This window comes from Hyphomicrobium sp. (genome assembly GCF_003987855.1).
Taxonomy (GTDB): Bacteria; Pseudomonadota; Alphaproteobacteria; order Rhizobiales; family Hyphomicrobiaceae; genus Hyphomicrobium_B.
Genome location: NZ_RXIZ01000004.1, coordinates 178,944 through 225,977 on the forward strand (window position 1 = coordinate 178,944; position 47,034 = coordinate 225,977).

At 58.4% G+C, this 47,034-nt stretch carries 50 protein-coding genes, 1 tRNA gene and 1 pseudogene (1 of these 52 cut by a window edge); 11 read left to right on the forward strand and 41 right to left on the reverse strand.

Going from position 1 to position 47,034, the window contains the following annotated elements; all coding sequences use genetic code 11:
- A protein-coding gene (gene fabA, locus EKK30_RS03045; RefSeq protein WP_290980065.1) for a 3-hydroxyacyl-[acyl-carrier-protein] dehydratase FabA crosses the window boundary here: on the reverse strand, nt 1-405 show its 5' portion. Its footprint begins 120 nt before the window's first position; only the first 405 of its 525 coding nucleotides appear in the window; it begins with the start codon at nt 403-405; the stop codon falls past the left edge of the window.
- Between the two features lie 269 nt (nt 406-674).
- Between fabA and irrA the strand changes: the two genes are divergently transcribed.
- Nucleotides 675-1,112: an iron response transcriptional regulator IrrA gene (gene irrA / locus EKK30_RS03050; RefSeq protein WP_290980068.1), complete on the forward strand. Its 438-nt coding sequence runs from the start codon at nt 675-677 to the stop codon at nt 1,110-1,112.
- 20 nt (nt 1,113-1,132) lie between these two features.
- Here irrA and EKK30_RS03055 read toward each other — a convergent pair whose 3' ends face one another.
- A complete protein-coding gene (locus EKK30_RS03055) occupies nt 1,133-1,603 on the reverse strand; it encodes an SH3 domain-containing protein (RefSeq protein ID WP_366927316.1) in 471 nt (156 codons plus the stop codon).
- 305 nt (nt 1,604-1,908) lie between these two features.
- On the opposite strand from EKK30_RS03055, the gene EKK30_RS03060 reads away from it, so the two are divergent.
- Nucleotides 1,909-2,907, forward strand: coding sequence for a D-glycerate dehydrogenase (locus EKK30_RS03060; RefSeq protein ID WP_290980070.1), 999 nt, complete (start codon nt 1,909-1,911; stop codon nt 2,905-2,907).
- A gap of 20 nt (nt 2,908-2,927) precedes the next feature.
- On the opposite strand, the gene EKK30_RS03065 is transcribed toward EKK30_RS03060, so the two are convergent.
- The 5 genes from EKK30_RS03065 to coaBC form a co-directional block, all read right to left on the reverse strand.
- The gene (locus EKK30_RS03065) at nt 2,928-4,151 is read right to left on the reverse strand and encodes a M50 family metallopeptidase (protein WP_290980073.1); all 1,224 of its coding nucleotides are present in this window, start codon (nt 4,149-4,151) and stop codon (nt 2,928-2,930) included.
- A gap of 74 nt (nt 4,152-4,225) precedes the next feature.
- Nucleotides 4,226-5,062, reverse strand: a complete 837-nt coding sequence (locus EKK30_RS03070) for a HesA/MoeB/ThiF family protein (protein ID WP_290980076.1) — start codon at nt 5,060-5,062, stop codon at nt 4,226-4,228.
- A gap of 17 nt (nt 5,063-5,079) precedes the next feature.
- Complete coding sequence (cysK, locus tag EKK30_RS03075) at nt 5,080-6,081, reverse strand: cysteine synthase A (protein WP_290980079.1); 1,002 nt, start codon at nt 6,079-6,081, stop codon at nt 5,080-5,082.
- Between the two features lie 143 nt (nt 6,082-6,224).
- Entirely contained in the window at nt 6,225-6,764 is a 540-nt protein-coding gene (gene dut / locus EKK30_RS03080; protein ID WP_290980082.1) for a dUTP diphosphatase, read from the reverse strand.
- A complete protein-coding gene (gene coaBC / locus EKK30_RS03085; RefSeq protein ID WP_290980085.1) occupies nt 6,761-7,996 on the reverse strand; it encodes a bifunctional phosphopantothenoylcysteine decarboxylase/phosphopantothenate--cysteine ligase CoaBC in 1,236 nt (411 codons plus the stop codon). Before coaBC ends, dut begins: the two co-directional genes overlap by 4 nt.
- Nucleotides 7,997-8,548: 552 nt before the next feature.
- On the opposite strand from coaBC, the gene EKK30_RS03090 reads away from it, so the two are divergent.
- Together EKK30_RS03090 and glpD are read left to right on the forward strand one after the other, a co-directional pair.
- Nucleotides 8,549-10,477 carry a sodium/substrate symporter small subunit gene (locus EKK30_RS03090; RefSeq protein WP_290980088.1) on the forward strand — a complete coding sequence of 643 codons (1,929 nt, stop codon included), beginning with the start codon at nt 8,549-8,551 and terminating at the stop codon, nt 10,475-10,477.
- Between the two features lie 67 nt (nt 10,478-10,544).
- The gene (glpD, locus tag EKK30_RS03095) at nt 10,545-12,038 is read left to right on the forward strand and encodes a glycerol-3-phosphate dehydrogenase (RefSeq protein ID WP_290980091.1); all 1,494 of its coding nucleotides are present in this window, start codon (nt 10,545-10,547) and stop codon (nt 12,036-12,038) included.
- 12 nt (nt 12,039-12,050) lie between these two features.
- On the opposite strand, the gene EKK30_RS03100 is transcribed toward glpD, so the two are convergent.
- The 3 genes from EKK30_RS03100 to EKK30_RS03110 all read right to left on the reverse strand — a co-directional run bounded on the left by EKK30_RS03100 (nt 12,051) and on the right by EKK30_RS03110 (nt 14,451).
- Entirely contained in the window at nt 12,051-12,575 is a 525-nt protein-coding gene (locus EKK30_RS03100; protein WP_290980094.1) for a hypothetical protein, read from the reverse strand.
- Nucleotides 12,576-12,882: 307 nt separating this feature from the next.
- Nucleotides 12,883-14,058 (reverse strand): HAMP domain-containing sensor histidine kinase, encoded by a 1,176-nt coding sequence (locus EKK30_RS03105; RefSeq protein WP_290980097.1) that lies wholly within the window; start codon nt 14,056-14,058, stop codon nt 12,883-12,885.
- A gap of 198 nt (nt 14,059-14,256) precedes the next feature.
- Complete coding sequence (locus EKK30_RS03110) at nt 14,257-14,451, reverse strand: hypothetical protein (protein WP_290980100.1); 195 nt, start codon at nt 14,449-14,451, stop codon at nt 14,257-14,259.
- Between the two features lie 302 nt (nt 14,452-14,753).
- Between EKK30_RS03110 and EKK30_RS03115 the strand changes: the two genes are divergently transcribed.
- The 3 genes from EKK30_RS03115 to EKK30_RS03125 all read left to right on the forward strand — a co-directional run bounded on the left by EKK30_RS03115 (nt 14,754) and on the right by EKK30_RS03125 (nt 16,518).
- Nucleotides 14,754-14,830, forward strand: a tRNA-His gene (locus EKK30_RS03115).
- 372 nt (nt 14,831-15,202) lie between these two features.
- Entirely contained in the window at nt 15,203-15,709 is a 507-nt protein-coding gene (locus EKK30_RS03120) for a DUF6680 family protein (RefSeq protein WP_290980103.1), read from the forward strand.
- 95 nt (nt 15,710-15,804) lie between these two features.
- The gene (locus EKK30_RS03125; protein ID WP_290980106.1) at nt 15,805-16,518 is read left to right on the forward strand and encodes a hypothetical protein; all 714 of its coding nucleotides are present in this window, start codon (nt 15,805-15,807) and stop codon (nt 16,516-16,518) included.
- A gap of 120 nt (nt 16,519-16,638) precedes the next feature.
- Here EKK30_RS03125 and EKK30_RS03130 read toward each other — a convergent pair whose 3' ends face one another.
- The 6 genes from EKK30_RS03130 to EKK30_RS03155 all read right to left on the reverse strand — a co-directional run bounded on the left by EKK30_RS03130 (nt 16,639) and on the right by EKK30_RS03155 (nt 23,080).
- A complete protein-coding gene (locus EKK30_RS03130; protein WP_290980109.1) occupies nt 16,639-18,159 on the reverse strand; it encodes a phage/plasmid primase, P4 family in 1,521 nt (506 codons plus the stop codon).
- A gap of 541 nt (nt 18,160-18,700) precedes the next feature.
- Entirely contained in the window at nt 18,701-19,087 is a 387-nt protein-coding gene (locus EKK30_RS03135) for a hypothetical protein (protein ID WP_290980111.1), read from the reverse strand.
- On the reverse strand, nt 19,087-19,749 hold the full coding sequence (locus EKK30_RS03140; protein ID WP_290980113.1) for a hypothetical protein: 663 nt from the start codon (nt 19,747-19,749) through the stop codon (nt 19,087-19,089). The genes EKK30_RS03135 and EKK30_RS03140 overlap by 1 nt, the downstream gene beginning before the upstream one ends.
- Nucleotides 19,750-19,928: 179 nt before the next feature.
- Nucleotides 19,929-20,378, reverse strand: a complete 450-nt coding sequence (locus EKK30_RS03145; protein WP_290980115.1) for a hypothetical protein — start codon at nt 20,376-20,378, stop codon at nt 19,929-19,931.
- Between the two features lie 28 nt (nt 20,379-20,406).
- Nucleotides 20,407-21,102, reverse strand: a complete 696-nt coding sequence (locus tag EKK30_RS03150; protein ID WP_290980117.1) for a hypothetical protein — start codon at nt 21,100-21,102, stop codon at nt 20,407-20,409.
- Nucleotides 21,103-21,772: 670 nt separating this feature from the next.
- Nucleotides 21,773-23,080, reverse strand: coding sequence for a tyrosine-type recombinase/integrase (locus tag EKK30_RS03155; RefSeq protein WP_290980119.1), 1,308 nt, complete (start codon nt 23,078-23,080; stop codon nt 21,773-21,775).
- Nucleotides 23,081-23,534: 454 nt separating this feature from the next.
- On the opposite strand from EKK30_RS03155, the gene EKK30_RS03160 reads away from it, so the two are divergent.
- The gene (locus EKK30_RS03160) at nt 23,535-23,732 is read left to right on the forward strand and encodes a hypothetical protein (RefSeq protein ID WP_290980121.1); all 198 of its coding nucleotides are present in this window, start codon (nt 23,535-23,537) and stop codon (nt 23,730-23,732) included.
- 45 nt (nt 23,733-23,777) lie between these two features.
- On the opposite strand, the gene EKK30_RS03165 is transcribed toward EKK30_RS03160, so the two are convergent.
- The 7 genes from EKK30_RS03165 to cyoA form a co-directional block, all read right to left on the reverse strand.
- Nucleotides 23,778-24,314 (reverse strand): response regulator transcription factor, encoded by a 537-nt coding sequence (locus EKK30_RS03165; RefSeq protein ID WP_290980123.1) that lies wholly within the window; start codon nt 24,312-24,314, stop codon nt 23,778-23,780.
- Complete coding sequence (locus tag EKK30_RS03170) at nt 24,304-25,641, reverse strand: ATP-binding protein (RefSeq protein WP_290980126.1); 1,338 nt, start codon at nt 25,639-25,641, stop codon at nt 24,304-24,306. Before EKK30_RS03170 ends, EKK30_RS03165 begins: the two co-directional genes overlap by 11 nt.
- A 13-nt stretch (nt 25,642-25,654) precedes the next feature.
- Nucleotides 25,655-26,365, reverse strand: a complete 711-nt coding sequence (locus EKK30_RS03175; protein ID WP_290980627.1) for an SURF1 family protein — start codon at nt 26,363-26,365, stop codon at nt 25,655-25,657.
- Nucleotides 26,366-26,466: 101 nt separating this feature from the next.
- Nucleotides 26,467-26,868 (reverse strand): cytochrome o ubiquinol oxidase subunit IV, encoded by a 402-nt coding sequence (cyoD, locus tag EKK30_RS03180; protein ID WP_290980129.1) that lies wholly within the window; start codon nt 26,866-26,868, stop codon nt 26,467-26,469.
- Nucleotides 26,865-27,515 carry a cytochrome o ubiquinol oxidase subunit III gene (cyoC, locus tag EKK30_RS03185; protein WP_290980132.1) on the reverse strand — a complete coding sequence of 217 codons (651 nt, stop codon included), beginning with the start codon at nt 27,513-27,515 and terminating at the stop codon, nt 26,865-26,867. Before cyoC ends, cyoD begins: the two co-directional genes overlap by 4 nt.
- A gap of 3 nt (nt 27,516-27,518) precedes the next feature.
- Nucleotides 27,519-29,525, reverse strand: coding sequence for a cytochrome o ubiquinol oxidase subunit I (gene cyoB / locus EKK30_RS03190; protein WP_290980135.1), 2,007 nt, complete (start codon nt 29,523-29,525; stop codon nt 27,519-27,521).
- Between the two features lie 34 nt (nt 29,526-29,559).
- Nucleotides 29,560-30,705, reverse strand: a complete 1,146-nt coding sequence (cyoA, locus tag EKK30_RS03195) for a ubiquinol oxidase subunit II (protein WP_290980138.1) — start codon at nt 30,703-30,705, stop codon at nt 29,560-29,562.
- A gap of 325 nt (nt 30,706-31,030) precedes the next feature.
- On the opposite strand from cyoA, the gene EKK30_RS03200 reads away from it, so the two are divergent.
- Nucleotides 31,031-31,312 carry a hypothetical protein gene (locus tag EKK30_RS03200; RefSeq protein WP_290980140.1) on the forward strand — a complete coding sequence of 94 codons (282 nt, stop codon included), beginning with the start codon at nt 31,031-31,033 and terminating at the stop codon, nt 31,310-31,312.
- Nucleotides 31,313-31,343: 31 nt separating this feature from the next.
- On the opposite strand, the gene EKK30_RS03205 is transcribed toward EKK30_RS03200, so the two are convergent.
- The 12 genes from EKK30_RS03205 to gluQRS form a co-directional block, all read right to left on the reverse strand.
- Nucleotides 31,344-31,595, reverse strand: coding sequence for a hypothetical protein (locus EKK30_RS03205; protein WP_290980143.1), 252 nt, complete (start codon nt 31,593-31,595; stop codon nt 31,344-31,346).
- 90 nt (nt 31,596-31,685) lie between these two features.
- The gene (locus EKK30_RS03210) at nt 31,686-32,084 is read right to left on the reverse strand and encodes a F0F1 ATP synthase subunit epsilon (RefSeq protein ID WP_290980145.1); all 399 of its coding nucleotides are present in this window, start codon (nt 32,082-32,084) and stop codon (nt 31,686-31,688) included.
- Nucleotides 32,085-32,135: 51 nt separating this feature from the next.
- Nucleotides 32,136-32,408, reverse strand: a complete 273-nt coding sequence (locus EKK30_RS03215) for a hypothetical protein (RefSeq protein ID WP_290980148.1) — start codon at nt 32,406-32,408, stop codon at nt 32,136-32,138.
- 62 nt (nt 32,409-32,470) lie between these two features.
- Nucleotides 32,471-33,904 (reverse strand): F0F1 ATP synthase subunit beta, encoded by a 1,434-nt coding sequence (gene atpD, locus EKK30_RS03220; protein WP_290980151.1) that lies wholly within the window; start codon nt 33,902-33,904, stop codon nt 32,471-32,473.
- 21 nt (nt 33,905-33,925) lie between these two features.
- The gene (locus EKK30_RS03225; RefSeq protein ID WP_290980154.1) at nt 33,926-34,330 is read right to left on the reverse strand and encodes an organic hydroperoxide resistance protein; all 405 of its coding nucleotides are present in this window, start codon (nt 34,328-34,330) and stop codon (nt 33,926-33,928) included.
- A gap of 15 nt (nt 34,331-34,345) precedes the next feature.
- Entirely contained in the window at nt 34,346-35,227 is an 882-nt protein-coding gene (locus EKK30_RS03230) for a F0F1 ATP synthase subunit gamma (RefSeq protein ID WP_290980156.1), read from the reverse strand.
- Between the two features lie 25 nt (nt 35,228-35,252).
- The gene (gene atpA, locus EKK30_RS03235; RefSeq protein WP_290980159.1) at nt 35,253-36,782 is read right to left on the reverse strand and encodes a F0F1 ATP synthase subunit alpha; all 1,530 of its coding nucleotides are present in this window, start codon (nt 36,780-36,782) and stop codon (nt 35,253-35,255) included.
- A gap of 126 nt (nt 36,783-36,908) precedes the next feature.
- On the reverse strand, nt 36,909-37,466 hold the full coding sequence (locus tag EKK30_RS03240) for a F0F1 ATP synthase subunit delta (RefSeq protein ID WP_290980162.1): 558 nt from the start codon (nt 37,464-37,466) through the stop codon (nt 36,909-36,911).
- Nucleotides 37,467-37,893: 427 nt separating this feature from the next.
- Nucleotides 37,894-38,277, reverse strand: a complete 384-nt coding sequence (locus tag EKK30_RS03245; RefSeq protein ID WP_290980165.1) for a YraN family protein — start codon at nt 38,275-38,277, stop codon at nt 37,894-37,896.
- Nucleotides 38,274-39,083 carry a 16S rRNA (cytidine(1402)-2'-O)-methyltransferase gene (gene rsmI / locus EKK30_RS03250; RefSeq protein WP_290980168.1) on the reverse strand — a complete coding sequence of 270 codons (810 nt, stop codon included), beginning with the start codon at nt 39,081-39,083 and terminating at the stop codon, nt 38,274-38,276. The genes EKK30_RS03245 and rsmI overlap by 4 nt, the downstream gene beginning before the upstream one ends.
- Before the next feature lie 213 nt (nt 39,084-39,296).
- Nucleotides 39,297-39,698, reverse strand: coding sequence for a hypothetical protein (locus EKK30_RS03255; protein ID WP_290980170.1), 402 nt, complete (start codon nt 39,696-39,698; stop codon nt 39,297-39,299).
- A gap of 258 nt (nt 39,699-39,956) precedes the next feature.
- Nucleotides 39,957-40,820: a tRNA glutamyl-Q(34) synthetase GluQRS gene (gene gluQRS, locus EKK30_RS03260; RefSeq protein ID WP_290980173.1), complete on the reverse strand. Its 864-nt coding sequence runs from the start codon at nt 40,818-40,820 to the stop codon at nt 39,957-39,959.
- 418 nt (nt 40,821-41,238) lie between these two features.
- On the opposite strand from gluQRS, the gene EKK30_RS03265 reads away from it, so the two are divergent.
- Together EKK30_RS03265 and EKK30_RS03270 are read left to right on the forward strand one after the other, a co-directional pair.
- On the forward strand, nt 41,239-41,850 hold the full coding sequence (locus EKK30_RS03265) for a DNA-3-methyladenine glycosylase 2 family protein (protein WP_290980175.1): 612 nt from the start codon (nt 41,239-41,241) through the stop codon (nt 41,848-41,850).
- Between the two features lie 143 nt (nt 41,851-41,993).
- The gene (locus EKK30_RS03270; protein ID WP_290980178.1) at nt 41,994-42,542 is read left to right on the forward strand and encodes an HNH endonuclease; all 549 of its coding nucleotides are present in this window, start codon (nt 41,994-41,996) and stop codon (nt 42,540-42,542) included.
- Between the two features lie 16 nt (nt 42,543-42,558).
- Here EKK30_RS03270 and EKK30_RS03275 read toward each other — a convergent pair whose 3' ends face one another.
- The 6 genes and pseudogenes from EKK30_RS03275 to EKK30_RS03300 all read right to left on the reverse strand — a co-directional run.
- Nucleotides 42,559-42,777: a hypothetical protein gene (locus EKK30_RS03275; protein WP_290980181.1), complete on the reverse strand. Its 219-nt coding sequence runs from the start codon at nt 42,775-42,777 to the stop codon at nt 42,559-42,561.
- Nucleotides 42,778-43,619: 842 nt separating this feature from the next.
- Entirely contained in the window at nt 43,620-44,150 is a 531-nt protein-coding gene (locus EKK30_RS03280; protein ID WP_290980184.1) for a disulfide bond formation protein B, read from the reverse strand.
- A gap of 15 nt (nt 44,151-44,165) precedes the next feature.
- Complete coding sequence (locus EKK30_RS03285) at nt 44,166-44,747, reverse strand: YqaA family protein (RefSeq protein ID WP_290980187.1); 582 nt, start codon at nt 44,745-44,747, stop codon at nt 44,166-44,168.
- Between the two features lie 9 nt (nt 44,748-44,756).
- Nucleotides 44,757-46,058, reverse strand: coding sequence for a radical SAM family heme chaperone HemW (gene hemW / locus EKK30_RS03290; RefSeq protein WP_290980190.1), 1,302 nt, complete (start codon nt 46,056-46,058; stop codon nt 44,757-44,759).
- Nucleotides 46,051-46,932 (reverse strand): RdgB/HAM1 family non-canonical purine NTP pyrophosphatase, encoded by an 882-nt coding sequence (rdgB, locus tag EKK30_RS03295; RefSeq protein ID WP_290980194.1) that lies wholly within the window; start codon nt 46,930-46,932, stop codon nt 46,051-46,053. Before rdgB ends, hemW begins: the two co-directional genes overlap by 8 nt.
- A pseudogene (locus EKK30_RS03300) lies at nt 46,932-47,034 on the reverse strand (glyoxalase/bleomycin resistance/extradiol dioxygenase family protein); the annotation flags it as partial. The gene rdgB and the pseudogene EKK30_RS03300, both read right to left, overlap by 1 nt.

Below are 47,034 nucleotides of genomic sequence, written 5' to 3' on the forward strand. Positions count from 1 at the left end.
CTTGATATCTATGACGTATTCGAGATGCCTGACATCCGGCGTCACTTCGCGCGTGAACTTGACTTCGCCGACGCCCGAAGCGCGCCCCTGGCCCGTAAGTCCGAGCCAGCCCAGAAAAAAGCCGGTCAACTGCCACAGCGCATCAAGCCCGAGGCATCCGGGCATGACCGGGTCGCCTTTGAAATGGCAGGCAAACACCCAATCGAGGCGCTCATTCCCCGCGACCTTAAGCTCGGCCACGATCTGACCCTTGCCGTGCGCGCCGCCGGTATCCGAGATGGACGAGATGCGGTCCACCATCAACATTGGCGGCAGAGGTAATTGCGCATTCCCCGGACCGAACAATTCGCCGCGGCCGCAGGCCAGCAGATCATCGAATTCGTAGCTAGAACGGCGTTCCGCCATGTATCCCCTCGTCTCATGGCCGATAGTGTGGTGTTCGTGCACGATTGGCTCCGGCCGTCCAAGTTCCGCGGGTCCTAACACACGGCTAAGCCCGCGCCTAGCGTGGCAAACCCGTGCGTGTAACAGGCCATTTCGCGCCGTCAAAGTCCGATTTTGCCCTAAGTTGCGGGTTTTCGTGCAAGTGACTATACTTCAATCGAGCGCGCGTTGAATCGGACCAGATATCGTCCGCCCAACGTGGGGATCCCAACACTGTTCTGCAAACGGAAATGTCCGAGAAATCTCCGCTAGCTACCGGTTCAGAAGCCACGACGAGCACTTCCGACCTTTTGCGGAAAGCTGGTCTGCGCCCGACGCGTCAACGCATGACGCTTGGCCGCTTGCTGTTTGAGGGCGGCGACCGCCACGTCACCGCGGAGCAGCTTCACGCCGAAGTTGCCGGCTGCGGAGAGCATGTCTCGCTTGCAACAGTTTACAACACGCTGCACCAGTTCAAACGGGCAGGCTTGGTGCGCGAATTGGCGATCGAAGGCTCGAAGGCCTACTTCGACACCAACACGTCCAACCACAATCACTTCCTGCTCGAGCCGAACGGCGTGCTGATGGACATCCCGAGCGATTGCATCTCAGTCGAGGGTTTGCCGGAGCCGCCCGCAGGCATGAAGATCACGCACGTGGACGTCGTCGTTCGACTTGCGAAGATCTGACGCGGCGCCCTCACTTCGCGCTACTTGAACGTCTCACCCTCGTACACACCCCAGAGCTTCTTCTGCTCGACGAAACCGCTGTACTGATCGACCGTCACGCGACACCAGCGTCCGTCGCATGAATGCAGATCGGCGATGACGCCAGCTTCCACCTTCGCCACGACGCCCGAGCGTTCGCTATCGCCGGCCATGATCGGAACGAGGGGCGGCGGAGAACCTGACTTCCGCTCCCAGGGCAATACGAGCCCCGTCCGGCGCCCTGACAGCAGCGATTGCAGGACCCAGCCCGTGGCGCCCTCGGCGTCGCGAACTTGCCGCCACGTCTCGAATTCCTTGATGACCTCTACCGGCAGCCCGGCCCGCCGATAGACCCAGCCGGTCGGATAATCCGTGCCAGGGCCATTCCTGAGGTTCACCCGGTCGGATTTCAAGCTGACGAAGCGTGGCACGGGTAAGCCGCTGCCGGTTACCGCTGGCGCGTCATCGGCCATCCCCGGCTCGATGATTGTCAACCCGAGTACGGCGGCTAGAAAACAAGATGCGGCAAGGCGAATTGAAACCCGTCCAAACAGGCCGCGTTCAATGCTGGTGGCGCTCAAATCAGCCATCTTGGAATGCTGGTAACCCCCGCCCGGCAGGCAACGCCCGCAAAATGTCGCCCAAGGTTCGGGCGACAGCTATTTCATTTCAGGACTTTGTCTTAGCAAAGGCCATCTGATAGACACGGGGCCGCACTTTCTCAAGCGGCCGAATTCAAGAGCCACGCGCGCCGCGTATTTCAAGCAACGGGAAGCGAATGCCGACGTCCCAGAAGAAACCCATTGTCGTTGTCACCCGCAAACTTCCCGACGTCGTCGAGACGCGGATGTGCGAGCTTTTCGATACGCGCCTTAACGTCGATGACAAACCGATGAGCCAGGCACAGCTCGTCGAGGCCATTAAGATCGCCGACGTCCTGGTTCCGACCGTCACCGATCGCATCGACCGCGCTGTATTGACTCAGGCGGGCCCCAACCTGCGCCTCATTGCGAACTTCGGCACCGGAGTCGACAACGTCGATCTCGACACCGCCCGCAACCGAGGCATCCTGGTGACGAATACACCCGGCGTTCTCACCGAAGACACCGCCGACATGACGATGGCGCTGATCCTCGCGGTGCCGCGGCGCCTCGCAGAGGGTGCTGCCTACATGCGCGACCCCGAAAACAAATGGTCCGGCTGGTCGCCGACTTGGATGCTGGGTCACCGCATCTACGGTAAGCGGTTGGGAATCGTGGGCATGGGTCGCATCGGCCAAGCGGTCGCGCGGCGCGCAAAAGCATTCGGCTTGCAGATCCATTATCACAACCGCCGCCGCGTCCTCGAAGAGGTCGAAGAAGAACTCGAGGCCACCTTCTGGGAAAGCCTCGATCAGATGCTGACGCGCATGGATATCGTTTCGGTCAATTGCCCCCACACGCCGGCAACGTTCCACTTGCTGTCCGCGCGTCGGCTGAAGCTTTTGAAACCGTCAGCTTACCTGGTGAACACCGCCCGTGGCGAAGTCGTCGACGAGAACGAGTTGGTTCGACTTCTCGAGTCAGGCTCCATCGCCGGCGCCGGGCTCGACGTCTTCGAACACGAACCCGCAGTGAATCCGCGGCTCCTTGCCTCCGAACGCGTCGTCGCCTTGCCTCACATGAGTTCCGCCACCATCGAAGGTCGCGTGGACATGGGTGAAAAGGTCATCATCAACATCAAGGCCTTCGCCGACGGCCACGCCCCGCCCGATCGCGTTCACCCCGCGATGCTCTAGGAGATATATCCGCGGCAGGATCAGACAGCGCCTGCTGCGAATGCCTCGTTCCAGAGTTGAATGACGATCGCGAGATAGAAGACGAACGTCGCGACATAACCGCTCGCAAGCCAAAATGTTTGGCTCCCTGTCAGCGGCGTCGGCATCTGCTGGGCGTTCACCTTCGCGAACAGAACGCCCGGAGCGATCGCGAGGATGATGATCATCAAAAGGACATCACGAAACACAGCCGCGAGGACCAGTCCAAAGAGCAGCATGGCTCCATGAATGGCGCGCGTCAGGCGGACGGGCAAACGCGCGGTCAAAGCCTGCAGAACGCGTCCACCATCGAGCGGCAGGATCGGAAGCAGATTGAGGCCGTTCACCGCCGCGCTCATCAGCGCGAGATCCGACATGAACTGATCCTGCTGCTGTACCGATAGCCAGACGAACAGGGCCGTCGTGAGCATGCTGGCTGCTGGCCCCATCAGCGCCACGAAGCCACGCACAGCTTCGCTGCTGCCGAAATTCTGGCCGACGGCCACGCCTCCGAAGAACGGGATGAAGTAGATCCCTCGCACAGGAATGCCTACCAAGCGCATGGCGATCACATGTCCAAGTTCGTGCAGCAGCACGACGATGAGCAGCATGACCGCGATCGAGACGTCGAAGATCGCCGCAAAACTCGCGAACGTCAGCGCTCCTGTCAGAAAGGCGTTGCGGACCTGATCGCTCCAGTCGCGACCCCGCCCCGCCCGTGTTTCCGCCGTACGCTTGAGGCTATAGAGGCTGCGCAGCAAGGTGAGCGGCATCAGGAGACGCGTTGAAAATTTGGTGTGGGTGAGCTCGCAGCTCTCGGTGATGATCGATCTCTGATCGTCCCCAGAAACCGCAACCGCGCCGATGTATTCGCTACCGAAATGATAGATCGGATCGCATTCTTCAGGCAGGAGCCGGAGCGTCAATGCCTCGCCCGGCGTTTCCGCAATCACCTGGTAGGCAAATCGGAGGTGCCGGCCACCGTAGATGCAGGTGCCGGTGAAAACACCCGGCCGCTCCGGATCCGGATCCGTGTCGAGTTCCATCGGCGGCGGCCCTTCGAGCTTGATCTTGTTCGCCGAAACGACCGCCCAAATGACCGACTTGGGCGCATCGACCGCACGCGAAATTTGATAGCTACGCCGTGTGATACCCGTCGCGAGGTCGACCGGCACACGCAGCAACTCAGTTATCAGGAAGAAGATATTTTGTAGAATTGTCGGCATTCCCGGCGACCTTGCGATTGACGTATTCGCATATGGCGCAAGGGCGCCGGTTTTTGGGTCACCCGTGTGACAGGTTATTCAGCCGCGCAAGCGGGACCGGCGATGGAACCATGTGCCGAAAGGTCGAGGATGGTCGGTTTGCGTCCCGAAAGCGGATTGTCCGGGTCCCACGAAATGCTCACGTTTTCAAAACGCGCCGCCAGTGCATCGTAGATCAGAAGCCGTCCCGCCAGGCTCTCGCCCAGGCCCAAGATTTCCTTGATCACCTCGGTTGCCTGCAGCGTTCCGACGACGCCGGCGACCGGTCCGAGAACGCCGACTTCTTCGCAGTTGGCGACAAGTCCAGCTGGCGGTGGCTCAGGGAAAATACATCGAAGCGTGGGATACGGATTTCCTTCCGGGTCTCGTTCGTGCGGCTTGAACGTTGAAATGTACCCGTCGAAAGAGCCAAGCGTTGCATAAACCAGAGGTCGCTTCGCGAAGTAACAAGCATCGGCGACGAGATATCGGGTCGCGAAATTGTCTGAGCCGTCAGCAACAACGTCGTAACGCGAAATGAGCGCGAGCGCGTTCGACGCATTGATGCGCTCCGCATGGACTTCGACTTCGACCAAAGGATTGATGCGACGAACGCCGTCCTGGGCGCTTTCGGCTTTAAGCCGGTCAGCATCTTCGGTCCGATGCAGGATCTGACGCTGTAAATTGTCGATCGAGACCCGGTCATCATCGACGACGCCTATCGTGCCGACACCTGCCGCCGCCAGATACGTGATGACCGGCGAGCCAAGCCCGCCGGCGCCGATGACCAATACGCGCGCGGCCTTCAGCTTTTGCTGGCCCGGCGCGCCGACGTCACGCAAGACGAGATGGCGCTTGTACCGCTGCACCTCTTCCGCCGTGAGTGACGCCATCTAGTCCTCGAAGATAGTTAGCTGCGTGGCTGCGGTTCGACGAAGAGTTCGCTGCTATAGTAACGCTCGGCGGATGACGGGGCAAACGTCACGATCGTCTTGCCTGCAAACTCGGGCCTTTCCGCAACCGTAATAGCCGCAGCGACGTTGGCGCCGGTGGAAATGCCGCCCGGAATACCTTCGACCTTTGCAACGGTTCGCGAAACTTCGAACGCAGTATCGCTCGACACGGTCACGACCTCATCGATGAGACCCTTATCGAGGATGCTGGGAATGAACCCGGCGCCGATGCCCTGAATCTTATGCGGGCCGCGCGGCTGCCCTGACAGGATTGCGCTCGTTGTAGGTTCGACGGCAAAAATCTTGAGGCCAGGAATGCGCTTCTTCAGAGCCCTGCCGACACCGGTCAGCGTGCCACCTGTGCCCACACCGATGACGAGTGCGTCCACTTTGCCCTTGGTATCGTTGTAAATCTCTTCCGCGGTCGTCTTTTCGTGCACCAGCGGGTTCGCCGGATTGTCGAACTGCCCGGGAATGACTGCGTCCGGCAGCGTTTTTGCGATCTCTTCCGCGCGCGCGACCGCCGCCGGCATTCCGCCCGGACCTGGCGTCAATTCCAATTCAGCGCCGAGATGCGACAGGATTTTTCGGCGCTCGATCGACATAGTCTCCGGCATCACGAGAATGAGACGGTATCCGCGAGCCGCTGCGACGAACGCCAGACCAATGCCGGTATTTCCCGACGTCGGCTCAATCAGAACCGTCTTGCCCGGCTTGATCCGGCCTTCTGCTTCGAGCACGTCGATCATCGCCACGCCGATGCGATCTTTGACGGAAGACAACGGATTGAAGAATTCCAGCTTGAGCAGGATGTCCGCCTTGAGCTTGGCGGCTTCCTTGATCTTCGACAGGCGTACAAGCGGCGTATGACCGATGGTTTCGGTGATGCTGTCGTAGACACGACCGCGCCCCCAGCTCTTCGTTGCTTCGAGGGTCTTGATCTCAAGCGTCTCTGTCATGGCCTGTCTCGGGGTTGCGTTGGCGCTTGTATGCGCCGACTAAAGATGGGGTTGTTTCTCGCAGGTTCGAGGGGCGTCCTCAAGGGGCGAGAGGGGCGCATAGAGGCCCATAAGCATTGCATTTTTTGTGCTTAAAGGACCATTCAGCGCTTCTTCGCCGGGGATTTTGTTTTCGTCTTCCGCGAAACGCTCGCAACGGATTTCCCCGCCTCGGTGGAGGCTTGGGAAGGCGTCTCCCCAATGCCCGTCGAGCCGAAACCGCCCTTGCCCCGCTTCGTTGGAGCGATCTTCTTCGTCTCACGCAATTTAACCCGGGTGACTGGGGCCACGATCATTTGAGCGATGCGTTCGCCTCTCGCGATGACGAACGGCTCGTTGCCGTGATTAATCAGGATCACCGAGACTTCGCCGCGATAATCTGCATCGATCGTCCCCGGACTGTTGAGAACGGTGACGCCGTGCTTGATCGCGAGGCCCGAACGCGGCCGGACTTGCGCTTCCATCTTCTTGGGAATTTCAAAAATATATCCCGTCGGTATGAGGGCGCGCGCACCCGGTAAGATCGTAACGCTCGTTTCGGCTGCGATTGCAGCCACAAGATCAAAACCCGCAGCAGCGTCGGTTTGATACGCGGGAAGCGGTAGCCCCTCCGCATGCGGCAGGCGCATCACCTTCATCTTCATTCTGCCGCTGTCCTTTTGGCATGAAGCTCTGTTGCAGCGCGCTCCATGATCTTGCGCGCGACCTTCGCCTTGCTCATTTCCGGCCAGCTCTCCACACCGGCAGCCGAGATGACATGGACGGTATTGTTCTCACCTCCCATGACCCCTGATGAGGGCGAGACATCGTTGGCGATGATCCAGTCGGCTCGCTTCGACTTGAGCTTCTTTTTCGCATGCGCCAGGACGTCCTGCGTTTCAGCGGCAAAACCGATGACGAGACTTGGCCGCGCCGGTCCGGGCTGGGCAATCGACTTGAGAATATCGGTATTTTCAATAAGAGCGAGGGCAGGGGCGGCCTTCCCTTCGGTCTTCTTTATCTTTTCCAATTCCGGCGAAGCGACGCGCCAATCCGCGACCGCCGCCGCAAACACCGCAATGTCCGCAGGAAGCGAAGCGCGCACCGCCTCGAGCATTTCCGCCGCCGTCTTGATTCTCACGATGTCGACGCCGTGCGGCTCGGGCAGGGAAACAGGGCCGGAAATGAGCGTCACGCGCGCGCCGAGATCACGCGCGGCAACGGCAAGTTCGAAACCCTGTTTGCCCGACGAGCGATTGGCGAGGTAGCGGATAGGATCGATGGGTTCGTGCGTCGGCCCGCTGGTCACGATCACATGACGGCCGGCAAGAAGGCCGCCCTTCTCTTTGCCTTCGTCGAGCACGGTTTCGATGGCCGCAATTAATTGCGGAACCTCGACCAAGCGACCCGGACCTGCCTCGCCTCTCTCCGCCATTTCGCCAGCCGCTGGCCCTACGAACTCAATCCCGTCTTTTTGCAATTGCGTCACGTTTCGGCGCGTCGCCGCATTGAGCCACATCGCCGGGTTCATCGCCGGTGCAACGAGCACTGGATTTTTCGTGGCGAGCAAAACCGCCGTCGCGAGATCGTCGGCATGACCACCTGCCATTCTGGCAAGAAGGTCTGCCGTCGCCGGTGCAACAATGATGATGTCGTTATCGCGCGCAAGCCGGATGTGGCCGATCTCGCGTTCGTCATCGAGATCGAAAAGGTCCGTGAGCACGCGCTCGTTCGTCAGCGCGCCAACGGAAAGTGGCGTCACGAACTGGTGTGCGGCCTTCGTCATGATGGCGCGCACGCTGTGTCCGCGCTCCCTGAGGCGACGGATCAGCTCAAGACATTTGTAGGCGGCAATGCCGCCTCCGATGATCAGAAGAATGCGTTTTGCGCTTGCCACGACCTTCCGTCCGCTGTGCAGTCGAACCAAGCCAGCATTTTATCACAAGCCTCGTCCGCGTGAGTTAAGCCCGACATCTCGGAGGCGCGTACGAAAAGATGCACAGGCAATCCCAGGCTCCTTGCGGGACCAAACCCTCCCACCTCTTTTGCTGGCCAAAATTCGATCCAAAAGACCGATTAGGTGGCGGCCTCATCCCAAGGCATCTGGGTAAATTGATCACCGATTAGGCATTCCGAAAATGGAAATTATTTATGTCGCGCGGTGACTTGACGCAGAAGTCGCAATGGTACATGGTGCCGCCACTTGCGAGGTTCGGGACCGGTCGCAAGGCAAAAAACGAATAAAGGTCCAAGTCTAGGGACGAAACCATTGGGGTGGCGCGCTCAGCGAGCCACCCCATTCCATTTTGACCGCCTCGCTGGCCGTCAGGCAGCCTCCCAGACGGTGAGGCGCCCGAGTCAACCGTAATGCTCTCTGCCTTGATCGGAACGCGTTTCTGACGCCATTAGCGCGCGTTCAGTCAAAACGGGGAGCACGAAGAGTTTGCGAATGGGTCTGGGGGATATCGCAGGCGCCAGCCGGCCGTCCGGCCGCCTGCTGCTGGGGAGCCTGCTGATCTGGCTGATCCTGGTCGTGGCGCTTCCGCTGTCGGCTTTGACGCTCAATTTCTTTCAGGTTGGCGGCATTCGACTGGGCTTTTGGATCGCGGCACAGGGCGCCATCGTCGGGCTTGTCGCGTTGGTCGCCTTCTACGCTTGGCGGGCAGGCGGCACATCCTCCAACGAAGGCATCGGCCCAGCTTTGGGCTTCGCCGGCGAAACCGTCGGCGCGGTCGTCATTCTCGGCTTCACAGGCTACATCGCGGCGATGGGCTACGACGGCCTCGCCTTGCCGCTTGGAATGGTGGCCGGCGTTGCGCTGCTCGCCATCCTTGTCGCCCCACGTTTCGTTCTCTACCCCGTCCAATCGGTGAGCGGCTTCTTTGCAATCCGCTACGGTGGAGACCTCGCCCGGCGGCTCGCCTTTCTCATTGCCTTCGCCGCAACGACGCTTCTGCTAGCCGCAGATATCCGCGCCGGATCGATAGCGCTTCAGAGTCTGACAAACCTCGGGTTCCCGCAGACGGTTCTTTCTCTCACGCTCGCGATCACGGCTGCCTGGCTCGTCAGCACGGTCGTAAGCGCGAAGAAAATACACGGACTGGGGTTCGTTGCCATTTGCGGTGGTCTGCTCGTGACACTGGTCGGCTTCTCGCTCTACGCCACCGGTTCGGTCATGCCCCATCTCTCGCTGGGATCGGCCGTGCAGAGCCAAGCAAATCTCAATCAAATGCTGATCGTCAATCGCCTGTCTGACGTCAAATCATTGACCCCGATGGCATCGCCCTTCCTACAGCTATCGATGAAGAATTTTGCCGGCCTCCTTCTGGCGGTGGCGCTTGGCATCGTCGCTGCTCCCCACCTTCTCGGTCGTCATATTTCTCAATCGGCGGTCGCGCCGGGCGCCGCGGTCAAGCGCTCGACGATCGCACTTGTCGCCATCGCGCTCGTGATTGCCAGTTTGCCGCCGCTGGCCGTCTACAGCCGCGTCGGCTTCGAACAGACCATGTCGAAAGGCATCGAGATCGCGGCGATCCCGCAATCGTTTGCAGAAGCGAGTGCTCTGGGTTGGGTAAAGGTTTGCGATAAGAATTCCGACGTGACCGCCGATCTCGCGGGCGCCTGTCAAAAAGCGTCTGGCCAGCGCGGCTTCCTCCGCCTTCAGGACCTCGCGTTCACGACCGATGGCTTTGTTGTCGCCGCACCAAAGATCTCTGGGCTGGATCCCTGGCTTGAATATCCCATTCTGCTTGGCGCGGTGCTCGCAACCATCCTCGCTGGCAACGCTCTGGTTTCGGCCATCACCGTCGCTGACGGCGAAGTGCGCCATGGCCGTAGCGAACAGGCGCCGAAATTCGACTTCCGCGCGGCAACCGCCGGAGGTCTGCTCATCGTGGGAGGCGCACTCGTCGCGATCTTCTCAATCATCGGAACGGCGCTGCTGGCCGCTGAAGGCTTCGCGATCCTTGCTGCAGGCCTCTTCCCTGCGCTTGTGCTGGGCCTCCACTGGCGGCACATGAATAGGGCCGGGGCCATTGCCGCAATGAGCGTCGGCACGATCATCACCGGTGCTTACCTTTTGGGCGTTCACTTTTGGCCCATCGAACTCTTCACACTCTCCGGAAGTTTTTCTGACGCACCGCCTCAAGCCGCCAAGCACTTAGCCGATCTGCAAGCGGCGCTCGCGTCGGCGACAACCCCGGAGGCTCAGGCCGCGGCTCGAGCCGCCCTTATCAGCAACGTCACGGCGATCGCCAATTGGGGCGGCCTGAAACCGGCGGCAATCACGCTGATCTCCGTACCGGCCGGCTTCATCGCCGGTTTGATCTTCAGTTTGCTGTTTCGCTCTCGCAAGTCGCCCGCGTCCGCACAAACGTGATCCTTCGCACTGCGCCGCGAGTCGCCTAGACTCAAATGACGGCGAACGTTGCGGAGCCATTCCCGTCATGGCGGATGAAATCTACGATCTGCTTGTAATCGGCGGCGGCATCAACGGCGCTGGTATTGCGGCGGACGCCTCCGCGCGCGGACTATCGGTGTTGCTCGCCGAGGCCGGAGATCTCGGCGGCGCAACCTCGTGGTGCAGCTCCAAGCTCATCCATGGCGGGCTACGATATCTGGAGCATTTCGAGTTTCGTCTCGTACGCGAAGCGCTCGCCGAGCGCGAGGTGCTGCTGGCCAAAGCACCTCATATTGTCCATCCCCTGCATTTCATTCTGCCGCAAATTTCTGGAATGCGCTCGCCGCTGATGATGCGCGCAGGCCTCTTCCTTTATGATCATCTCGCCGCGCGAAAGTCGCTTGGCGCATCGCACGCGATCGATCTCCGCCACGATCCGGCGGGCATTCCCCTGGTGCCCGAAATTATGTCCGGCTTCACGTACTGGGATTGCGCGGTCGACGACGCCCGCCTTGTCATCCTAAACGCGATAGCGGCGCGCGAATCTGGTGCGCACATTCTGACACGCACGCCGGTGACGTCACTCGCGATCGAAAACAATCTTTGGATCGCGACACTCGGCGCCGGACGCAAGTTCGCGGCCAGAGCCGTTGTCAACGCGGCCGGTCCTTGGGTTGCCGAAGTTGCGAAACTCGCGCCGATTGACGCGACTAAGCCAATCTCGGTCAGGCTCGTCAAGGGCAGCCACATCGTCGTGCCGCGGATCAGCGGTGCCGATGACGCTTACACATTCCAGAACGGCGATGGCCGCGTCGTCTTCGCGCTGCCGTTTGAAAAATCCTTCACACTGATTGGAACGACGGAAGAACCCATAACCGGCGATCCCGGAGAAGTTGCCGTCACGCGTGCAGAAGAAGACTACCTCATCGAGGCCGTAAGCCGCTTCTTTCGTTCCGCGCCAACACGAGAGTCGATCGATTGGAGGTTCGCGGGCGTTCGCCCACTCGTCGAAGACGGCAGCAGCAGCGCCACCGAAGTCAGCCGCGACTACCAGCTCGAACTCCGCGCCGACAATTATCCGCCGATCCTTCACGTCATCGGCGGCAAGATCACCACCTATCGCAAGCTAGCGGAAGCAGCCTTGGCTCAATTCTCACCGTTCTTTCCTCGCATGCAACGGAGTTCCACGGCGGCAACACCACTCCCTGGCGGTGATCTCGGCGGCCTTTCGTTCGAAACCTGGCTTGAGGATTTCATACGTGCGCACTCTACGTTCGCACCGGCATTCCTACGTAGCATCGCACGCCGCTATGGCTCTCGTGCGAGCGCGATCATCGCGGGCGCGCGGTCGCAATCCGATCTCGGCGAAAACTTTGGTGCTGATCTCACCGCGTGCGAGGTGTCGTATCTGAAATCGGAAGAATGGGCACAAACCGCCGATGACGTTCTTTGGCGCCGAACAAAGACGGCGTTGCATCTCGCCCCGGATGATCGAGCCAGGGCCGCCGATCGGATCGGCGCCTGGCTCGAGCGATCCTAAATCCGCCTTGGCTTACATGAGCCGTCGGCGCGACGCCCGAAGCGCGCACGTGGCCGGGCAGATCGACTCCGCGCAAAGCATCTGGTTCGTCTTCCGCAGCGCAGCCGCGAGCGCCTGTGCGCCGTTGAGAGTGTCGCCAATGTCGTCCGACCCGATGAGTGCCGCCGCCGACGCCGTTAGCGCCTGCCGCTCGTCGTGCTGACACGCAGCGATGATGGAGATCGCCAAGCATTCATCGCGGCAGAAACTGCGGCAGCCGACGGGTGAGATCTCGATATCCCGTTGCGCATTGGCTTTGACCGCGCGCACAAACTTCGAAAGATCAAGAAGCAGCGTCTTGGCATTCTCAGGTCCGAGCATGCCCGAGAACGTGTTCCACGCGTCTTCCCAGCACTTGATGTCGCCGGTCGATAATCCGGCAAGCCAGCAGCGAAATCCAACGGCAACCAATCGCTCAGGCGCGCGCGCTGGCAACGGCACGACCTTGGCGGAACGCGTGAGCTGGCCTGAGGAAGACGCGGGTCCGGTATTAGCCATTGTGCGAGACCTCCAACGCGATGTCCTCGCCGCTGGCGCACATGCCGATGCCAATCGTGAAATAGAGATGTCGCTGAGCGCTAATGTTAGCGCGAAGAGAAAGACCCATTGTCCGCTCCAATATTCGAGGTTCAAGGCCCCGGTATCGGTTTCCGCCGCGAGCGCGGCGCATGGCACCGCGATGATGCCGTGGAATGAGCTAACGCGACCTGAGGGACCCGGTCAACCATTTGTAGGTCGCGCGTCGCACATTAGAATTTTTATAATTTTCAAGTAGCTACGGCGAACGGCAGAGACGCGCGGCGCCTCACTTAAATCGGCGCGTGAAGTCGCTGAAGAGGATGGAAATTGCAGTGCCCGTCTTCGCCGAACTCTCGATGTGAATCTCCGCACCCATGTCACGAACGAGCGCTTCGACGAGCGGCAAGCCGATGCCGTGCCCGCGCATCCAAGAGTTATCGAGATTGTCTGGGTGAGCTTGGTCACGTGGCAAGCTGCCGTCCTTCATGCCCGGTCCGTTGTCTCGAACCAAAAGCAATACTCGACCATCCGCGACGTGCCCGGTCGATACGCGTACCGAGCCTCCCTTCGGCGTAAATTTGATGGCGTTGGTGAGGAGGTTGAGCAGTACCTGACGCACGGCAGTCGGGTTGGCTACGACGTGCGATGCGGACGCTTCCCCAACGCAGGAGAGTTCCAAACCGCATGACTCCGCGAGCGCCTGCATACTCGACACGGTGCGCTCCACGATGGCGTGCAGATCGAGCGCGATGAGCTTCAATCCCGGCTCGGCCGGCCGCCCGCGGTCGGCGAGCAGCGCGGTAATGAGATCGAGAGCGTGTGCCGCGCTCTCGTGGATATCGGCGGCGTAGCTTAGGTAGCGCGCGTTGTGCATCTGGCCCAGCCGCTCGTCGCGCATGATTTCAGATGCGGCGGCAATGGCGGTCAGAGGCGTCTTCAGTTCGTGCGCGAGCTTCGCCAGATACTCCGCGTCAAGGCTGGGAGCGGGCTTCTCCGGCTCCGGCATTGCCGCAATGTCGTGCGCTGGATGCGCTTTGTGGGGCGCGCTTGCCGCGGCCATCCCATTGAGACGGGGCGTAGCGGCAGCGGTGGGTTGACCATCATCGACAGAGTCTATGATCAACAGCAGCGCTCGGGATTTCTGACCATACGCCCGGGACACCCTTGCCTTTACCCGCCTCAGCCGGCCGCTGTTCCAAAACAGCAGGGTCTCGACATCGCTCTTTCCCGGACCACTGGAGGAGATCTGCCTGAGCTTGACGACCGCAGGCATCCCCGGATCGAGCGCGATCGGAAATGTCGCGTAAGCGAAAAGGCCAAGAGCCTTTCCGCCAGGGGCGTTGGCGGAGAGAATTTCCGCTGCGTCAGGGTCGACGACGATGGCAGGCTCAGTCGCCGACAATTCGGCGATCGGCGTCGTCCCGTTGTCTTCCGGCAGCGCTGATTTAGCGGCGACCGCCATCGTGAAAGCTCGCCCGTTCCAACGGCTTATTCGCAAGGCCTCACGCAGATCTACGTGATTTGCGGCCAACCAGAACGAGAAAGGCGAGATTTTCCACTGGGATAATCGGCCAGCGGCCCCCCAAATCCGAATGAGGAGGCGTTCGCCAAAAAAGGACGCGTTCCCACACTCAGGAGTGGAAACGAGGTCAGTCCAGAGCTAGGCCGCGTTGGCCAGTCCGGCTTCGCGCAACTTCCCGGGGTCACGCTCGCCGCGATCGGCGAGGTCGTAAACTCTCTCGATGATATCATCGACCGGAATGTTGAGAGATTTTTGCTGAGCTTCCTCGATGATGCTGTCGATCAGACGCTGCAGTTCATCGAGCTCTTCTGAGCTATAATGGCAGAGTGTCATGGTAGTCCGTTTTCCCCCGAAAACAGTCCGTGTCTCCCCTAGCACCTCCAACGTCAGACAGGAAGTTCAGTTCCGACTGTCGGAAAAATGTAATGTTGCGGATGCCAGACCACCCGGAAAACCGCCGGCACCGCTCAAAGAGCCATAAGTCACGCTTGACCCCTGCGCCGGGCTGTGATGGAACCAGCGCTCGCGAGCACCCTCGGGGCTCCAAATCGGGATTTTTCGAGGTCCGGCGCTTGGGTAATTTGCACGCGCAAGGCCGGCCGCTCTAAGATTATCCCAAGCCGAATTCGGCCTGTGCCGCCTTAGCTCAGTTGGTTAGAGCGCTAGATTGTGGATCTAGAGGTCCCCGGTTCAACTCTGGGAGGCGGTACCAATACAATCAGTAGCTTACTTGGATTGCTCGTTCCGCACGCCTCCTAAACTTCCCACTTCCTACCATCTCCCTACCATGGTTGCACACTTGGAGCGCTCTGCCCCGAGCCCTCGCTTGCGCTCGGGGATCTTCGCTAAGGCACACAGGCCGAATTCGGCTTGGGATACGTGCAAGCAAGGGAGACACGCGCCCTTTCAATCATGCTCCATTCTGGAAAGAGAGACGGGGGGTAGCGTATGGGGGGCACCGGGGGATGCCTATGCCTCGCCTCGCCCAGAATGACCCCTCAAAAATTACGCTACAAAATTTCAGCAGACTGAGAATCAGAATAGGACTCCCGCTGTTTGTGAAGACAAGTCGCGGAGTTATTTTATGCCGATTACTATTTCAGACGTGATGATAGCCGCCAGCACATTGGCTAGTCCGGTGATCGCTCTAACAGTCCAGAGAGTAATGGATGATCGCCGCATAAAGAAAGATCGCCAACTCGCTGTCTTTCGGACTCTCATGGCTACACGAGCAACTAACTTAGCACCCGATCACGTAGCAGCCGTGAACGCTGTGCCTATCGACTTCTACGGCAACAAGGACATTCTGGATAAGTGGCAGGAGTACTACGATCACCTTTCTAGAGAAGACCTTAGCATGGAGGCTTGGGCACTCCGACGAATAGACCTGATGAACTCGTTGCTCTCCTCGATAGGCCGATATCTCAATTACAAGTTTAGCCCCTCAGACATTCAGAAGATTTATTATCCCAAAGGCCACGGTTCGATTGAGAAGGCTCAAACCACTGTGCTCGATAAGTTGGCAAGCTTCTTGTCGGGAGACACCGCAGTGAAGATGGAAGTGACTAAACTTCCGGGCACGGGTGAGTGATAATGAGTGCGTGCGGATATTAGAATCTTAATCGATTGCGTGATGGGGAGGAATGACTGGTGACGAATGCCAGCTCCGCAACAAGACGATGTTTCGTGATCTCACCTATTGGTGATCCCGGCTCGCCATTTCGATTGCACGCCGACATGGTGTTGGAATCAATTATCCGGCCCTCTCTTCCTGAATTAGAAGTGCAGCGAGCGGATGAATTCGGGGGTCCTGAGATGATCTCGGACAAGATGATTGAAGCTATCACGACCTGCGAGCTAGCTGTCGCGGACCTGTCCTTCCTCAACCCCAACGTTTTTTATGAGGTTGGATTAAGGCACATGTCCGAAAAGCCGGTAATTCACATCTGTTCGGAAGGTACGAAGCTTCCTTTCGATACTTACGGAGTAGGCACCATCTTCTTTGATGTATTGAATTATCACAGCCACTTAGCAGCTCGCAAGAAAATCAAAGAAGCGGCATCAAAGGTCCTAGCTACTGGATACAAGGTCAGCAACCCAGTCACGCAAGCTCGCGGATCAATGGCGTTGGCAAAAAGCGCAGACCCGCGGGACGTGCTAATGTCTAACCTGTTAAAGGAAGTGGAGGAGCTGAAGCGCGAGATTAGAAGTGAATCTCGAGAAGCGAGAAGGAGGTCAAGAGTATCTGACCTCTTGGCAGCGTCAGCTAATTCCGATGTGCCCTCATGGGTTCAACTATCCAAGCCAGCGTGGTCAATCGACACACCAGACAAGAGATGGCCCACGCGCAAAACGGATCCTGAGTTAGCACCTAAGAAGCCAGATGAACCCTCAGACTGACGCAAACATGGTCGTAAACCCAATGATGTAGATGATGTAGCTGAAAACCCTAACTTTCTTGAAGTCGATCTCACGTAGAGAGAAAAGGTTTTTTGCTACATCATCTACATTTTAATCCCTTCAATCCAGGCCCGCGAGTATGTCCTCCGCCGAGGTGATCCCCACTTGAGGGTAGATCGTCCTTTGTCTTTGCACGTCCTTCTCGAACGGGATCTGAATCTGCCTGCCCTCAAAATTTGAAGAGAGCGACTTTAATCGCCTATTCAAAAACACCACTCCTTTTGGCTTCCGATGCTTGATTAGCCCTCGCTCGACGCACGCATCTATGAAGTACTTGAGCGGGGCCGGTTCCTCCTTTTGGGAGACGCACCATTGCAAGTAATCATCGTGGGCCTCCGAGCACCCTAGGCTTTCCTGCATTGTCTCCTCGAGCCTGTCGTTGATGTAACGGCTGACCACATCCATATCCGTGCGGTAAGACTCGGTGGCCTCCACACATGACCTTGGCAGTTCCCCTAAAGTGTCCTCGCTGAGGTACTCCCTCGCTCCCTCTGCCAACCATGCAAAGATACCTTCCCGCTCCTCTCGCAATAAGCGATCTTTCAGGCCGGGCATCTTGGCCTTGCCTTCAATCTTGGCCTTGAACGGTATGACCACTATTCGCCTCCAGAATCCGTGCGAGGCATCTTTGGCTCCTGGCAAGTGATTGGCTTGAAACCAGAGTTTGTGAGAAGGCCTAAATTCAAAGGTCGACTTGTGGAGCTTCGTTCCAGTCAGTGTGTCACCACCTGTGATCTTCTTGATCAAAGCTTCATTCCATCGCTTACTGCTGCCAGTCTCGCTGGCTGTAGCGAATCGCATCCCCTTCAATAGCCCGACAGCTTCTAAGCTCCGAGCATTGGACTTGTCGCTATCGAGAAAGCTGCTGAATTCGGCTGTTCTTCCGTAATCTCCGAGAATGTCTAAGATCGTCTCGACCAGCGTTGTTTTACCGTTCGATCCCAATCCATACATGAGGAACAGCTTGTGCTCTTTGGTATACCCGGTAAGCGAGTAGCCGAGCGCTCTTTTGAGGTAGCGGATTAAGTCAGCATCCCCGATAAAAATCTCATTGAGAAACTTCTCCCATCTTGGACACGTAGCCTGAGGTCGGTAATCGGTTGTCGTCATCTTTGTGAACCGTTGCTCCTCATTGTGTTGAGATAGCTCGCCGGTTCGAAGATTGAGAACACCGTTCCTACAGTTGATCAGCTCCGGGTCCGTATCGAAATCCCTGACACTGACGTTAAGTCGGTGTTTTAGGATTCCCAGCATCGGATCAATCTTCGCCTTATTCTGCGAACGTTGAGCGTGCCGTGTAAGCTCGAACTGGCCTCGCTTATTGGTGCAGTCTCTGGCTTCGTTATAAATGCGCTTCATAGATTCTTCTGCGCATTTTTGGATAGCCTTCAGAGCATCGTTTGATGTCCAGTGCCGGCCGTCCCAAACAATCCAGTGTCCTTCCTCCTGTACGTAGCTAAAGCCTGTCGGAAAGTTCTTTTGAAACCGATCAGCGTTGCCGATGTCAGTGAGATCGAACTCTATACCGTATTCATCGAGGTGACTCTCATAGCCACTCTTGTTTTTGTTAGCGTCAGACATTGTTTCTATAAATTACTCCTTTAATGATCCAGTCATACGCGGCAGCATAAGCTTCGTGCACACTGGAGTAAGTTTGGTTTGTGATGATTGGAGTGAGTGAGGGGCTGTCATTTATGACGTAACCCCCGCACCCATCCCTGACGATCCAGAACTCAGTGCCCCGGACCACCTTTCGCAAAAGAGATGTAGCCATCAGACAAACAGCTCATCACTTTTGCACGAAAACCCCGATACAAGTTTGAGGTTCTCTCGCCTCAGGTTGAGAGAATTTCCATCCCGATAGCGAATCTTCTCTCCCGGCCTGCAATCCATGATCAGCCGAGCGATTGATATGTTTCGATTGTTCTTCGCTCCTTTGGTGTAAACATAGCCAACTCCTTGGCTGCCAAAGTTGAGCGTCCAGCTCATCGAAACTCCCCGTTCTACGAGTGCGCTTAAATCTTCGAGGTCGATGGCGCACTCGCCGTGCTTTCCGTTAGGGCCAAGAGGGACGAAAGCAACAACGCTCCCGTCCTGTAGGCGTGATATCCGATGCGATCGCTTACTCATCGGAGTTGCCTTTCGGCAAACCCGTAGCGTCAACCGAACCCTTGCGCGCACGTCCTTTGACGCCACCAAGCGACACGTTCACTTCTTGGTCGGGATTTGCCTTATCGAACTCTAAGCGCTCGAAGTAAGCAGCGATGGATTTCCCCACCTCAGGAACCGAGGTCCAGCATCCCGATAGCTCATCAGGAAGTTTCCCTTTGTCCCACACCAAGCGATAGAAGCTGTGGCTAGGGTCTTTGGTGATCTGAAACTCTCGCTTGTTCGCAGGGAAATAGATCGTGGCGTTGCATCCACGTTCGAACGCGTCGGAGGTCAGCCCACCTTGCAGGTTGCGAACATGGAACGTGAACTTGTCGCCGTCTTTAAATACGATGCTCATTAGCGATTACCCCTCTTAGTGAGGTGATCGATATTGACGAATGCAGCCTTACCCGGCTTGTCCATCACCACGCCAGGAGCACCATGACCGGGAGCGTATTCAGTCCGCGTCTTCGCTTGGCGAGCGGGAACCTGAGTCATCCCATCGGGACCCACGACCCAGCGCATACCGGGCTGAAGCACTGTTTCGTGCAAGTTGGGACGTGCGGGCTGGACCGTTGACGAGCGAACGGGAGCTTGCTCAAAGCTCTGCCCCTCGTATTTGCTCTGGTATGCCTTCACCTGCTCAAGCAAGAAGTCTTCAAGCGACGGCTTGTCGAGATCAGAGAAGCTTGTCCCTTCCGACGATGGATTATCGAACGCACGCGTCAGAGCGTTTTCCTGAGCGACGTAGCGGCCAGTCTCCTGATCCCGAGGTTGATCGGGGTTCGGATTGTAGGGCTGCTTAGCTCGCTTCTCATCAACTAGGATTTGGTTCGCCCATTTCAGAGCTTGATCCTGAAAGTCGGATGATGCTGAGCGAACGCCATCGAGCATTCGCCTAGCCGCGTTGCGAGCGTCTTCATTCCAGGCCCTATGTTCAGCAGCATTCAACTCATTTACGTTGCGGATTTTCAGATTGAACTGATTAGGATCGTTCAAGTTGTATTTGTTCTTCGGCAAAGGTTTTATCCTCTCTTGTTGTTATTGTTAGTAACGATGCTGGGCGGCCTGAGCTTTGGTCAGCGCTCAGAACACACCCGCCCGCACCATGGCCAGCGGGTGACTCTTCCCGGACAGCCAATTCTGTAACCGAGCGATTTGTTGATTACCTCAAAATCGCTCAAAATAACTATTTAATATCAATGGTCTAGCTTGGTGGCTTTACGGGGTGTGCCCAATTCCCTTGCCCCCCTTGATTTGGCCAGTTTCCGCTTCTCAATTTTGAAGGTCTGAAGTGGTGCTTCAGGAGGCGGATTGGCGGCCAATCGCCTTAGCCACTTTCGCCACTGAGAAGGGGTTCGGCCACTCATGCCTAAGCCCTCACAAATCGAGTTCAGCAAGACAACTGCCGTTCCATCAGACACTAAGAAGTCGTAGGTGGCGGGCTTACGCGCGCCCTCTCCAGCGGAGACCGCGGGGCTCAATTGACCAACAATTTTGTATTTGATGGCTTTGTGCCAGACGTACTGGTCTTCCAGTTCAGTAGGAGCGATGCTTCTTTGAGTATCGATCTCCTCCGCGATGCACGGGCTGCCTTCGGCGGCAACTTCTTCTAAATCCCCTTCTTCGAGGGGTTCTTTCAAACTCATCTACTAATCGTTGTCCTTTCTTCTGTTGTTATATTTTGCTCCCGAACAGGTCGAGAAGGTCTCGTATTTTTCGGTTGCGGCGTTTCTTGCCCTCAGTAGAGATCGGAGCGGTTGGCTTCATCGCTTCCTCAGCCTTAGCGAAACCTCTTCGTTGAGCATTCAAGCTTGGACTATCTCTCATCTGATCCCAGAAACTTCGATGTTCCTCCCAGGCTGGCTGGGTCGCATCAGGTTGAACAATCTCATCTGAGAGGATGCCGCCACTTCCACGGGGATCGGACCTGCTAGTTGGCTGAGCGACAAGTTGCCGAATATCAGCAATGATTTCTTCGGTAGTGCCCCTAAGCCGTTTCCGCTTAGCAAGCGGATCTTTCTCAGAAAACTCGCCTTCTTTGGTGCTGCCAACGCGATAGAAATCCTTCGACGTGCTTTCGAGATTAGTACGTCTTAGATTGAGCGGGTTGCCGTCTCTAAAGCTGAATTGTAAGCGCCCGCTGTTCTTTATTGCAGCCAACAAGCGATGGACATACTTCACTTGCCCATCAAGCTTCACCGCAACATAGCCGTTGTTTAGGAACCAGTTTGGCCGAACGCCATATTGCTCAAGTGAGTCCAGATCCTCTTTGAAGAGGATTGCGAATTTGCCCGCAGCTTTTCCGCCTAGTGGGATAGCTGCCAGCGTCTCGTCATTCTCGGTGAAAAGTTCAATTGGTCTATTTTTCATCTCCTCCGTTCCTTCCATATGTATATGTTATACTATAAAAAGGTATAAGTCAACTAAATTAGTAAACTACCCTTTCCAGGTTTTCCGGAATTGGAAATCGACTCGAAATTTTGCGCAGCAATTGTCGGTGCTTGCGCTTTCCAAGGATGCGGAATTCACTCCGAACTGGAGTAATGCGGAGTCCTGTTATTCCATCGTATTTCAGAAGTCGTACGCTACAATGGTATTCTGCGAAGCCAGTATCCGACGCGAAGGCTTTTACGCGAAGACTTGTATCGCAATCCATTTTAAATGTAGCTACAAGAACAATTGCATGAGCGCGAAATCCGCTCCGTTTGCCGCTCTTGGCCAGCACGCTGCTGGATCACATTCCACGGCCCGACCCAACCACAGGTCGTTTAGGGTGCGCCTGCCCCGCACACCAGAACTTGGACAGCACATTCAGCTTCGCGCCGAACGCCTATCGCTCAATGCGGCAACCACGATCCGAATCCGTGATGCGAAACCACGAACAAGGCAGGTTATACGGTAGGCCGTCCTACCTAGAAGCAGGAGACTCAATTCAGCGCGTGGGAATCCACAAGGGTATTTCGCTCAATTAAGCCTGATTCGAGCCTTATGCCCGATGCAAATTTCGGTCAAGCGCAAATACGCACCAATTGCGAATTTTTCATTCTTGAGAATTGAACGATAGAATATCCGATTGCTCTCGTTCTCTGCGCATATCCGAAAGTATCAATTCGTTTATGTAGCCAGCCCAATCGATAAGAGCTTGCCGTCTCTCCTCGACGTATTCGAAATGCTGGTAGATCCCGACAAGGCCACCAACATCTTTGCCGCTGGTGTGATTGAGTACCCGCTCGACAATGTGAGGCGGCACCTTCAAGGCGGCCATGCCTGTAGCCGCGGTTCGCCTGAGATCGTGTATCGTCCAACGTTGAACGTCCGAGCCGCCCTTCAAGCTCTCAAGTTTCTTATCAAGAGCTATGCGCGCTTTCGAAAAGCCGCTGATTGCAATCTCTTCAAGTTCACCCTCAGCATTGGTCCTCTTCGAAGTGGTGAAAACGAACTTGTCTCCCGCCTTCTGCTTTAGCGAGTACAGGATATCGATTGCCCAGCCCGATAAGTGGACGAGATGCTCTCGCCCGTTCTTGGTCTTGCTCGAAGGAATCTTCCATTCTCGCTTTTTGAGATCGACATCGCGCCACTCCATTGTCGCTACCTCATCCCGTCGCTGCGCGGTGAGTAGACACAGGCGATAAAATGGTCCCCACGGATAAGGAAGCGAACAGGCGGCACACCACACCGCTACCAGCTCTTGATCGTTCAGCACCCTGTCTCGCGACTTCACCTTTCTCGGTTGAGACAGCTCCGCCATTGGGGAGACGGTGATGGCCTCACGTTCGACGCACCACAAGAGAAAGGGCCTCAACGCTGCAAACATCATGCGGGCAACTGAAGGTGACCTCACTTCCTTGTTTTCGATCAGTCTCCGTATCTGTGATTTCGTAATGTTGCGAACCGGCGTATTCGGGCCCAGAACCGGGATAATCTCAACACGGCCTAGTCGCTCGACCCCGTGCCAATAGTCCGTTCCCTTGAGCCGCTTAGACTTCCCACGCGCTCGAGAAATGGACAGCCACGTACCCCATAGATCTGCGAGCTTCCCGTCCCGATAAGCTGCGATATCAGCTTGACGTGTCGCACGTGTCTTATCGTTCGGATTGTTCCCGTTCCGAATGTCTTCGATCGTGCTCCGCGCCTTGCCTCTCGCCTCCTGCGGGCCGAGCAAGCTGAGATCCCCAAGCGTCGTCCAGATAACCTTAGCTTCGCTGCCACCCTTGCCCAGGCGCTTCTTCAAAAGCCATGTCGATTTGCTTTGGCCGACGCGTAACCCAAGGCCCTTAATCTCCTCATCCCAAATGATGACTTCGCGCTTCCGCGAAAGTGCGAGTGCAGCCCGGGCTTTTTTGACCAAGCTCTCCACGTTCCGATTTGTTATCCGCTCGCCCACGGCGCGCCTCACATATTCATTTTAACTTATTGATCTAACTTGATTTTATGGGAAACTATATGTAGAGCGGTAGCACGTAACCAGCGTTAAATCATTGAAAAGCCTGACACAATTTGGTTCTAATCGCCGGTTTAACGCCGCAAAGCATGGCAACTATGCTGGTAGGAAATTACGCAATCCTACCACCTTCCTACCAGATAAGCAACGAATCAGACGTAAACTGATGAAGTCGTGGAATACGAAATCACCAAATAGAACACTGATTGCATTGAATCATTTTGAGTCTATGCAGCGCAGGCGCGGGAGTGTAAAAGTACGGAGCGCTAGATTGTGGATCTAGAGGTCCCCGGTTCAACTCTGGGAGGCGGTACCATCATCACCACAACATTTGGTATGTTCAAAGGGCGATAGGACGGGCATGGCCTCCGAAGAACCCAATCCGCCGAAAGCCAAGCACGACCTTACCTCGCGTCGCGCGTTCTTGCTGGCGGCCTATATCTTCGTCCTCGTGATCCTGGCGCGGCTCTATTGGCCGGGCTGGCCGTTCCCCGACAAACCCCGGCCCTCCGCGTCCTCCACCGCGGCTCCGTCCAATTCGCCGGTACCTCAGAACTAGACGAAACGCGGTCGAGCCGCTCAATCCTCCCGGACCAGCGACATTCTACTTGATGCGCTGCTTTTCAAGTTTCCGCGCCAGTGTTCGCCGGTGCATGCCGAGCCGGCGCGCAGCTTCCGAGATGTTGAAGTTCGTTTCGACCAGCGTCTGATGGATGTGCTCCCACTCGACTGTTTTGATCGACGTCGGCCGCTGCGTGAGCGCGACACCCGCGTCGCCTTCGGAACGCCCGAAAGCTTCCTCGATATCATCCGAACTCGACGGCTTCACGAGGTAGTGGCGAGCGCCGAGCTTGATCGCTTCGACGGCGGTTGCGATGCTTGCGAAGCCGGTAAGAACAACGATGATCGTCTCTGGATCTTTTTCGTGCAGCGCCTCGACGCAAACCAGTCCGGATGCACCAGCGAGCTTCAAATCGACGACAGCGTAGCCAGGCGCTTCACGCTCTAAGATTTCGTCCAGCTCTTGCGGGCCCGCCGCATGAAAGACGTTGTAGCCGCGCTTCTCGAACGATCGCTTGAGCGTTGCAGCGAAGGCGGCGTCGTCTTCGACGATAACCAGCGTTCGACCGCTATCCTCCATCAACACGGGCTCCGAGTGCGAAAGCCGAGAGCGGCAGCTTTAGATCTACAGACGCCCCGCCCTGAGACTGGTTGGTCGCAGAAACACTGCCGCCGAGCTTGCGTACCACATTGACGACAAGGAACAACCCAAGTCCGCCGCCAACGCGTCCCTTGCTCGACTGATAGGGCTTGCCAAAATGCTGAAGCATCTGCGGGTCAAAGCCCGACCCGCGATCGGAGACGCGCAGACTGAGATTATCTTTTTCCCGCGCCAAGTAAACGCCGACCCAATCGGAAGACGAATCGTACGCGTTGTCGAGCACGTTGAAGATGATTTGTTTCAAGCTCGAGTCCGAAACGATAGGCACGTCCGCGCCGAAATCATTTTTGAACTCGAAAGTTACCGGCGCACGCGCGGCACGCCACTCCTCGAGAAGCTCTTCGAAAAACGTTTTGACCGTTGTGACGCGCGGCGCCTCACCACGAGCTTCGCCGGCTGTCAGCAGAACTCCCGTCAGGATCGCCTTGCACCGCTTCACCGCTGCCTGCATTTCCTCGACCTCGTGCAGTAGCTCGGCATTGGATGCAATGGTTGGCACACGACGCCAATCGCCGAGGATGACGGAAAGCGAGGAAAGTGGCGTGCCAAGTTCATGCGCGGCTCCCGAAGCAAGGAGGCCCATTCGGACAATGTGGTCTTCCTCAGCCGCATGCTGCTTCAAAGCCGCAAGGCGAGCGTCCTGTTCGCGGACGTTGCGCGTGATGCGCGTCAGGAAGAAGAACAGCAAGAGCGCATCGAGGACGAAGCAGATGAGCATGCCGATCACGTGCAGCGCAAAGAGATCGAATTCTCCGGGAGGAATCCGGAGCGGCACATAAGCCCGCGTCAGAAGCGCGAAGCTCGCGCACGTCGCGACAAGCACCGCCAATGTCATCCGAACATCGAGCAGCACGGCCGCAAGTGTCACTTGCAGTAGAAATAGAAATGCGAACGGGTTCGTCACGCCGCCGCTAAAGTAGAGTTGACCTGAAAGGGCGAGTACATCGAGGAGCAGCGCGACGAGCAATCCCCGATCGTCCGCGCCATGGCCTTCCCGAAGCCAGATCAGACTAATAAGATTGAGCACGACCAGTGCTCCTGCGACGAGCCCCATGGGGATGAGGGGCAGCTCGACACCCAACACGCTGTGAACGAAGGCGATCGTCGCAATCTGGCCGGCAACTGCGATCCAGCGAAGCTGGATGAGCAGCCACATATTCTTGACGCCAGCCGTATCAGGCTGCCCACCCCGCAGGACCACGGGATCGGCTGATGCGCCGGGATGGATGTCCGGTCCGCTCGCCATAAGCGGTTTGATCCTAATTCGTGCCGGATCTCGCGTGCCAATCGCGTCGAAGACGGATTTCTTCTCCGGCGAAGCGAATGAAACCCACCGCGACCATTATGGCGAGTCCGAACCAAGTCAACGAATAGACGAGATGGTTGTTCGGGAAATTGACGACCGTTAGCCCGCCCACAGGGTACCCGCCGGCATTCGGCGTTGCATCGGCGTCGATGAAGTAGGGTGCATAATCGTCGAGGCCACGCTTGATGGCGATCGCGTCCACATCCCGCGAGAACCAGCGATCTGCTGAGATGTCATTGGTGCGCATAAACGCGCCTTTGGGTTCACTCAATCGCAACAGGCCCGTAACCGTCGTGTCGCCGCTGATGTCGCTGGCTGCGCGGGAACCCGGGTCCTTCTTGTCCGGGGGAACGAAGCCGCGATTGATGAGCACGGTGAAGCCTTGGCTCGTCTTCAGCGGTGTCAAAAGCCAGTAGCCTGCGCCCTTGTCCGTCACCGCTGTGACGAATGTCTCGCGATCGTTGAGATAGCGGCCCGAGGCCGTGACGCGCTGATACTCACTGCTTTTCGCATCAATCGCCGGCCATGCGTCTCGCCCGGGAGCCGCCACCGCAGGCGCATGGATACGCGCGTCGACGCGCGCGATGAGATCGAGCTTCCAGGCCCGGCGTTCGATCTGCCAGATGCCCAGTGACGCAAATCCAGCCACGCCGGCTATCGCCATGAGCGTGATGAAGGCGACCGAAAGCCACGAACGCGGCACCCGTTCTTGGGAACCGATGCTTACGCTCCCTGCTAATCCCCCGCGCTCCTTGGCGTCGGAGGTCACGGCAGCTGGCTCGGGTCCATCGGCATCATGTTGGTGTTGAGATGATACATGACCCAGAGCGAACCCGTCAGCGTGATCACCACCATGACGACGGTGAAGATCAGCGCCATCAGCGTCCAGCCGCCTTCGGAACTTGGCGTCATGTGCAGGAAGTAGATCATGTGCACGACGATCTGCACGGCACCGATAGCCAGGATCGCCACTGCGGTCGCGGTCTTACTGTCGAGCGCACCAGACATGACGAGCCAGAACGGAATTGCCGTCAAGATCACCGACAGCACGAAGCCGGTCATATACCCTTTGAAAGTCGATACGGGATGGCCGTCGCCGTGCCCGTGAACATCGTCGTGACCGGTCTTCGGAGCAATCGCGTGGCTGGTGTGCGAATCCGTGCTCATCGCAGCACTCCCATGAGATAGACGAACGTAAAGACGCCGATCCAGACGACATCGAGGAAGTGCCAGAACATGCTGAGGCACAGAAGCCGGCGCTTGTTGGCATCTGTCAGCCCGAACATCCGCACCTGCACGATCAAGGTGATCATCCAGATGATGCCGAACGTGACGTGAAGTCCGTGCGTACCGACGAGCGTGAAGAACGATGACAGGAAGGCGCTCCGCTTTGGCGTCGCCCCTTCCAGGATCATGTGCGTGAATTCGAACAGCTCGATGCCAAGGAAGGCCGCGCCGAATAGCCCCGTGATGGCCAGCCAGAGCAGCATCGGTGAAACCCGGTTCTTCTGCATCTCGAGCACCGCGAAGCCGTAGGTGATCGATGACAGCAGCAGCATCGTTGTGTTGAGCGCGACAAGCGGCAGATCGAATAGGTCCTTCGGCGACGGACCCGCCGCGAAGCTCCCGCCCAGCACGCCGTATGTCGCGAACAGCACAGCAAAGACGAGGCAGTCGCTCATCAGGTAGAGCCAGAACCCGAGTTGAGTGCTGCCACCCTCCGCGTGCTCGTGCTCGTCGGTCACGTAGAAGACCGGTTGTTCATTTGCCGACCCGGCTTCCGCCGCGGACGCATCCGCCGTCACTGACGCCATGTCCTATGCACCTGCCGATTGAAGAAGAGCCGTACGCTCCCGCTCGGTTTCAACGACCTGCTGCGCAGGAATGCTGAAGCCGCGATTGTAGTTGAAGGTGTGTCCGATCGCCGTCGCGATGAGCGACACGAACCCGAGCGCCGCCAGCCACCAAATGTACCAGATCAGCGCAAAGCCGGTGACGAAGCAGATCCCGGCCAGGATGATGCCCGCGCTAGTATTCTTCGGCATGTGGATCGGCTTGAAGCCGGAGAGCGGCCGCTTGTAGCCATGCTCCTTCATATCCCACCACGCGTCATGATCGTAGACGACTGGGGTGAAAGCGAAGTTGTAGACCGGAGGCGGCGATGATGTCGACCACTCGAGGGTACGCGCATTCCACGGGTCTCCGGTGACGTCGCGAAGCTTTTCGCGATTCTTGATGCTGACCGCGATTTGCACGAGGAACGATCCAATTCCGAGCGCGATCAGGAGAGCGCCGAACGCTGCCACGACGAAATAGATTTGCAGCGAAGGATCGTCGAACACGCGCAAGCGCCGGGTTACGCCCATCAAGCCCAGAGCGTAAAGAGGCATGAAGGCGAAGTAGAAGCCCGAGACCCAGAACCAGAACGACATCTTCCCCCAGAACGGATCAAGCCGGAACCCAATGGCCTTGGGGAACCAGTACGTGATGCCGGCGAACATACCGAACACCACGCCGCCGATAATGACGTTGTGGAAGTGAGCGATCAGGAACAAGCTGTTGTGAAGCACGAAATCGGCTGGCGGCACGGCGAGCAGCACGCCTGTCATACCGCCGATCACGAACGTCAGCATGAACGCCACCGTCCACATCATCGGCAGCTCGAACCGGATGCGCCCACGATACATCGTGAACAGCCAGTTGAAGAGCTTGGCGCCCGTCGGGATCGAGATGATCATCGTCGTGATGCCGAAGAACGAATTGACGCTGGCGCCCGAGCCCATCGTGAAGAAGTGGTGCAGCCACACGAGGTAAGACAGGATCGTGATAACGACCGTCGCGTAGACCATCGACGTATAGCCGAAGAGACGTTTCCCGCAGAATGTCGCGGTGACTTCCGAGAAGACGCCGAACGCCGGCAGCACGAGGATGTAGACCTCGGGGTGACCCCAGATCCAGATGAGGTTCACGTACATCATCGGATTGCCGCCGAAGTCGTTCGTGAAGAAGTTGGTGCCGACGTAACGGTCGAGCGACAGCAGCACGAGGACGCCGGTGAGCACGGGGAAAGCTGCAACGATCAGAATGTTCGTGCAGAGCGACGTCCACGTGAAGACGGGCATTTTCATCATCGTCATGCCCGGCGCGCGCATCTTGACGATGGTAGCGATCAGGTTCACGCCCGATAACAGGGTGCCTACGCCCGCGATCTGCAGCGCCCATATGTAATAATCGACCCCGACATCTGGACTGTACGCGTAATTTGAAAGCGGCGGATAGGCGAGCCAGCCCGTGCGTGCGAACTCGCCGACGAAGAGCGATGCCATCACCAGGATCGCGCCGGACACGGTCATCCAGAAGCTGAAGTTGTTGAGGAATGGGAACGCCACGTCGCGCGCGCCGATTTGGAGCGGCACGACGAAGTTCATCAGCCCCGTGACGAGCGGCATGGCGACGAAGAAGATCATGATCACGCCGTGGGCCGTGAAGATCTGATCGAAGTGATGCGCCGGCAGATAGCCCTCGTTGCCGTTGAAGGCGATGGCCTGCTGCGCGCGCATCATGATGGCGTCGGCGAAGCCCCGCAGAAGCATGACGAGGCCGAGCACGATGTACATGACGCCGATCCGCTTGTGATCGACGCTCGTAAACCACTCGTGCCAGAGATAGCCCCAGAGCTTGAAATAGGTGATTGCACCGACGACCACCGCACCGCCGATCAAGACGGCGATGAACGTCGCGAGCAGGATCGGCTCGTGATACGGGATCGACTCAAGCGACAGCCGTCCGAAGATCGCTTTCTGAAGATCAAAGTTTTCGAACATTTCTGGAATTCGTCCCGGTCAGGAGTGGTGCCGTTCAGGAGTTTGAGGGCTTAGGCGCGAACGATTGGAACATCGAGGGCCGTGGCAGCCCCGCTCCAAGCAGCGGCGTCGCGCTGATCGGGGTGACCTCGGCAGCTTGCACGTCCATTCCCATTGGCGCCGCCTTCGTGCAAACGCTCGCCACATAGGACTTCTTCACCATCGGGTCAGAACCCCGTCGCGCCGACTTGTCGTACTCGATGTCTTGCACGTTGTAGGCACCCGCGAGACCGAGCCCACCTTTCGCATCGATGGCCGCCATCTCGTGCGTGCACATCTTTCCAGGTTGGACGCACATATTGAGGATCAGATGAAAGATCTGCGGGTCGATGCTCGCATATTTCTTGACGGGCACAGCCTCGCTGGGACGCTCAAGATCCAGATATTCCGTGCGGCCGAGAGTGCTGCCGCCGGAAGCCTTGACGTCCGCAACCCACTTGTCGAAACCGGCTTGGTCGGCTCCGATGAAGTTGAAGCGCATTTCCGAGAAACCGCTACCGCTGTAGTTGGCCGAAAATCCCTTGAAGGTTCCTGGCTTGTTGATGACGGCGTGAAGCTGCGTTTGCATGCCGGGCATCGCATAGACCATTCCCGCGAGCGCCGGCACGTAGAAGGCGTTCATCACCGATGATGCCGTGATCTTGAAGTTGATCGGCTGATCGAGAGGCGCCGCCATCTCGTTGACGGTCGCGATCCCGTAATCGGGATAAATGAAGAGCCACTTCCAATCGAGCGCGACAACCTGAACATTGAGCGGCTTCTTTATCTCCGCCGCGGTCGCGCCCGGAGTCGTCCGCGAAATCGGGCGGTACGGATCCAGCATGTGGGTCGCCATCCAGGTTACGGCACCGAGGCAGATGATGATGAGCAGCGGAGCCGACCAGATGATCAATTCGAGATGGGTCGAATGCGCCCAGTCGGGATCGTACTGCGCCGACGTGTTGGACTGGCGGTAATGCCATGCGAAAAATGCGGTGAGTGCCATCACCGGCAGGATGATCAACAGCATCAGAATGGTGGAGATGACCACCAGGTCTCGCTGCTGAACCGCGATGTCGCCAGCGGGGTTCAAGACGACCGCGTTGCAGCCGCCCAGCACGGCAAGAAGCGGCAGAAGGGCGATAATGCGAAATCGTTTCAAGGCAGTTCGCGTCCCATCGACAGAGCTTCCATTTCCGCTAACGGCGTGAAGAATGCAGCGACATTGGACAATTTGCCCAACGCCAGTTGGCCGCAGGAAGAGCTGGCTCGTTAGCACTCCCGACACGCGATTTTTATTGCACCTGCCGGAGGCCAAATTCCTTAAAAACTGCAAACGATTTAATCGCCGCTCGCTCGATTATTGGTCTTTCGGATGGCCTTGATGAACTTGACCCTCCCGGATCATCGGGTCAGAAGCAGCCCTTGCAGTCGGTTCGATACAGAACAATCTAGCCTGCAGGCCAGGTTGTTAGCCGCGATTGCCGATGAAGATCGACCACAAGACAGGGCAGAAATTACTCAAGGCTGCCATGCGCGAGCGGCTTGCGCCGGGTAAGTACGACGTGTTCGCGTGGGCTGAGAATGGGGAGCTACAAACCGTTACGGTCCGATGGAAATCCTACACGTCCCGGGGCGTCGACATCGAATCTGGCGCGGATAACGAGTTGTCTATGAATGCCGCCGAGCTTCCGAACGGTGTCGCCCGCCACGCCGCATATTATCTCGGGTCGTTTCGTGTCGACCGGACGGAACGGGAAGACACCTAGCCGGGCTCGCCCGCCCGGCCCCAATCCCTAATCAGATTTCGTCGTCTCGGCGCGTAGACCTCTTCAGCGCCTCGTCGAGCGCGCGCTCACGAAGTTCCGGGTGACTGGAGATGGAAACCCTATGCATCTGCCAAGCGGCGAGCAAACGCTCCATGAGCATCAGATCTTCTGCCGCGACGAGAGACGGTCGGGCCTTGGCCGCGTCTCTCAGCTCGTGCGCCTGACGCTGAATGTCGGCGATGTGCTGATCGGTTTCTGCAAGCTGCTGGTCTATAGTTGACATGGCGAAGCCTCCGCGCGGTAGACAAATGTCCTACCGTTGCGGAAGGCCGGAGTTGCAGCCAGTTTTAAAGTTCTGCCTCGGCCGGACGGCTTAGGCCGCGCGCGGCGACAGCTGCCGGAGCTCGGTGACGAGAGTATCCGCCATGCGCTTGGCCTCGTCGTCCTTCGCTGCTGCGAGTTCCGCTTCGGCGGTCTTCAACTCTTGCGCAATGGTCGCCGCCGACAGTTCGTCGACGTCATACGCCTTCTCGGCGAGTACCGTGAGCCGGGAAGGATCAACGTCCGCGAAGCCTGATTTGACGAAGAGACGCTTGCGAATTCCTGCGGCCGCGACGTCGAGCACGCCCGGACGGAGCGTCGAGATCACCGGCACGTGCCCGGCAAGCACCGTGAAGTCGCCATCGCTGCCCGGCACCACAACCTGATCGGCATCGATCGTCATCAACACCCGTTCCGGAGAGACGAGTTCAAACCTGAATGTGCCTGCCATGATGACTTCCGACCCTTCGAAGGCGTTCGATTTCGTGAGGCGTTTCTTTGATTAAGCTTGGCGCGGCTCTTCTTCGCCGTCTTCTTCCGCGCCAGCTTTGGCCCTCACTTCTTCCGGCGTCTGCAGCTTGGTTCCGCAGAACGGACAGAAGAAGAGCGGGTGATCAACGAGCCCGGGCTCGTCTTCCTCAAGATCGACAAGCCCGACAGTCATATAGATGACCTCGTCGGGCCCGACGGTGATGAGGGGCTCGAAGTCGCCGCCCTCGAGAGCTTCCTTGAGCTCCTCGCAGCAGCTCCCAAACGTCTTAGTGGCTTCCGCCATCAACTTCTTCTCCTGGCGGTGTGATCGAACGGAACTTCCGTTCGACAACGCTCAGCCTGTTGTTACGCAGCTTCCGCGAGCTTCTCTGCCTTCGCGATCGCTTCCTCGATTGTCCCAACCATATAGAACGCCGGCTCGGGAAGGTGGTCGTACTCACCGTCGCAGAGACCCTTGAATGCCTTGATGGTGTCTGCCAGCGGCACGAGCTTGCCGGGCGAGCCCGTGAAAACTTCGGCAACATGGAACGGTTGCGACATGAAGCGCTCAATCTTGCGCGCGCGCGCTACCGTCAGCTTGTCCTCTTCCGAAAGCTCGTCCATGCCGAGGATGGCGATGATGTCCTGCAGCGACTTGTACTTCTGCAAGATCGCCTGGACCTTACGAGCGACCGCGTAGTGCTCCTCGCCAACGACGCGCGGATCGAGCATGCGCGACGTCGAGTCGAGCGGATCGACCGCCGGATAGATGCCCTTTTCAGCGATCGAACGCGAAAGAACGGTGGTGGCGTCAAGGTGAGCAAACGACGTCGCCGGAGCGGGGTCGGTCAAGTCGTCGGCCGGAACGTAGATGGCCTGCACCGAGGTGATCGAACCCTTCTGGGTGGTCGTGATGCGCTCTTGCAGGGCGCCCATGTCCGTCGCAAGCGTCGGCTGATAACCGACGGCCGAAGGAATACGTCCAAGAAGCGCCGACACTTCCGAGCCCGCCTGCGTGAAGCGGAAGATGTTGTCGACGAAGAACAGCACGTCCTGACCTTGGTCGCGGAAATGCTCGGCGACTGTCAGACCGGAGAGAGCGACGCGCGCGCGCGCGCCCGGCGGCTCGTTCATCTGTCCGTAAACGAGGGCGCATTTCGAACCGGCAGCCGACCCGTTGTTCTTCTTGGGGTCCTTGTTCACGTTCGATTCGATCATCTCGTAATAGAGATCGTTGCCCTCACGCGTGCGTTCGCCGACGCCGGCAAACACCGAATAACCGCCATGCGCCTTGGCGACGTTGTTGATCAATTCCATGATCAAAACGGTCTTGCCGACGCCCGCGCCGCCGAACAGGCCGATCTTGCCGCCCTTCGCGTAAGGCGCGAGCAGATCGACGACCTTGATGCCCGTGACAAGGATCTGCGCTTCCGTCGCCTGATCTTCGAACGTCGGTGACGGTTGATGGATGGCGCGAACCGAATTCGTCTTGATCGGACCTGCTTCATCGACCGGTTCGCCGATGACGTTCATGATCCGGCCGAGAGTCTCATCGCCCACTGGAACCGAGATCGGAGCGCCCATGTCGACGACCTTCTGGCCGCGAACAAGACCCTCCGTCGAATCCATGGCAATCGTGCGCACGGTGTTCTCGCCGAGATGCTGCGCGACTTCGAGGACGAGGCGGTTGCCGTTATTCGTCGTCTCGAGCGCGTTCAAGATTTCCGGCAGCTTGTCCTCAAATTGGACGTCGACGACGGCGCCCGTGACCTGGTGAATCTTCCCTACATTCTGAGTCATTTTTTTCTCCAGCGGAATTGGTTAGGCGACCGACAGCGTCACCGGGATGTTGTTGCGCGTCGCCTTGGAATACGGGCAGATCTGATGAGCGTCTTCGATTAAGGCCTGCAGCTTGTCCTTGTCCGCTCCGGGGATCGCGAGCGTCAGATGCGCTTTGAGCCCGAAGCTCGTTGCGTCCTTGTCGAGTTCCACTTCGCAGGTGACTTTCGCGGCCGGTCCGTCGAGTCCATGCTTCTTTGCGAGCAGCAGAACGGCTTGACCGAAGCAGGACGACCAGCCCAAAGCGAAGAGTTGCTCAGGGTTATGACCTTCACCCGAACCACCAAGATCTTTCGGTAACGCCATCGCCAAGGCGAGCTTGCCATCCTCGAGGACGGCCCGGCCATCCCGGCCGCCTTTCGTCGTCGCACGCGTTACATAAGCCATGACCTAACCTCCGGATCAGAGCGCTTCCGCGCCCGAGATGATCTCGATGAGTTCCTTCGTGATGTTCGCTTGGCGCTGACGGTTGTACTTGATCGTCAGCTTGTTGATCATGTCGCCCGCGTTGCGCGTCGCGTTGTCCATGGCCGTCATCTGGGCACCATAGAACGACGCCGAGTTCTCCAGCAGGCCGCGGAAGATCTGGGTCGAGATGTTGCGCGATAGCAGGAAGCCAAGAACCTCTTCCTCGCTGGGCTCATATTCGTAGAGAGCCCCATCGCTTTTGCTCTCGGCCTGCGTCCCACTCACCGTCGCCGGGATGAGCTGCAGCGCCGTCGGCTTTTGAGCGATGACCGACTTGAATTCCGAGAAGTAGAGCGTCGCCACATCGAACTCGCCCGCCTCGAACATCTCGAGCACGCGGCTCGCAACGCCTTCGGCGTGCGCAAAAGTCAGCTGCCGGACGCCCTGGAAATCCTTACGTTCGACGATGTTCCGGCCAAGATCGCGCCGCAGGTTTTCCGCGCCCTTACGGCCGACGGCCATGATCTTCACGGTCTTGCCGGCCGCGATTAGCCGGTTCGCATCCGAACGCGCGAGTTTGGCGATGTTCGAGTTGAAACCACCGCAAAGACCGCGTTCGGAGGTCATCACGATCAGGAGATGAACCTGATCCTTGCCGTTGCCGACCAGAAGCGGCGAAGCCCCAGCTTTGTCGGTGACCTTTGAAGCCAGGCTACCGAGCACCGCCGCCATCCGCTCCGCGTACGGGCGGGCAGCCGTAGCGGCCTCCTGCGCGCGGCGCAACTTCGCTGCGGCGACCATCTGCATGGCCTTCGTAATCTTCCGCGTCGCCTTCACCGAGGCGATGCGGTTGCGCATATCTTTTAAGCTCGCCATCGGGCGTTCTCCTCAAGGAACCCGATTAAGCTGCGAAGCCCTTGGCGAACTTATCGAGGAACTCGACGAGCTTCTTTTCCGAGTCGGCCGAAAGGGCCTTCTCCTTGGCGATCGTCTCGAGAAGCGTCTTCTCGGCGCGAAGGCCTGCCAGGACGCCCTGCTCGAACTTGCCAACGGCCGAGACCGGAATGCTGTCGAGATAGCCGCGCGTACCGGCGAAGATCACCGCAACCTGCTCTTCCATCTTCAGCGGCGAGAACTGCGGCTGCTTCAGCAGTTCCGTCAGCCGCGAGCCGCGCGCCAGAAGCTTTTGCGTCGCCGCGTCGAGGTCCGAGCCGAACTGCGCGAACGCCGCCATTTCGCGATACTGCGCAAGCTCGCCTTTGATCTTGCCGGCAACCTGCTTCATCGCCTTCGTCTGAGCCGACGAGCCGACGCGCGACACCGAGAGACCGACGTTCACCGCCGGGCGGATGCCTTGATAAAAAAGATCCGACTCAAGGAAGATCTGGCCGTCGGTGATCGAGATCACGTTCGTCGGAATGTACGCCGACACGTCGTTCGCCTGAGTTTCGATGACGGGAAGCGCCGTCAACGAGCCTTTTCCAGCCGCATCGCCCATCTTGGCCGCGCGCTCAAGCAAGCGAGAGTGAAGGTAGAAAACGTCGCCGGGATAAGCTTCGCGGCCCGGCGGACGGCGAAGCAGCAGCGACATCTGACGATAAGCGACGGCCTGCTTCGAAAGGTCGTCGTAAGCGATCACGGCATGCATGCCGTTGTCGCGGAAATATTCACCCATCGTGCAGCCCGTGAAGGGCGCAAGGTACTGCATCGGAGCGGGATCGGAAGCCGTAGCGGCAACGACAATCGAATATTCCAGTGCGCCACGCTCTTCGAGAACCTTGACGAACTGCGCGACCGTGGAGCGCTTCTGACCAACGGCGACATACACGCAGTAGAGTTTCGCGCTTTCGTCGGTGCCCTGGTTGGCCGGCTTCTGGTTGAGGAAGGTGTCGAGAATGACGGCGGTCTTGCCGGTCTGGCGGTCGCCGATGACGAGTTCGCGCTGTCCGCGGCCGATCGGAATGAGAGCGTCGATGGCTTTGAGGCCCGTCGCCATCGGTTCGTGAACCGACTTGCGCGGCAGGATGCCGGGCGCCTTGACGTCGACGCGCATCTTCTTATCGAACTTGATCGGGCCTTTGCCGTCGATCGGGTTGCCGAGACCATCGACGACACGTCCGAGGAGCCCCTTGCCGACCGGAACTTCCACGATGGCGCCGGTCCGCTTGACGGTGTCGCCTTCCTTGATCGTGCGGTCGTCGCCGAAAATAACGACGCCGACGTTATCGGCTTCGAGGTTCAGCGCCATGCCCCGGATGCCGCCGGGGAACTCGACCATTTCGCCGGCCTGAACATTGTCGAGACCGTAAACGCGCGCAATGCCGTCACCGACTGACAGCACCTGACCGATCTCTGAAACCTCAGCTTCCTTGCCGAAGTTTTTGATCTGATCCTTGAGGATCGAAGAAATTTCTGCGGCCCGGATTTCCATTGAGACCTCTTCCCTGGTCGTTTCCATTTGTCGGAGCCTGGATCGGCTCCTTATTCCAATTTGTTAAACCGAACCTCGCGCTGCGCATCGGCCAGATGCCGCTGCCGAACGCCAGGCCTTTCAAGTTCATGCGCCGCTCAGAACCGTCTTCATGCTCTGAAGCTTGGTCTTCAGCGAGGAGTCAATCATCCGGCTGCCGACCTTGACGATCAGCCCGCCGAGAATGCTGGGATCGACGCGCGATTGCAGCGCCACTTCCTTGCCGACGGAGGATTTGAGCGTGTCCTTCAAAGCCGCGATCTGCTCATCATTGAGCGGGAATGCGCTCGTCACGTCTGCCGTGATCTCGCCACGCGCCTTGGCGGCGAGCGAACGGTAGGCCTTGATCATGTCCTGGACGACGAACAGCCGCCGATTGGCCGTGACAAGCTTCAGGAAATTGGCGGTGAGCCCGCCGATGCCGGCCCTGTCGAGAATGACCGCGATCGCCTTCGCCTGATCGTCCGCCGCGATCACGGGGCTGCGCACGAGACGCACCAGATCCGGGCTCTCATCGAGCAAAGCCTGAAAATTTTTGAGATCGCCCTCGATCCCTTCGACGTTCGAGCTTTCGCTTGCCAGCTCGAATAAGGCCGACGCGTACCGTCCAGCCACCCCACCAACGCTTGTATCGTCCGTCGCCACGTCGCTCTCACCTCGCGCCTTCAGGCGCATAGAGGGCAGGGCACGTAACGGCCCGATATTGCGCCCGCTCCAAGGAAAAGGCCTTTGACAAAAAAGAGCGCACGGGGCCGGAACCCACCAGCCGCCCCCTTCTAAAGCCGGGCTGTCCTTAACATGCGCTCCCAATGGCTTCAACCGTTCGCCAAGAGGGCGCGTTGCCGCATAATGAGGCGGCCTGCTGCCCGCATTTTTGGGCTTTCCGCTTATTTCGGACTGAACGTCGCCCACTTGCGTGAATGGCAGGTGGAATGCCCGTTCAAACTGCGTTCAGGCTGGACCAGGTACAAACAGCACATTGGCTCGAGGGCACGGCCCACCTGCAAGTTCACGTCCCTGCACTTCACGTCCCAGGACTAAGGCCCGCTCCGGCGGGCCTATTTTTTAGCTGTCAAAGCGCGTCCCGCATGATGATCGGAAACCGCCACGGCAGGACGAACACCAAATCAAACCCCACGTCATGCGCTTGATATTGCGGATTGCGCGCCAGCCAGAGGTCCGCGGCGCGCCGAACGCGACGGCGCATCGTCAGCGTGATCGCGTCCTCGGCATCTTCAGTGGTCTGCCGCCGCTTCACCTCGATGAAGGCAACCCTTTTCTTGCGGATCGCGATCAGATCGATCTCTCCGACGGGCGTTTTGAAGCGTCGGCCGAGAATGCGGTGACCGGTCATCATGTAAACTGCCGCAACAATCGTCTCGGCCGTCAGCCCGCTTCGATGCCGGCGTCGCCGCTCGAGCCGCTGCCGGAAGTCGTCGTTGACATTCGAATTCATTCCCGTCCGCCCCGTGCTTTCAATCCAAGCCCGTAAACCCTGGACTTTGGAACCCCTAACTCATCAGCGAGGGCCTTCGCCGCGTCCTTGAGGCTCATCCCCTCCATGGCGACGGACAGGCGCTTCTCGATAACATCGTCGCTCACCGGAGCAGCCTGCTCCGGCCCAATGACGATGACAACCTCACCCTTGAGCCCGTCCCCGGCAGTCGCCTCGGCAAGTTCGCCCAACGAGCCGCGAAGGACTTCTTCGTGCAGCTTCGTCAATTCGCGCGCCACCACCGCCTGCCTCACCCCGAGCTGGCCCGCCATGTCGGAAATCGCTTCGCCGAGCCGATGCGGGGCTTCGTAAAAGACGAGACTTCCAGGAATTTGCGACAGTTCGGCCAGCCTCGACCGCCGCGCCGCCTGTTTCGCAGGCAAAAACCCTGCAAAAAAGAACGCGTCCGTGGGTAAGCCACTGATCGTCAGCCCAGAGAGGAGCGCGGATGCTCCCGGAATAGCGAAGACGGGGATCCCCTCGGCCGCTGCCGCCCGAACAAGCTTGAACCCGGGATCCGAAAGCAAGGGCGTACCGGCATCCGAAATAATGGCTATGCGCCGATCCGACTTAAGCTCCGCCAGCGCCCGCTCGCCTTCGCGCTCTTCATTATGGTCGTGAAACGGCCGTGTCCGCGCAGAGATAGAATAATGCTGCAGCAGCTTCGCCGAATGCCGGGTATCTTCGCAATATATGACATCCGCGCGCGCCAAAACCGAAAGCGCCCTTAGCGAAATATCTCCGAGATTGCCGATTGGCGTCGCCACGAGATAGAGCCCCGGAGAAAGCGGTTCCTCCAAAAGGGCAGAAAGAGTCGCCTGCGCTCGCGCTGCTATCCCATGTGATGCTGGTGCGCGAGAATCGCCGCTAGAGGATGGTCCGTCGTCGGCCACGAGTTGATGCCTGCTTCCGGAAAAGGTGCATGAGCACCACTCTTATCAATCCGGGTGGATCGCCGAAAGCGTTTGCGGCGAATGATCTTAAGCGGCGATTGCCCCACCGTAAGGCATCGAAAGGACCGGCTGAGCAGTGCCGAATACATGAATTGTTGAGCGCCGGCGCACGCGACCGCCCATATCCATAACGGCCGATAACTCATCGATCACGGAGGAAAGGGCGTACTGAGCCAAGTCGAGCTGCTGGGTTGCAGAAACATGGCAGCGCGCCGCTTCCTCGGCGCGAGAAGCGGCACCCATCACGATGTCGGTCAGGTAGGCCCATTGCTCCGAAAGCGTCAAACGCCGTGGCTCGGCGCGTCGCGCCGGCAAGGGATCGGCTGGCGCACTCACGAAGTTCGCAACAATGAATTGCCGCGCGATTGCATATCCACCCAAAATCGCGGAGCGCGCCCTGCCTGCCAGATTGTTGAATGTATCTGCCATAAGAACAGAATCCGGTGGATTGCTTAGAGAATGATTAAAGTTGGAGTGATTTGGGGAAACTTACAAGCGACCTGAAATACAAATTTCGAAATATATTGAATTCGAGAGGAAAAATGATTCCCCGAAATAAAATTCCGCAGGCTAATTTGTAATTCCGATTTTTCTCAGAATTCAGTTGTAATTACGCGAAGAGACCGATCGCTACCACCCGCTGATATCCGCACCATCCCAATTTACCAACGAGAATGAAACGACGCGTCATCCTTCAAAGATGACGCGCCGGATATCATCAGCCGTCGCACCTTCATCGCGAAGAGCGCGGATACCCATGTCCTGATTGGACTTCGAAAGCTTTCTCCCGTCCGCCCACCGAATGACGCGATGATGTGAGTAGACGGGCTCGGGGAGATCGAGAAGCTCCTGCAGAAGCCGCTGCAAATCGGTGGCCGCGAGAAGATCCTGTCCGCGCGTAACGTGCGTCACGCCCTGCCGTGCATCATCGACGACGACCGACAAATGATAGCTCGCGGGAACTTCTTTGCGCACGATGACGGCATCGCCCCATCGTTCCGGCCGGGCAGTGATCGTTTGCTGGCCTCCCTCCTCGTCGACCTCCACAAACGTCAACGGCTTGTCTCCGCGCTTCGCCTTCAGCGCTTGCATCGCGCCTTCCATATTGAGCCGCAGGGCGGGCGATTCACCAGCCGCCATTCGCTCTCCAACAGCCTCTGCAGAAGCGCCGCGCCAAATACCAGGATAAAGCGGCGAGCCATCGGGATCGACGTTTTCCGGATCGGCAGCCGTCATGATTTCTTTGCGGCTTGCGAAACAAGGATAAAGCAAGCCCATCCCTATCAGCCGGTCGGCGGCGGCAAGATATTCGGAAAAATGCTCAGACTGCACGAGCACCGGTTCTTCCCAAGTCAACCCGAGCCAGTCGAGATCTTCGAAAATGGCCGTTACGAATTCCGGGCGCCTCCGTTCAAGATCGATATCCTCGATGCGAAGAAGAAAGCGTCCACCATTTTTGCGCGCCGTGTCGTGCGCGATGATCGCGGACAGGGCATGCCCGACGTGGAGCAGACCGTTCGGCGACGGCGCGAACCGTGTAACAGAAGACATCACGCGCACGCCCTTTCGCGGCTCCCTCGCCGAACGCACGAAGCAACGGGATCGGCCTGCAAACAATCGCAGGCAACAAACTCGATTTTATCCTGAAACATGGGCCTCTATATCTGGAAGATCTGCTGAAAAGCAGCGTGGGACGATCGCCGGGCTTCTAAGGAAAATCAGCCAACGAACTTACCAGCGAAAAGATCGCGACGAACACCAAAACTTCGAGCGGAACGATTCCAGCAAACTTTGTCATTTTCTACGCACCTGTTTCGCGCCTAGGCGTTCAGAGGATAAGATCCACTGCGAAATGGCAGAGCCAAATCCCTTTGGAGCAAGACGTTTGCCTCCTAAGCGACATGCGACAGTAAAGACCGAACGACAGCTTCGAGCAGCAGCGGAAACGCTTGCGCAGCAATGCCGAGTTATGTCGCGGATATTGAAAAGGACGGGCCTCCCTGAAGCGCGGGATTTTCCCGCCGATTTTTCCGGCCTGGCAAAAGTCATCGTCGGCCAGCAGCTATCAGCTCAAAGTGCCGCTGCGATCTGGGCGCGCCTGGCGGCGGCCATCGCGCCGTTGACGGCGGAAACTTTGGCGGCCGCAAGCGACGTCCGGCTCCAGTCGCTTGGGCTCTCGACCGGCAAAATACGAACCCTTCGCGCTCTCTCACGTGCCGTGTTGGAGGACGGGCTCGATTTCGAGCACCTCGCCCGGGCAGAAAATGAGACCATCGTCGAGCGCCTGACCGCGATCCACGGCATCGGACCATGGACGGCCGATATCTTTCTCCTGTTTTGCTTGCGGCGGCGCGATGCGTTCGCGCCCGGCGACCTCGCGCTGCAACTCGCCGTTCAGCATCACTTCAAGCTCGAGCGGCGTCCGACTGCCGAAGAGCTTGCCCGAATCGCTGAACGCTGGCGTCCGGCCCGGGCGGTTGCAGCTCGCCTCTTATGGGCCGATTACGCCGAAGCCCGCCGCGCTCTCCTGGGGAAAGCCAAAAAGGCACTCGCGCAAAAAACAGCCAAGGCACTGGATTAAAATAAAAAAATTCGTTCCGCGACAGATAGGTTCATATGCTTCACAGAACTGATACGCGCGGCTAGTATCCCGGCGTCCTAGTGGGGCCAAGACGCGATTCGACGGATCGAAACCTCGAGGTTTGCGCGACTGTGAATGCTCACGTGACAATACCGGACAATTGTCCGGCCCTTGTGCTGAACGCCGACTTCCGGCCGCTCAGTTACTATCCGCTGTCTCTGTGGAGTTGGCAGGATACGGTGAAGGCTGTCTTCCTCGACCGCGTGAATATCGTTTCCGAATACGAACGCTACGTTCGAAGCCCATCTTTCGAGCTTAAGCTCCCGAGTGTCGTTTCACTCAAGACCTACGTGAAGCCCGCTCTTTACCCGGCGTTCACCCGGTTCAACGTGTTCCTCCGCGATCGGTTTTCGTGCCAGTACTGCGGCGACAAGAACGATCTGACGTTCGATCATCTCATCCCGAGATCTCGCGGCGGCCAGACGCGGTGGGACAACGTCGTCACTGCCTGCGCTCCTTGCAATCTCAAGAAGGGCGGGCTGATGCCGCGCGCAGCGGGGATGTTCCCCGCGCACGAACCTTACCGGCCCACCGTATTCGAGCTGCATCGCAACGGTCGGCTATTCCCGCCGAACTACCTGCACGAGAGCTGGCTCGACTATCTCTATTGGGACACCGAACTCGAGCCCTAGTCCAAGCAACCGCGGCTTAGGCTGCTTGCTTGATCGGGTGAGCACAGAGCTCAGCGGCGACCAGGTCAACGACCCGTTCCCAATTCGCGCCGTCCTCCGGCCGAAGTCCGAAAGCAACGAGCGCGTCGCGCGGCGCGCCACCGTCGCGGAAGATCTTCGCGCACTGCTCGCGGCTAACCGCGACAGCTTGATGCCACTGAATGGGACTGAGGTGTTCTGGTACCGAGGGGGTCATGTCATCGCACTCCGAGGAAAACATCTGTTCGGGGAACGATCTCAAAGGCTTCCAAGTTTCCAAACTTAGGCGGCAGACACACAGAGCGCTGTGACATCACTACGCGAGACCGTGTCACATGATGTCTCGATTGAGGGCTAACTCTAATCACGCTCCGTGCGTCTGCCAGCTCGTTGGAAAGCCTGTGCTCTCCGAAATCCTTTTGTCCAACCCGTTACACGACTGACGCCAACGCAACAGAACGCTTACTTCACCGCGCCTTCGCGAGAGCTGCTGCGACGATGGCATTCCGCACCACATCGCCAGCTACATCACCGATCGGGCGCCAATCTCCTCCTTCATCCTCCATCTGACCGCCCGTGTGATCTTCGTGAGGAGTATGGGCGAACCGCAAGGACATACGCTTGCACGAGCTTGTCGACGCAGTTCGCCTGAGGTTTTGGAACGTCCCGGACAACACCTCTTTCGGGGTCTGTCCGCACTCAAACTCAACGCTACGCAACCGACTCGTACGAAACGCAACAACGCCACGCTTACTCAAACTTTTGGCGGAACGGGCAGCCGGCGAAGGACCGGTTTCACGCATCCGAAGCATCGCACTCGAAAAACTCAACGCGTACACCAAGGGAATGCTCCCAACGCTCGAACCGTTATCCACACATTCGCAGAGCCCGTGTGTCCCGCGAACGAAGCAAGAATAGCCGTCACATTCAGGCAACGCGAAGGCGCGATTCAGGCTGAGCGGTGATATTCACAGCGCCGCTGACTTGACAGTATCACGCGTGCAACGAAATCAACGTTTTCGCGAAATTCGAAATTTGTGGACAGGCTCGGCGATCGCTTCAGACGGCCGCCCGGCTCCGGGCTGTCGCTGAGGAAGCCGCCGCGAATGACAATGCCATCAGAAAGGCGGACGCGACGACATTCCAACCGGCAAACGAGATTCCGAGGAAGCGCAAGGCCGCTTCATCGCATTTGATGACCTTGATGTTCTTGATGTCATTCAAGAGATTACCTGCGGATGATGTCAGGGACTCTCCGCCGCCGCAGGTCGTCGGCCCAGGCCAGAACTTCCACTCAGCGCCGGCGTGGTAGATCCCTAGTCCCGTGTTCGCAAGAAACGCCAGCGCGACAAGGAAGAACAGGGCAGCCGCGACCCGATGGTATCCCCCCGCCGTCAAAATCAACGCCACGAAAAGCAGTGGGATGCCGGCATAGTAGGCATAGCGCTCGATCAGGCACAGCATACAGGGCACGTAGCCCCCGATGTACTGAAACCCCAGCGCCGTTAGAATCGTGAAGATGGCGAAGAACAACGCCAGCGCTCCGAGCTTGTAGTCCGATCCCTCTGAGATCCGCTCCGTGAACGCCATGATCGTTGATCCAACTCAGAATACATACCGCACGGCGAGAAAGCCGCCGACCAGCAGGACGAGAAACGCCGTCGTCACGAGACCAAGTCGCTTCTCGATAAAAGCGCGGATCGGCTCGCCGAAGAAATATAGCAATCCCGCAACCAGATAGAAGCGCATCGCCCTGGCAACGATGCTCGCGCCGAGGAACGCCAGCAAGTTCATTTTGCCGACGCCCGCCGCGATGGTCACGACTTTGTATGGGATCGGCGTCATGCCTTTGATGATGACGGCCGGAACGCCATACTCTTGAACGAACGTCATGAAGCTGTCGAGCGCGTGCTCCCGGCCATAGAATTTGAGAATTGGCAGACCGACCGCATCGTAAAGATAATAGCCGATCGCATAGCCAAGCAGACCGCCGATGACCGATGCCACGGTCGCAATGGTCGCGAACCACCAAGCCTTCTGACGATCACTGAGGATCATCGGAATCAGCATCACGTCCGGCGGAATCGGAAAGAACGAACTCTCGGCGAAGGAAACCCCGGCAAGCGCCCACGGGGCCTCCCTGCTGGCCGCCGTGCGCATTGTCCAATCGTAAAGTCCCCGAAGCATGGGTCGTGCTTACCCGGCGACCTTGAGATTGTCCATGCGGTCCGTCTGCTCGAAGCTGTCCGAAATTTTTGCGACAACCGCGTTAAGCACAAGGCGCCCTTTCGGGGTCACCCGAATGCGCGACACCGAATTGTAAGGCGTCGCGGGGCTGAGACCAGGGCCGAGGCAAGCGGAAATCTCATCGAGTTCGTTGCGTCGCCAATTCACGTCCGTCGTCCGTCGCGCCGGAGTAAGGCGTTCGAGCAGACCAAGGCGTGTCAAATCTTCCAGCACGACCGGCGAGGGACGAACGCCTCCGAGCAGAGCCAGCCGCGCGAGATCAACGCCCTCACTGAGCCTAAGCCCCATCAGCAGCAATTCGTCGGCCTGCTCGCCGTCAGACAACGTTGCCAATTCGATGATGCCGTGGCCATCATTCTCGACGCGCGCAAGCCACGCTTCCGGATTACGCTCGATGATCGTCGCCTCGCGGCAACCGCCGGCGATGATACGGCCATGCGCGCCCGGTCCGACACCCGCATACTCACCGTACCGCCAATAGAGAAGATTATGCTGGCTCTCCTGACCCGGCCGGGCGTAGTTCGACACCTCATACGCCTGTAGGCCATGTCTCGCCGTCGTCTCTTCGGTGATCTCGTAGAGAGCGCTCGCGTCGTAATCGTCCGGAACGATGAGTTTGCCCGCTGCCTGTAGCGCGGCGTACGGCGTGTCGGGCTCGATCGTCAGCTGATAGAGCGACAGATGATCGCCCGCCAGCGCAAGCGCTTCGGCCAACTCACGACGCCACTCGTCCGCCGACTGTCCGGGTCGCGCATAGATCAGGTCGAACGAAAACCGTTCGAACGTGCTGCGCGCGATCGCAATCGCGGCCTTGGCCTCTTCGACGCTGTGAATCCGACCGAGCTTGCGAAGCTCGTCATCGCGTAGCGATTGCACGCCGATTGAAACGCGATTGACGCCAGCATCGCGAAATCCGCGGAAGCGACTTGCTTCGACGCTCCCCGGATTAGCCTCGAGCGTGATCTCAGCGTCACGCGCGATACTCCAGCGCTTGGCGATGTGATCGAGGATACCCGCGACTGTCGAAGGCTGCATGAGCGATGGCGTGCCGCCGCCGAAGAAAACGCTCGTCGCGCTGCGCGATCCGATCCGGTCAGCGAGCCAGTCGATCTCGCGTTTGTAGGCAAATAGGAAGCGCGCTTCGTCCCAGCCCTTGTGGCGCACATGACTGTTGAAATCGCAATAGGGGCACTTCTGCGCACAGAAAGGCCAATGCACGTAGACGCCGAAGGTGGTGCTGTCCTCAGTCATTCGTGCTCGCAGCCAGCATGGCTTTCGTCAGTTGCCGCCAGGCAGGCTCATCGCTTGATGGCGTTCGCTGAAGCTCGCGCGCAAGCGCGTCGAGATAAGATTCAAGCGTTCCGTTCCGCCATTCGCTCCCATGCGCCGCAAGGTCGTCCTTCAAACGCGAGACGAACGTCGCTGCCTCCACGCGCGTCGAAAGGCTCGCCGCCGCCGCCGCGAACGCCTCGACATCACGTCCCGAGTTCGCTTGCGCGACCGGCGATGCCGCGATGCCGTCGAGCATCGACGCCTTAAAGGCGGCGAATGCGCGTGTTCGATGGGAGATCGCGTACTTGTCGCGAGGCTCCATCTCTCCGAAGGTTCGCGTATCGCCGTCCGGCACGAACATCGGATCGTATCCGAAACCGTTGCCGCCCCGTGCCGGCCAAACGAGATGGCCAAAGACCTTGCCTTCGAAGATCCGGCTCTCGCCGCCGGGCCACGCGAGGCACAGCACGGAGATGAAGTTGGCGCGCGGGCCTTCGGCCGTCCAACCCTGGCGCGCGGTGATTTCGTCGGCGACCTTTTTCATGGCAATACCGAAGTCTTTGCCCGGTCCCGCCCAGCGCGCAGAATAGATACCCGGCGCGCCATCAAGGCATTCGACTTCAAGCCCCGAGTCGTCCGCCAGCGCCGGCAGGCCCGAACCTTCTGCCGCGGCAACCGCCTTGAGGCGGGCGTTTCCCGCAAACGTCGGCTCTGTTTCTTCCGGCTCGGCAAGCCCCAGCTCGCCCACGGATACCGCATCAAGCCCGTAGGGCTGAATGAGCTGGTTGATCTCCCAAACTTTCCCCGGGTTATGGCTCGCAACGACGAGCTTCATGCCTCGCGACAGCTGCATCACGCCAATCCCCAGATGCGCGCCTCGGCAAATTCCAGGCAGTTGCCCGCCGGATCGCGGAAGTAGATCGACCGCCCACCGCGCGGCCATTCGACTTCGGCT

Excerpts from the sequence above, each read along its gene's own strand:
- irrA (WP_290980068.1), top strand. The coding sequence starts at position 675 with ATGTCCGAGAAATCTCCGCTAGCTACCGGTTCAGAAGCCACGACGAGC.
- EKK30_RS03120 (WP_290980103.1), top strand. The coding sequence starts at position 15,203 with ATGCCGATTACTATTTCAGACGTGATGATAGCCGCCAGCACATTGGCT.
- cyoB (WP_290980135.1), bottom strand. The coding sequence starts at position 29,525 with ATGTTCGAAAACTTTGATCTTCAGAAAGCGATCTTCGGACGGCTGTCG.
- EKK30_RS03135 (WP_290980111.1), bottom strand. The coding sequence starts at position 19,087 with ATGAGCATCGTATTTAAAGACGGCGACAAGTTCACGTTCCATGTTCGC.
- glpD (WP_290980091.1), top strand. The coding sequence starts at position 10,545 with ATGGCGGATGAAATCTACGATCTGCTTGTAATCGGCGGCGGCATCAAC.
- dut (WP_290980082.1), bottom strand. The coding sequence starts at position 6,764 with ATGAAGATGAAGGTGATGCGCCTGCCGCATGCGGAGGGGCTACCGCTT.
- EKK30_RS03170 (WP_290980126.1), bottom strand. The coding sequence starts at position 25,641 with ATGGCGAGCGGACCGGACATCCATCCCGGCGCATCAGCCGATCCCGTG.
- EKK30_RS03160 (WP_290980121.1), top strand. The coding sequence starts at position 23,535 with ATGGCCTCCGAAGAACCCAATCCGCCGAAAGCCAAGCACGACCTTACC.
- cyoD (WP_290980129.1), bottom strand. The coding sequence starts at position 26,868 with ATGAGCACGGATTCGCACACCAGCCACGCGATTGCTCCGAAGACCGGT.
- EKK30_RS03060 (WP_290980070.1), top strand. The coding sequence starts at position 1,909 with ATGCCGACGTCCCAGAAGAAACCCATTGTCGTTGTCACCCGCAAACTT.
- EKK30_RS03105 (WP_290980097.1), bottom strand. The coding sequence starts at position 14,058 with ATGGCGGTCGCCGCTAAATCAGCGCTGCCGGAAGACAACGGGACGACG.
- EKK30_RS03280 (WP_290980184.1), bottom strand. The coding sequence starts at position 44,150 with ATGGCGTTCACGGAGCGGATCTCAGAGGGATCGGACTACAAGCTCGGA.
- EKK30_RS03145 (WP_290980115.1), bottom strand. The coding sequence starts at position 20,378 with ATGAGTTTGAAAGAACCCCTCGAAGAAGGGGATTTAGAAGAAGTTGCC.
- hemW (WP_290980190.1), bottom strand. The coding sequence starts at position 46,058 with ATGACTGAGGACAGCACCACCTTCGGCGTCTACGTGCATTGGCCTTTC.
- EKK30_RS03175 (WP_290980627.1), bottom strand. The coding sequence starts at position 26,365 with ATGGCGATAGCCGGCGTGGCTGGATTTGCGTCACTGGGCATCTGGCAG.
- EKK30_RS03255 (WP_290980170.1), bottom strand. The coding sequence starts at position 39,698 with ATGGCAGATACATTCAACAATCTGGCAGGCAGGGCGCGCTCCGCGATT.
- EKK30_RS03090 (WP_290980088.1), top strand. The coding sequence starts at position 8,549 with ATGGGTCTGGGGGATATCGCAGGCGCCAGCCGGCCGTCCGGCCGCCTG.
- EKK30_RS03225 (WP_290980154.1), bottom strand. The coding sequence starts at position 34,330 with ATGGCTTATGTAACGCGTGCGACGACGAAAGGCGGCCGGGATGGCCGG.
- gluQRS (WP_290980173.1), bottom strand. The coding sequence starts at position 40,820 with ATGTCTTCTGTTACACGGTTCGCGCCGTCGCCGAACGGTCTGCTCCAC.
- EKK30_RS03205 (WP_290980143.1), bottom strand. The coding sequence starts at position 31,595 with ATGTCAACTATAGACCAGCAGCTTGCAGAAACCGATCAGCACATCGCC.
- EKK30_RS03150 (WP_290980117.1), bottom strand. The coding sequence starts at position 21,102 with ATGAAAAATAGACCAATTGAACTTTTCACCGAGAATGACGAGACGCTG.
- EKK30_RS03265 (WP_290980175.1), top strand. The coding sequence starts at position 41,239 with ATGTCGCGGATATTGAAAAGGACGGGCCTCCCTGAAGCGCGGGATTTT.
- EKK30_RS03110 (WP_290980100.1), bottom strand. The coding sequence starts at position 14,451 with ATGACACTCTGCCATTATAGCTCAGAAGAGCTCGATGAACTGCAGCGT.
- EKK30_RS03215 (WP_290980148.1), bottom strand. The coding sequence starts at position 32,408 with ATGGCGGAAGCCACTAAGACGTTTGGGAGCTGCTGCGAGGAGCTCAAG.
- atpA (WP_290980159.1), bottom strand. The coding sequence starts at position 36,782 with ATGGAAATCCGGGCCGCAGAAATTTCTTCGATCCTCAAGGATCAGATC.
- EKK30_RS03245 (WP_290980165.1), bottom strand. The coding sequence starts at position 38,277 with ATGAATTCGAATGTCAACGACGACTTCCGGCAGCGGCTCGAGCGGCGA.
- EKK30_RS03100 (WP_290980094.1), bottom strand. The coding sequence starts at position 12,575 with ATGGCTAATACCGGACCCGCGTCTTCCTCAGGCCAGCTCACGCGTTCC.
- atpD (WP_290980151.1), bottom strand. The coding sequence starts at position 33,904 with ATGACTCAGAATGTAGGGAAGATTCACCAGGTCACGGGCGCCGTCGTC.
- EKK30_RS03285 (WP_290980187.1), bottom strand. The coding sequence starts at position 44,747 with ATGCTTCGGGGACTTTACGATTGGACAATGCGCACGGCGGCCAGCAGG.
- rdgB (WP_290980194.1), bottom strand. The coding sequence starts at position 46,932 with ATGCAGCTGTCGCGAGGCATGAAGCTCGTCGTTGCGAGCCATAACCCG.
- EKK30_RS03055 (WP_366927316.1), bottom strand. The coding sequence starts at position 1,603 with ATGGCCGATGACGCGCCAGCGGTAACCGGCAGCGGCTTACCCGTGCCA.
- cysK (WP_290980079.1), bottom strand. The coding sequence starts at position 6,081 with ATGACAGAGACGCTTGAGATCAAGACCCTCGAAGCAACGAAGAGCTGG.
- EKK30_RS03200 (WP_290980140.1), top strand. The coding sequence starts at position 31,031 with ATGAAGATCGACCACAAGACAGGGCAGAAATTACTCAAGGCTGCCATG.
- EKK30_RS03275 (WP_290980181.1), bottom strand. The coding sequence starts at position 42,777 with ATGACCCCCTCGGTACCAGAACACCTCAGTCCCATTCAGTGGCATCAA.
- EKK30_RS03230 (WP_290980156.1), bottom strand. The coding sequence starts at position 35,227 with ATGGCGAGCTTAAAAGATATGCGCAACCGCATCGCCTCGGTGAAGGCG.
- EKK30_RS03130 (WP_290980109.1), bottom strand. The coding sequence starts at position 18,159 with ATGTCTGACGCTAACAAAAACAAGAGTGGCTATGAGAGTCACCTCGAT.
- EKK30_RS03065 (WP_290980073.1), bottom strand. The coding sequence starts at position 4,151 with ATGCCGACAATTCTACAAAATATCTTCTTCCTGATAACTGAGTTGCTG.
- EKK30_RS03210 (WP_290980145.1), bottom strand. The coding sequence starts at position 32,084 with ATGGCAGGCACATTCAGGTTTGAACTCGTCTCTCCGGAACGGGTGTTG.
- EKK30_RS03070 (WP_290980076.1), bottom strand. The coding sequence starts at position 5,062 with ATGGCGTCACTCACGGCGGAAGAGGTGCAGCGGTACAAGCGCCATCTC.
- EKK30_RS03165 (WP_290980123.1), bottom strand. The coding sequence starts at position 24,314 with ATGGAGGATAGCGGTCGAACGCTGGTTATCGTCGAAGACGACGCCGCC.
- cyoC (WP_290980132.1), bottom strand. The coding sequence starts at position 27,515 with ATGGCGTCAGTGACGGCGGATGCGTCCGCGGCGGAAGCCGGGTCGGCA.